Source organism: Microbispora sp. NPDC046973 (assembly GCF_040644495.1).
In the GTDB taxonomy this organism is placed as follows: Bacteria; Actinomycetota; Actinomycetes; order Streptosporangiales; family Streptosporangiaceae; genus Microbispora.
In genome coordinates this window covers 171,586-227,108 of sequence record NZ_JBEYWQ010000014.1, presented here as the reverse complement: position 1 = coordinate 227,108, position 55,523 = coordinate 171,586, and the positions used below count along the sequence as shown (strand labels likewise).

The window sequence follows — 55,523 nt, the reverse complement described above, 5'->3', positions numbered from 1 at the left end:
AGGTACCACCGCGCCCGCGATGGCCGCTCCCGAGGCTCACCGGACCGCCACTGTCACGGCCGGCCGGAGCACCCGCCCGCCCGTGAGCGCGAAACCAGTGCGGCGCCGACGAACCACAGCAGGCTCTTGACGAGTCCAGCCCCAGGAGCCGGCTCTTAGAGCGCGCCGGCCCATATAAGCCAAAGCCCGCCCTCGGTGCGCGGTTCACGAGACGCTGCCCTCACCGTGGCATGCCAGTGACAGACCGGTCACTGTCACTTTTTTGCAGAGTTAATGACGAACTATTGCTCAGTCCTGCATGCCTCTGTATGTTTCTCGCAACCGAGCGGATCGGGGCGCTCCAGTCGGCCCCGAGCCGTGTGCTTCGACGGGTCGTGGTGCGCGGTTCCAGAAGGGAACGAGGATGAAATCCCACAAGCTCTCGATACTGCTGGTCTCGGGACTTGCCATTGCAGCGGCCGCGGCGTGCGGCACCGACGACAGCGGTAACGGCGGAGACAAGGCCGGCGCGGCGCCCGGCAGCGCCGGGCCGGTGTCGATCTCGGTCAACTGCGAGCCGCCGAAGACGAACAAGGCGGAGCGGGCGACCTTCGAGGAGGACCTGGCGGCCTTCCAGAAGCTGAACCCCACCATCAAGATCTCGAAGGTCACCGACGCCTTCCCCTGCTACGACCCGCGCACCTTCGAGCCCAAGCTGGCCAGCGGCGAGCTGGAGACGGTCTTCTACGTCAACTTCCCCAACGTGGGCCGCCTCATCGAGAGCGGGCAGGCCGCCGACATCACGCCGTACGTCAACGAGCTCAAGACGTTCCAGGACTACAACAGCTCGATCGACCTGTTCAAGAAGGACGGCAAGGTCTACGGCCTGCCGACCGACGGCTACGGCATGGGCCTCGTCTACAACAAGGAGGTCTTCACCAAGGCCGGTCTCGACCCGAACAACCCGCCCAAGACGTGGGCCGACGTGCAGGCCGCCGCGAAGAAGATCGCCGGGCTCGGTCCCGGCTACGTCGGCTACGGCGAGTACAGCGGCAACAACGTCGGCGGCTGGCACTTCACCGCCTCCGTCTACGGCCGGGGCGGATCGGTCATCACCGACGACGGCAAGAAGGCCGCCTTCAACACCCCCGAGGGCAAGGCCGTGCTGGAGAACCTCCACCAGATGCGGTGGGTCGACAACAGCATGGGCTCCCAGCTCTACATCGACTGGCCGGCCCTCATGAAGGCCATGGCCGGCGGCAAGATGGGCATGATGCTGGGCGCTCCCGACGTGCTCATCTCGCTCCGCAACGACTTCGGCGGCAAGTTCGAGAACTACGCCATCACCGCCCAGCCCGAGGCCAAGGCCCTGTTCAACGGCGGCGCGGGCTACATGATCAACCCGAAGGCCACGCCGGAGCAGATCAAGGCCGGCCTCAAGTGGATCGAGTACAAGTTCCTCACCCCCGGCAAGGGACAGTTCGACTACGTGCGGGCCAAGGGCGCGAACCTGACCGTCGGCCAGCCCTACCCCGACCTGTACCGCGCGGACACACCGTCCGGCCAGGCCGTGAACGACCTGCGCAAGCAGAACGCGAACATCGACGCCGCCCAGTTCGCCGGCTGGGTGGAGGGCTCCAAGGGCATCCCGCCGAAGGCCGAGCCCGGGCCGTACGCCCAGGAGATCTACAAGATCCTCGACACCCCGATGTCGGCCGTGCTGACCCGCAAGGACGCGAACATCGACCAGCTCCTGTCCGACGCCGAGTCGAAGGTCAACTCCCTGCTGGCCTCGAAGGGCTGACCGCCCTGATAATCCGGGCCTAACCCGGGGCGCCGCCGCCGTCGTACGCGCGGCCGGCGCCCCGGCAATCACGTCGAGATCGGACTCACAACGATGACCACAGCGAGCATCCCGGCAGCGGGCGGCAGGCGGCGGCAGCCGACGAAACTGCGGCGCGCCGTGCGGCGCAACGTGACCGCCTACGGCTTCCTGTGCGGCGCTCTGATCTGTTTCGCGTTCTTCTCCTGGTATCCGATGGTCCGGGAGGTCATCCTCAGCTTCCAGAAGACCAACTTCGTGGACCCGCCCAGATGGGTGGGGCTGGAGAACTTCCGCACCGTCGTCAGCGACCCGGCCTTCGGGCCGGCCTGGGTCAACACCGCGCTGTTCACGCTGCTCGCCCTGCTGTGCGGCTACGGGATCCCGTTCGTCACCGCGATCGTCCTCAACGAGCTCCGGCACGCCCGCGCCTACCTGCGCTTCGTGGTCTACCTGCCGGTCATGCTGCCGCCCGCGGTGAGCGTGCTGCTGTTCCAGTGGTTCTACAACCCCGACTACGGGCTGTTCAACCAGATCCTGGACCTGTTCCACCTGCCCGGCCTGCAGTGGCTCAACTCGACGAGCACCGCGCTGATCTCGCTGGTCATCGTCTCCACGTGGATGAACATGGGCAGCGGCACGCTGATCTATCTGGCCGCCCTGCAGACGATCCCGAGCGAGCTGTACGAGGCCGCGGAGCTCGACGGCGCCGGCCTGTTCAAGCGGATCCGGCACGTCACGATCCCGCAGACCAAGCTGATCCTGCTGGTGATGCTGCTGCTCCAGATCGTGGCGACCATGCAGGTCTTCATCGAGCCCTACCTGCTCACCGGCGGCGGCCCCGAGAACGCCACGGTCAGCGTCGTCTACCTCATGTACCAGTACGCCTTCAACTTCGGCAATCTCAACGCGGGCAACGCGCTCGGCCTGATGCTCATGATCGTGCTCATGGTGTTCTCCGCGATCTACCTGCGCGTCTCGCGCGACAACACGGTGTGAGGGGAGCGACCATGTCGAACATCACCGTCATACCCGACCGCTCGGCCGAGACGCCGGCCACCTCCGCCGGGCACGAGCGCCGTGGGCGGCGACGGCCCCGCAAGCCGATGAACACGCAGTTCCGCACCGCCGTCTCGCCGCACCAGCTCAACACGACCCGCGGCCGGATCATCTACTGGATCGTGCTGGTGATCGTGGTGGTGAGCTTCACCGCCGCGTTCGTCTTCCCGCTCTACTGGATGGTCACCGGTGCGATGAAGTCCACCGAGGAACTCAACGCGATCCCGCCGACCTTCCTGCCGTCGCACTTCTCCCTGGACGGCTACCTGCAGGCGTGGGATCTGCTGGGCCTGGGCACGCTGCTCGGCAACACGGCCCTGTACGCCGGCGGCGCCTGGCTGCTGACGCTCGCGGTGGACGTCTCGGCGGCCTACGCCCTGTCGAAGCTCCGCCCGGCGCTCGGCAGGGTCGTACTGGCCCTGATGCTGTCGACGCTGATGATCCCGCCCATGGTCATCATGCTCCCGGCGTACCTGACGGTGAAGGACGTGCCGTTCTTCGGCTGGAACCTGCTCAACACGCCGTGGGCGATCTGGCTGCCGGCCGCGGCCAACGGCTTCAACGTCTTCCTGCTCAAGCGGTTCTTCGACTCGATCCCCAGGGAGCTGCTCGAAGCCGCCGAGATCGACGGCGCGTCGCCGGGCCGCATCCTGTGGTCGGTGGTGATACCGATCTCCCGGCCCATCCTCGGCGTGGTCTCCATCCTCACCGTCGTCAACGTCTGGCGCGACTTCGTCTGGCCCCTGCTGGTCCTGCCGGACAGCGACAAGATGTCGGTGAGCATCGGCATCGCCTCGCTCTCCTCCCAGATGCCGCAGAACGTGCTGGTCGCCTCCCTGGTGATCGCGAGCATCCCGACCATCGTCGTCTTCTTCCTGTTCCAGCGGCACATCATGGCCGGTCTCACCGCCGGCAGCCTCAAGGGCTGACAGACCCTCCCCGGCGCTCTTCACCCGTCACCCCGTAAGGAGTTGTATTCAGCATGCCCGGCAACACCTCGACCCCCGATTGGTGGCGCGGGGCCGCGATCTACCAGGTCTACCTGCGCAGCTTCGCCGACGGGAACGGCGACGGGACGGGTGACCTGGCGGGGCTGCGGTCACGCCTGCCCTACCTGGCGGATCTCGGCGTCGACGCCATCTGGCTGAACCCGTGGTACCCCTCTCCCATGGCCGACGGCGGCTACGACGTCGCCGACTACCGCAGCATCGAGCCGGTCTTCGGCACCCTGGCCGAGGCGGAGAAGCTGATCGAGGAAGCCCACGGCCTGGGCATCCGTACGATCGTCGACGTCGTCCCCAACCACGCGTCCGACCAGCACGCCTGGTTCCAGGAGGCGCTGGCGGCCGGTCCCGGTTCGGAGGCCCGGGAGCGGTTCTGGTTCCGCCCCGGCGTCGGCGACGGCCCGCCCAACGGCTGGCAGTCGATCTTCGGCGGTCCCGCCTGGACGCAGGTGCCGGACGGCGAGTGGTACCTCCACCTGTTCGCCCCCGAGCAGCCCGACTTCAACTGGAACAACCCCGCCGTACGCGAGGAGTTCCTCGACGTGCTGCGGTTCTGGTTCGACCGGGGCGTGGACGGCGTACGCATCGACTCGGCGGCCGTGCTCGTCAAGGACCTCGACAGCGTGGAGGAGTCCTACACCGACCACGACGGGGTCCACGAGATCTACCGCGAGTGGCGGCGGGTGTCCGACTCCTACGGCGGGCGGATCCTCATCGGCGAGGTGTGGCTGCCCGACCAGGAGCGGTTCGCCAACTACCTGCGCCCCGACGAGCTCCACACCGCGTTCAACTTCGACTTCCTGTCGAGCGCGTGGGAGCCGGCCGCGCTGCGCGCCAGCATCGACCTGACCCTCGCCACCCACGTGCCGATCGGCGCGCCCGCGACCTGGGTGCTGTCCAACCACGACGTCGCCCGTCCGGTCACCCGGTATGGCCGGGCCGTCACGTCCTGGGACAACGCGGAACGCCGGGACGGCATGCCGTCCGACCTGGAGCTCGGCCGCCGCCGGGCGCGGGCGGCGGCGCTGCTCGCGATGGCGCTGCCCGGGAGCGTCTACGTCTACCAGGGGGAGGAGCTCGGCCTGAACGAGGTCGAGGACATCCCCGAGGAGCTCATCGACGACCCGATGTGGGAGCGTTCCGGCCACACGGTCCGCGGCCGCGACGGCTGCCGGGTGCCGCTGCCGTGGTCGGGCACCGAGCCGCCCTTCGGTTACAGCACGGGCGAGCCCTGGCTGCCGCAGCCGGCCGGCTGGCGCGACCTCACCGTGGAGGCCCAGGAGGCCGACCCGGGCTCGATGCTCTGCCTCTACCGCTCGGCCCTGCGCCTGCGCCGCGAACTGCTCGGCGACGGCACGCTGACCTGGCTGCCGTACGGGGACGAGGTGATCGCGTTCCGCCGCGACTCCGGCCTGGTCTGCCTGGTCAACCTCGGCGCCGAGCCGGTCGCGCTCCCGGAGCCGGGTTCGGTGGTGCTGGCCAGCGGTCCCCTCGACGGCGGCCTGCTTCCGTCCGACACCGCCGTCTGGATCACGGAGGCCCGATGAGAATCCTGCTGGCGGCGGCCCTGGCCGCCACCGGGCTCGCGGTCCTGCAGACGCCCGCGTCCGCCTCGGCGAAGCCCCCCGTCGTGACGCGGGCCGCCCTCGACCCGGCGCTCGTCGCCGGGCGCGGGGCCGACGTCGACTTCGCCGAACAGGAGGCGGAGAACGCGACGACGAACGGCACGGTCATCGGCCCCGGCCGCGACGCCTACACGCTGCCCGCGGAGGCGTCCGGCCGTAAGGCGGTCACGCTGACCCCCGGGCAGTACGTCGAGTTCACGCTGCCCAAGGCGGCCAACGCGATCACCGTGCGGTACAGCATCCCGGACGCTCCCGGAGGCGGCGGCATCACCGCGCCGCTCGACGTCGCGGTCAACGGCCACAAGCGGGCCACCATGACCCTCACGTCGCAGTACGCCTGGCTCTACAACCAGTATCCGTTCTCCAACGATCCGAACGCCGGGCTGCTGCACCCCGACTGGTGGATCACCGAGTGCTCCTGCGTGCCGGACGCCACCACGCCGGCCCCGGAGATCGCCAAGCCGTTCCGCCCCAACCACTTCTACGACGAGCAGCGGCTCCTGCTCGGCCGTACGTACCGGGCGGGCGACACGGTGCGGCTGACGGTCCCGGCGGGGAGCAACGCCGCGTGGACGGCCGTCGACCTGCTCGACTCGCACCTCGTCGGCCCGCCGCGCGTCGAGGTCGTCGCGGCGAACGTGCTGGCTTTCGGCGCCGACCCCACCGGCAGGCGCGACTCCGCCGGGGCGATCGACAAGGCCATCGCCTTCGCCAGACGGGCGCACCTGAAGGTCTACATCCCGCCGGGCACCTACCAGGTGAACCGTCACATCGTCGTGGACGACGTGACGATCACGGGTGCCGGAAGCTGGTACACGATCATCAAGGGCCGCCAGACCGACCTGGACACCCCGGCCCCGGACGGCTCGGTGCACACCGGTGTCGGCTTCTACGGCAAGGACGCCTCGGCGGGCGGCAGCCGCGACGTCCACCTGTCCGGCTTCGCCATCGAGGGCGACGTGCGCGAGCGGATCGACACCGACCAGGTGAACGGCGTCGGCGGCGCGATGAGCGACTCGACCATCGACGGGCTCTACATCCGCCACACGAAGGTCGGCATGTGGTTCGACGGCCCGATGCGCAACATCAAGATCATCAACAATGTGATCGTCGACCAGATCGCGGACGGGCTCAACTTCCACACCGGCGTGACGGGCTCCGTCGTGTCGAACAACTTCTTCCGCAACACCGGTGACGACGCCCTCGCCCTGTGGTCGGACAAGACCGCCGACGCGGGCAACACGTTCGACCACAACACGATCCAGACGCCCGTGCTGGCCAACGGCATCGCGATCTACGGCGGCACGGACAATACGGTCGCGGGCAACCTGATCGCCGACCCGATCAGGGAGGGCAGCGCCATCCAGGTCGGCTCCCGGTTCGGCGCCGAGCCGTTCGCCGGCAAGCTCCGCATCAGCGGCAACACGACCGTGCGGGCCAGCACGTTCGAGCTGAACTGGAAGATCGGCCTGGGGGCCATCTGGTTCTACGCCCTGGAGAAGGACATCGACGCCGACATCGAGGTCAGCGGCGACCACTACCTGGACAACACGTTCAACGCGATCATGCTGGTCAGCGAGTGGTCGGTGAAGGACCTGTACGCGATCCCGAAGGTCCGCTTCAAGGACATCCGGGTCGACGGCACGGGCACCTCCGTGGTCAGCGCCCGCGTGAAGGGCTCGGCGTCCTTCGAGAACGTGGACGCCCGCAACGTCGGCGCGGTGGGCGTCAACAACTGCGGGTCCTTCAACTTCCCGCCCACGGGATCGGAGTTCTCCCTGACCGACCTCGGCGGCAACGACGGCGGCTGGCTCGCTCCCTGGATGCTGCCCAACACCATCACCTGCGACGACCGCCCCCCGGTCGTCCCCCCACCCGCCCCGTCCCCCTGGTGAATCTCTTCACCTGCTGAGAGGGCTTCCCCGGCCATTCGTCCGGGGAAGCCCTCATGCGTCTGCCAGATCTTCAGAGTATGTCGAGACGCCCATCTCTGACGCCCGTGACGAACGCCCGCCACTCCTCGGCGGTGAAAACAAGCACGGGACTCTCGTCACCGAGCTTGCTGTCGCGCATGCCGACCCATCCGTCCACGTGCGCCACTTCGACGCAGCTTCCACCATTACAGGCCCGCCGCCAGGCGGCATCGTGAAATGAGGGTCGTCCTGCCATGCGCTCTCCCCGGAGGTCGGCTTCCACGGCATATTTTAATATGTGCGCTATTAAGGCGGTATGCCCTGTTTCGGCGATCGGTCAGTGAGGGGACCGAAAGCGGGCGCGGGATACCCTGACTCCTGGCCGGGTTACCTGGCCGGGTGGTCCGTGCCGGCCTTCACCTCCGAGATGAAGTCGCGCCACTCGTCATGCGAGTAGAACAAGATCCCCCGTCCGGGGTCCTTTGAATCCCGGACGGCGACGCGACCCGGAACGAAGGCCACTTCGACGCAGTTTCCTCCCCCGCAACGAGAAGACCGCTGCCACTCCAGTTCCGGAATGGACACGTCAGGCGAAATTTCCATGTGATTCCTGCCTCCTGTACTGTTGTCGTGAGGCAGGCGGTTACCAAGTGGCTAAGTGGTACTGATGTCTGATTTCGCCTGTAATATGCGTTTGAGAGATTCAGCGGGTGGAAGTGCGACCGCTCGGATACGGTCGACGGCTTCGTGGTAGATCTCCAGTTCGCTCGGCTTCTCCAGGTACTCGACACGGTCCAGCGACTCTCGGTACACCACCTCCGACGGGCTCTGATTACGCAGCTTGAAGAAGACGAAAGGGTTGTCGGCACACATATAGGGGCCGACGTTGAACGGGATGACCTGCACCGTGACATGCGGGGCCTGTGCGCGTGTGAGCAGTTTGTCGAATTGCTCGGCCATGGTCGCCCGGTCGCCCACGACTCGATGGAGCGCCGCCTCGTCGATGAACGTCCAATAGCGCGGGGCGTCATCGGTGTCGAGCAGCTCCTGCCGCTTTAATCTCGCCTCGACGCGCCGGTCCAGCACGTCCTGTCTGATGTTCGGCAGGAGTCCACGTATCAGGGCGGCCGCATAGGCCTGCGTCTGGAAGAGGGCGGGCAGGTGCGCGGTCTGTAGCTCGGTTATCGCGGAGGCAGTGGCCTCCAGCTCCATGTATAGATACAGTGCGTCGTCGCCGAGATCGCCCCACTCCTGTTTGAGGCCCGGCTGTCGGGACTCACGAGCCATGGTCATGAGCTGCGAGACCAGTTTCTCGTCCGCGACGCCGTAAATGCGGCACAGGTCGCGAACGTCCCTCGGGCTCGCGCCGCGCTGACCGGTTTCCATCCGGCTGATCTTGGCAGGGCTGCACAGCAGTTCCTCCGCGGCCTTCTCGACCGTCATGTTGGCGTCCTGCCGAAGCTTTCTCAGGCGGTTCGCCAGTTGGCGGCGGCGAAGTGTGGTGTTCGTCCCGGCCATGCGGTCACCTTCTGCGGCTGTGAAGCTCCGAAAGCTGCAGGCTAACACGTCACTGGCATGTACCGCAGGCAAATGCCGATGGCAATTTGCCAAATGCAGGTTGCCACTGGCAACGAAGGGGTAAGAACGTGGCATAAGCCTCAACGTGGCGGCTGGACCGGCCGGTTCCCGGAAGGAGGCGATGCGCAGCGGGGCCGCTTGTCTTTCGGCCCCTTTTCCCTGAAACGCGCTGCTGGGCCGATGGTGGCACATCGACCCAGCGCAGACGACCATCCAACCTGCCTGCTCAGCAAAGGGATGATCCCGTGCACTCTAACAACAAGAACATGCGCGCTCCTTCCCTCCCAGGGTTACGGATGCGCATCATCGCCCTCCTCTGGAGGGTGGGTGAGGAGGCGTTCGCCGAGATCGACGCGTTCGCGTGGGTGCAGCGCTGGGAGATCCGGCGCACATGGCACACCCACACCTACCGTGACACGCGGTTCGGCGCTCTCGCCGCCTGCACGGTCTGCTCCGCGACGGGGGGGTGCCCGACCGGGCTGCCGTGCCGCCGATGCCGGGGCACCGGGCGGGTCAACCTGCTCGAACCGCCGGCCTCCCGCAGGCCCGAGCGTCCCTCGGGCGGCCGGACATGAGGCACGCCGTCAGGCGGAATCGGCATCTGGTTCTGCGTTTCATCGAACGGGAGACCTCTCCCGTCGCGCGGCCGGGACCGCTGGTGGTGCTGTGGAGGTGGCGTTACGAGGCGGTGCTGCTGGTGGGAGGGCCGGCGGTCGTGGTCATCGCCGTGCGGACGGCGGGCCCGGCCGTCACGATCGTGACCGGCTCTCTGGTCTGCCTGCTCGTTCTGCTGTGGCCGCAGGCCCGCCGGGAGGTGGCGGGCCGCTTCTGGTGCGTGGTGACGCCCCACCGCGTACGGAAGGCCTGCGCCGAGGCGTTGATCGTCAACCGGCGGGGCAAGCTGCCCGTGATCCTCCGTACGAGACCGGAGCCGTTCGGCGAGCGCCTGTGGGTGTGGTGCAGGGCGGGGACCAGCCCGGGTGACCTCGAACGGGCCCGGGACATGATCGCCGCCGCGTGCTGGCTGGCCCACGGGGTGCGGATCACCAGGGACCCGCACCGGACGTCGCTCGTCATCGTGGACGTGCTGCGGCGCACCGGCCGCCCCGTTCCCCAGGATCCGGCGGAAACCGGAGAGCGGACGCTGACCCGGTTCCGGCCCTGACGAGGGGGACGTCCCGCGGAGAGGTCAGGCAGGGGGCTTCTCGGCGGTGGGGACGGTGGACAGTTCGACCGTGCAGAAGGCGCAGCGGCGGGCGTCGACGGGGATGTCCGACAGGCACTCGGGGCACTGCTTCTCGGTGGCCTCCTTCTTGGTGTCGAAGAGGCTCAGGAAGCGGGTCATCGGCAGGACGACCAGCCAGTAGACCACCGCGGCGACGATCAGGAACGTCAGCAGGTGGTTGACGAAGTCGCCGTACTTGAACACGGCGCCGTTGACGGTGAACTTGTAGCTGGAGAAGTCGGGTTGCTTCCCGCCGGTGACGGCCGCGATCAGGGGGGTGATCAGGTCCTGTACGAGGGCCTGGATGAGTCCGCTGAACGTCGCGCCCACGACCACGGCGACGGCGAGCTCCACCAGGTTGCCCCGCAGGAGGAACTTCTTGAATCCGCTCATGGGGCAACGACCTATCCGGTTTTGCCTTTCCTATGCAAGGGCTTGACTCGGACGGTGGAGTCGAAATGATCAATGCGAAGAGGGGGAAGAAGGTGCCGGAGAGATCGGAGAGCCTGGCCGAGGATCCGTTCGGCGGGCGGCATCCGACCAGTCATGAACGAATGACCGGACTGCCATGGGACGCGTCCTACCACGACGGTCCCGCGCCGTGGGACATCGGAGGGCCGCAGCCGGCGATAGTGCGTCTGGCATCCGCAGGCGGATTCGCCGGAGCGGTTCTCGACGCGGGCTGCGGGACCGGGGAGAACGCCCTTCACGTCGCCTCGCTGGGGTTGCCGGTCCTGGGCGTCGACGTGGCCGAGACGGCACTGGCGATCGCCCGGGCGAAGGCCCGCGAACGTGGAATCGAGGCCGAGTTCGCCGCGGCCGACGCCCTCCGCCTGGACCGTTTGGGGCGCAGGTTCGAGACGGTGCTGGACTGCGGGCTGTTCCACACCCTCGACGGCGACGAGCGATCCGGATACGTGACGAGTCTCGCGTCGGTGACCGAACCCGGGGGAACCCTGTACGTGTTGTGCTTCGGCGACGACGGTCCCGGCACGGGTCCGCACCCCGTCAGCCGGGAAGAGTTGAGAGCGGCGTTCCGCCCGGGCGACGGATGGAACATCGCCGCCGTCGAACCCGATCGGATTCAGGCGAGATATCACGACGACGGCGCACCGGCATGGCTCGCGACGATCAGACGGAACTGAGCGCCGGAGGCCCGGGGGCTGGGCGACGTCGGCCGGCCCCACGGCGGTGGACGATAATTACGGTCGCGGTGTGACCGCTTAACGGACTCGGGTTGGACTTTTGGTCCTGACCGAACTCAACAGAGTGTTGTTCTGGGAGCGCTCCCACTTCAGGTGTCGCTGGCCTCGGTCAGGGCGGCTTCGACCCGGTCGAGCGCGGCCAGCAGTTCCTCCTTCAACGTGAGCGGCAGCCGTCCCTCCTGGTACCGGACCTCGACCTTGGCGCGTATGGCGGACAGCCCCTGACCGTTGCCGACGGCGTTGCGCAACACCTGCTTGAGGTCGAGCGCGACGTCGTCGTCGATGTCGTGGGTGGCCTCCGCGCCGTCAACGAGCAGGTTGAACTGCCGGACCGCGGTGTCGACCCGCAGCGGCGCGGCCGTGGTGGCCAGCGGCAGCGGCGCCACTTCGGACTTGCGGGTGGCCGAGGTCTTCGGCCGCCTCACGGTGTCCGCAGCCTGCCGGTCCTTCTTGACGGCCTTGACGCTGAGCGAGGGGGAGGGGTGATGCCGGACCGGCGCGGTCGTGCGTACGGGGTCCGCGACGGGTGCGACCGTGTGCCGGGGTTCGGCGGCGGCTTCGACCGGAGGCGGCGGCGGTGAGGCGGTGGCCTGCGCGTACGCGGGCGACGGGCTGGGCAGTACGGCGGCGGCTCCGACCTGCGGGCCGTGCGTCTGGGTGAACCAGAGGATGCCGCCCAGGGCCGCGGCCCCGACGGCGGCGGCGCCCCAGCCGGCCCCGCGCGGTCCCGGCGGCTTCTTCACCGCGGTCAGCGCGGCGGCGACGGCCCGCGCGCTCGGCCGGTCCACCGGGTCGGGGCACAGGCAGCGCCGGCACAGGTCGGCGACCTCCTGCGGCAGGCCCGGCACCCCTTCGGGCGCCGGGGGAGGTCCCTCCCGCCGTGCCGCCTCGATCGCCTCCCAGGTCTTCTCCGGGTAGGGCAGAGCGCCGGTGAGCATCTCGAACAGCAGCACGCCGAGCGCGTAGACGTCCACGGCCGGATCGGCCGTCGTCCCCTTCAGCCGCTCCGGCGCGACGTACGGCGGCGTGCCGAAGTCGGCGACGAGCTGGTCGTCGGCCTCGCCGATGAACGCGGCGATGCCGAAGTCGAGCAGCTTGGGCCCGTCCTCGGCGAGCAGCACGTTCTCCGGGGTGACGTCCCTGTGGACGATGCCCCGGTCATGGGCCGCCGCCAGCACCTTCGCCAGCCCGGCGGCGATCTCCACCGCCTCGGCCCAGGGCAGCGGCCCCTCGATGATCCGGTCGGCCAGCGACCGGCCCTCCAGCAGGCGCATGACCACGAAAGACGCCAGCCTGCCGCCGTTCGTGACCGTCTCGCCGTAGTCGTAGACCTCGATCGCGTCCGGGTGGATCAGCCGGGCCGTGGCCCTGGCCTCCCGGCGCATGAGTTCCCGTCCGGGATTGTCGTCGTCGAGCGACCCGTCTAGCACCTTGATCGCGACCATGCGCTGAAGTGACTGGTCGAAGGCACGCCAGATGACCGACATCCCGCCCGTCGCTATCCGCTCTTGGAGCAGATAACGACGGGTCAGGACGTCGCCTTCTCGAAGCTCAGGCCGATTCACGAACCACCAGTTCCGTGGGCAGCACCGGATTGCCCTTGGGATTGTCCCCGTCCCCGAGTGTCATGAGAAGCAGTCGTGCGGCGAGCGTGGCCATTTCCTCGACGGGCTGCCTTACGGTGGTCAGCGTCGGCGAGGTGTGCCTGGCCACGGGCGCGTCGTCGTATCCGATGACGGCCACGTCGTCCGGCACCTTCCGCCCGGCGCGGCGCAGTGTCTGCATCGCCCCGGCCGCCATCACGTCCGATGCCGCGAACACGGCGTCGAGGTGCGGCGCCCGTTGCAGCAGCCACTGCATGGCGTGCGCGCCCGAGGCGTGGGTGAAGTCGCCGTACGCCACGGGCATGTCGAGCACGCCGGCGTCGCGAAGCGTCTGCCGGAAGCCCTCCAGCCGGTCGCGGGCGGCCGGCAGGGTCGGCGGCCCGGCGATGGTGGCGATGTGCTTGCGGTTGTTGAGCAGCAGGTGCTCGGCCGCCTGCCGTCCGCCGTCACGGTTGTCCATGTCGACGAACGGGAGGTCGATGCCGTCTGGCGGCCGCCCGGCACAGCGCACCGGGACGCCCGAGGCCGCCAGCGTGACCGCGAGGGGGTGCCGCGCGCGTGCGCCGATCAGAAGGACGCCGTCGACGGCGCCCGCGACCAGCGGCGGTGCGGCGATGGAGGCGGTCGCAGGGGTCGCGGTCATCACGACCATCGGGACCCCGTGCGTCGTCAGCACCTCCTCGCAGGCGGACAGGAGCCTGGCGTAGAACGGCTCGGTGAAAAGGCGTGGACTGTGCTCGCAGACGACCGCGGCGATGATCTGCTCGGCCCGCCTGCCCGCGGATCCCCTGGGGGCGCGGCGCCGTACATAGCCCAGACGCGACATCGCGTCGTGGACTTGTCGGCGGGTCGACGTGGTCACGCGTACCGAGCCGGTCAAGACCCGGGAAGCTGTTGCCGGGGAGACGCCGGCTGCGGCGGCTACCTCTGCGAGGGTGGGAAGATCGGCCATCCGGTCTCCTCGGCCCGAAGGTTCACACGGCTTGGGAGCGCTCCCAAGCGAAAGTATCACTGTTTCGCTCGTGTCAACAGAGGTTTCCTCGGTGTGAAACCTTTCGTAGAGTTTCGCTCCGCTTTGGCACAGTTGGAGGCTAGAGCACGGGCGTGATCCAGGGAAGCGAATGGGAATTTTGACACGTGATGCCCAGCTTGTCCGATAATCACCGTAAATATGCCGAAACGCCTGCGAGGGGGGCCGGAGCGCCGCCCGGCGGTAGGGTCCTGCGGCAAGGGATCACGGACGGACCCATCGCGCCCGGCCCCGGCGGCCGTCGCGTCCGTCCCCGAGCCAGAACCGGAAAGGCCTTCCAGTGACGACCAAACTCCGCCGGCTCCCCGCTGCGACGTCTCGTGTGACGGGGGCGTTAACGGGCGTGCTCGCGGCGGCCCTGCTCGCCGGATGCGGCGCGCCGGACCCGTCGGGCGAGGCCGCCTCGCCCTCCCCGGCGGCCGCCTCGCTCAGTTCGGAGGCGGCGCCGAGCTCCGAGGCGACGACGGGCTCCGAGGCGACGACGGGCTCCGAGGCCGCGCAGACCCCCGAGCCCGTGCTCAGCGCCACGCCGAACGAGACCGGCGCCGCGGGGAGCAACGCCGCCGACGTGGCGTTCGCCCGGCAGATGGTGCCGCACCACCTCCAGGCCCTGGAGATGGCCCAGCTCGCGCAGACACACGCGGGCGACCCGTGGGTCAGGGAGTACGCGGCGAAGGTCGCCACGGCCCGCGACACCGACATCCGCACGCTCAAGGACTGGCTCGACATGTGGGGTGCGGAGCCGCTGCCGCGCGACCACGCGATGCCGGGTGCGCAGAAGCGGGCCGAGATCGAGGCGCTCGCCAAGCTGAGCGGCCCGTCCTTCGACCGGAAGTACGTGACGCTGATGATCGAGCACGACAACGGCGCGATCAAGCTCGCCCGGGCCGAGCAGGCCGGCGGCGCCTTCGCGGGAGCCAAGGCGCTGGCCGTCGCCACCGCCACCTCGCTGGGCGCCGAGGTCAAGGAGCTCAAGAAGTACCGCGCCCTCCTGGACTGAGTTCTCCCGCCGGGCGGCCGGGACCCCTCAGTTCTCGTACGTGTCGAGCCTGGGCGGCAGGGCGTTCCACGTGCAGAACGCCGACGACTCGTGGGCGTCCCGGAGGAACGCGACCCGCAGCCACTGGTCGGCCTCCCAGACCTTGACCTCGTAGCCGTCGTTCGGGGTCGCCGTCACCACGCGGCAGTCCGCCGAGGTCACCGCGATCGTCGCCCGGCCGCCCTTCAGCGTGAACGTGTGCAGGCTCTCCCCGGCGGCGGCCTTGCGCTGCCGGGCGGCGGGCGAGGACTCCGTCGATCTCGCCGGCCGCGTGGCGCGGGCCGGGCGCGGCGCCGGGGAGGTCCGCGCCGGAGCGGCGGTGGGCCGGGAGGGGGACCGGCGGCCGGGCGTCGCGCCGCCGGAGGACGGCTCGCCGGACTGACGGCCGGCCGGCTTCCCGGACGGCTCCTCCGAGGGTTCGCCGTCCGGGGTGCCCTGCGGGGTGGGCACGGGGACGCTCGGCGAGGCGGACAGGGGCGCGGCGACGGCCACCACGGGGGCGAGGGGCGCCTCGTCCAGGATCGCGCTGCGCAGCACGTCGCGCACGCCCAGCCAGGACACGCCGACGGCGAGCGCGGTGGCTCCGCACCAGGCGATCAAGTAACCGGCGGCCCTTCTCATGTGGCCGCTCACTCTATCCCTTGATCCGAATTGCCGCTCGGTCCTTTTCGGTCAACCTGTATGGATTTGTGCATGCCTTAAATAGCCGCAAATCCCGATGTTTCGGATTGCTCTTCCTGGGACGCCGTACGGGGCGGGAGTGTACGTTTCTGCCCCATGGCGACCGTTCTGGTGGTTGAGGACGACGAGTTCGTCCGGTCCGCGATCATTCGCGACCTGACCGGGCGCAGCCACGCGGTCCGCAGCGCGGGCCGGGCGCTCGACGCCCTGCGGGAGATCGCCCACGTCGCCCCCGACGTGGTCGTCCTCGATCTGGGGCTGCCCGACCTCGACGGCGCGGAGGCGCTGAAGATGCTCCGGGCGATCTCAGACGTGCCGGTCATCGTGGCCACCGCGCGGGACGACGAGGCCGAGATCGTCCGCCTGCTGCGCGATGGCGCTGACGACTACCTGGTCAAGCCGTTCTCCGGCGACCACCTCAACGCCCGCCTGGAGGCCGTGCTGCGCCGGGCCAGGCCCGGGGTGCCGTCGTCGGTCGCGAGGGTCGGCGGCCTGGTCGTCGACGCCGACCGCAGGGAGGCCCGCCTCGACGGCGTGCCGCTCGACCTCACCCGCCGCGAGTTCGACCTGCTGGCCTACCTCGCGGCCCGTCCCGACCGCGTCATCTCGCGCAGGGAACTGCTGGCCGAGGTGTGGCGGCAGTCGTACGGGGACGACCAGACGATCGACGTCCACCTGTCCTGGTTGCGGCGAAAGCTCGGCGAGAGCGCCTCCCGTCCCCGATATCTGCACACCGTGCGGGGTGTGGGCGTACGGCTCAGCCCTCCTTCCGAGGACTGAACCCCCGAAGCCCGGAGCGGGAGCGGCGGTGAGACGGAGCCTGGCCCTGGTGGCGGTGGCCGTGACGGCGATGGTCGCGCTGGCCTTCCTCATCCCGCTGGCCGTGGCGGTCAAGGAGATCGCCGAGAGCCGCGCGCTCGCCGACGCCGAGCGCCAGGCCGCCACGATCGTGCCCGCCCTCGTGGTGACCGACGACGCGGCCGCGCTGGAGCGCGCGCTGGCCAGCACTCCGGCGGGGACCTCGCGCCTGGCCGTCCACCTCGCCGGCGGGCGCACGGTGGGCCGCTCCCGCGTCACGGCCGCCGACGTCGCGAGCGCGGCGGAAAGCGCCAGGACCGTGCCGGTCAGCAAGGGATACGTGCTGCTCAGGCCGGTCGCGCTGGGCGGGGGGCGGCGGGCCGTCATCGAGGCGTACGCGCCCGAGGCGGACGCGAGGCAGGGCGTGTCCACCTCCTGGGCCGTGCTGACCGGCGTCGCGGTCACCCTGGTGGTGGGGTCGGTGGTGGTGGCCGACCGGCTCGGGGCCCGGGTGGTCCGGGCGGCCCGCAGGCTCGGGCAGGCGGCGGCGGCCCTCGGGGCGGGCGATCTGACGGTGCGCATCGTCCCGGACGGCCCGCCCGAGCTGGTGGCCGCCGGGCGCGCGTTCAACGCGATGGCCGACCAGGTGGCGGGACTGCTCGCGGCCGAGCGCGAGCTCGCCGCCGACCTGTCGCACCGGCTGCGCACCCCGCTGACGGCACTGCGGCTCAACCTCGGCGGCACCGGTCCCGAGGCCGAGCAGCGCAGGCTCGCCATCGACCGGCTCGAACGGGCCGTGGACGAGATCATCGAAGCCGCCCGGCGGCCGTCCCGGGCCGCGCCGGCGGGCTGCGACGCCGCGCTCGTGCTCCGGGAACGGCTCGACTTCTGGTCGGCCCTGGCCGAGGACCAGGCGCGGCCGTGGCAGCTCGTCGGCGCGGACGAGCCCAGCCCGGTGCCGGTCGCCGCGGCCGATCTCGGCGCGGTGGTCGACGCGCTGCTCGGCAACGTCTTCCGTCACACGCCGCAGGGCACGGCCTTCCGCGTCACTCTGCACCGGGGGAGCGGCATGGTGGGCATCCTCGTCGCGGACGCGGGCCCGGGCATCCCCGATCCTGAGAAGGCGCTGCGGCGGGGCAACAGCGGGGCCGGCTCGACCGGGCTCGGCCTCGACATCGCCCGGCGCCTGGCCGAGTCGACGGGCGGCGGGGTGCGCATCGAACCCTCGGCGCTCGGGGGGACCGGCGTCAACCTGTGGTTGCACACCGACGGCCGGGCCGCCGGCCCGCGTCGCCGTCTGCTGCGGCGCACCCGCGGCTCTCGTCTCTGACCTGTTGTCACGAATCGTCCATCGATCGTCCGAAAACTCCTACTGTGGCGGGATACATTCGGGGGACCGCAACCGGAGGGGATCGCGTTGGAGTTCCGCGTGCTCGGCCCGGTCGTCGTGCTCGACGACGGGGGGACGCCGCTCGACATCGGGCCGTCCCAGCAGCGGGCGGTGCTGGCCTTGTGTGTGCTGGCGGCGCCGCGTCCGGTGAGCACGGCCAGGATCGTGGACGCGCTGTGGGAGCGGGAGCCGCCGCCGGGGGCGGTCAACACCGTGCAGGCGTACGTGTCGAAGCTGCGGCGCGTGCTCGAACCCGGCCGGGTGCGCAGGGAGAAGCCGTCGGTGCTGGTCAGCAGGCCGGGCGGGTACGCGATCGAGCTGCCGCCCGAGAGCTTCGACCTCGGCCGCGCCGGGGCCGCCGTCGCGGCGGGCAGGCGGCTGCTGGAGGCGGGCGACCACGCGGAAGCCGCGGGGCGGCTCCGCCTGGCTCTGGAGGAGTGGCGGGGCGAGCCGCTGGCGGGGTTCGAGGACGAGCCCTGGGCGCGCGACGAGATCGCCCATCTGGCGGAGCTCAGGCTCTCGGTCGTCGAGGACGTGGCCCAGGCCGAGCTCGCGCTCGGGCTCGGGCGGGCGCTGGTGCCCGAGCTGACGAGGCTCGTGGCGGCGCATCCCCTGCGTGAGCGGCTGCGCAGGCTCGGCGCGCACGCCCTCTATCAGGCCGGTCGTCAGGCCGACGCGCTCGCCCTGCTCACCGAGGGCCGCCGGGTGCTCGTCGGCGAACTCGGCCTGGATCCCGATCCGCGCTCCCGCGAGCTGGAGCGGCGGATCCTGGAGCAGGACCCCGCGCTGACGCCCTCGCCGCCGGCTCTCCGCGATCCCGCCCCCACCGTGACCACCACCGCGACCCCCGCCCTGACCCCCGTGCCCGACGCCGACCCTGACGGTCCCGGACGGCGGGAGGACGCGCTCATCGGGCGGGCCGCCGAATCGCGCGTCCTGCGCCGCGCCGTCGCCGCCGACGGCCCGCGGATCGTGCTCGTGGCGGGCGAGCCGGGCATCGGCAAGACCAGCCTTGCGGAGGACGCCGCCGCGCACGCGCCCGTCGCGGTCTTCGGCCGCTGCTGGGACGGCACGGGCGCGCCGCCGTTCTGGCCCTGGGCCCAGGCCGTACGGCAGCTCACCGGGCGGCACGGCGAACTGGCCGAGATACTCGGCGCGACCGGGGAGTTCGCGCTGTACGAGGCGTTCGCCCGGCTCGTCGCCGAGCACGCCGCGGCGCACGACAGGGCACACGGCAGGGTGCTCGTCGTCCTCGACGATCTCCAGTGGGCCGACGCCTCGTCCCTGCGCCTGCTGGAGTTCCTCGCCACCACGCGCTCGTGCCGGGAGCTGGCCGTGGTCGCGACGTACCGCGACACGGAGGTCGGCGGGCCGCTGGCCCGCACGCTCGCCACGCTCGTACGGCTCCCGCACGTCGAGCGGATCATGCTGGGCGGCCTCGGCGAGGACGCCATCGCGGAGTATCTGCGGCGGGCGGGCGCGGACGCGACGCGGGTGGCCGAGGTGGCGCGGCGGACCGGCGGCAACCCCTTCTTCCTGGGTGAGCTCGTCCACCTGGGCGGCGGCGAGGTGCCGGGCGCGGTCGCGGACGTGCTGCGCGGCAGGATGGCGGCGATGCCGCCGGGCGCCCCGGGCGTCCTGTCGGCGGCGGCGCTGCTGGGTCGCGACGCCCCGCTGGACGTGCTGCTCGACGTGGTGCACGACGTGATGGACGTGCCGCGCGAGGAGGTGCTCGACGTGCTCGACGCCGCCGTCCGGGGGCGCCTGCTCACCGAGCACGACCTCGTCTACCGGTTCGCCCACGACATCGTCCGCGACGTGCTGCGCGACGGCCTCGCCTCGCTGCGCAGGCGCCGCCTGCACGCCGGCATCGCGGCCGTGCTCGAACGGCGCGGCACCCACCTGGCCGAGCTGGCGCACCACTACCGCGAGGGCCTGGTCATCTCGGGCATGGCGGCCAAGGCGATCGAGTACGCCCGGCAGGCGGCCGCCCACGCCATGGCCCAGTTCGCCTACGAGGACGCCGTCGAGCACCTGCGGCACGCCGTCGCCCTCACCGGCCAGCTCCCGGTGCCGGCCTCGAGGGGAAGCCGGATGCTGCGGTGCGACCTGCTGCTCGGCCTCGCCGAGGCGCAGTCGGCCGCCGGGATGAGCACGCAGGTCCACGCCTCGCTGGAGGAGGCGGCCGAGATCGCCGACGCTCTCGGGGACGACGACCGGCTGGCCCGCGCCGCGCTCGGGTTCTCCGATCCGCTGTCGTGGGCGATGTACGAGGAGTGGGCCGCGGGCGGCGCGCTGACCGGGCGGATCGAGCGGGCGCTGCGCAGCCAGGGGGAGGGCTCGCCCTGGCGCTCCCAGCTCCTGGCGGCCTTCGCCGTCACGGGCTGTTTCACCCGGCCGGTGGAGGAGAGCTGCGCGCTCGCGGCCGAGGCCGTACGGGAGGCCCGCCTGCGGGGGGACGACAGGTCGCTGCTGCGGGCGCTGAGCGCGTACGAGATCCTCTCGCGTGGGGTCGCCGGGCACGCCGAGCGGCAGGCGGCCGTCGACGAGATGACCGAGGTGGCCCGCCGGACCGGCGACCTGGTGGCCGAATGGCTGGCTCGGGAGGCCGAGCACGTCGAGCTGGTCAAACAGGGCGAGCTGGAGCGGGCGGACCGGCTGCTGACGTGGCTGTCGGACACCGCGCGCAGGATCAGGCAGCCCGCCCTGCTCAGCCTCACCGCCTGGCTGTCGGCGATCCACGCCTATCTCCGCGGCGACCCCGTGCGTGCTCTGGCGGAGGCGGAGGAGTCGGCCCGGGTCCATCCGGAGGGCGCGTTCGGCCGCGACCACGCCGAGAGCCGGGCCCTCGTGTTCGGCTGCCTGGCGGCGCGGACGCGGGGTGACGCGGCGGCGGCGCTGGCGCTGGCCGAGGAGGCGCTGGCGCGTCGGCCCGGCCAGCCCGGATGGCGGGTGCTGCGCTGCGCGGCCCTGCTCGACCTCGGCAGGAGGGACGAGGCGGCGCAGGTCCTCGCGGGGCTGGCCTGCGACGGCTTCGCCGGCATGCGGGGCGACCTCGCCTACCGGTTCATCCCCGACCTGCTGAGCGAGGTGTGCCTGGCCCTGGACGACAGGGCCGCGGCGGCGGCGCTGCACGACCTGCTCCTGCCCCACCAGGGCCGCCTGCTCGGCTGGTCGGTGACCGACCTGTGCCTGGCCCGCCTGGCGCTCGCGACGGACGACCGCGAGGCGGCGGGCCCCCGCCTGCGCGCCGCGCTCGCTCTCGTCCGCCGCTCCGGGGCGGTCCTCTACGAGAAGCCGATCCTGGACCTGCTCGACCGCCTGTGATCACCCGTCCTTGAGGGCTTCGGCGAGGGTGTCGCGCAGCGGCGTGGTCGGCCGGCCGATGAGGCGGGACAGGTCGCCGGGGGTGTCGCCGAGCCAGCCGTCGGCGATGTCGGCGTCGACCTGGGCGAACAGGGCCGCGACCGGCCCGGGCATGCCGCTCGCCTCCAGCGCCTTGGCGTACTCCGCGACGGGCAGGTCCCGATACTCGACCGGCGTGCCGGACAGTTCGGAGACCACGGCGGCCAGCTCGGGCATGCTCCAGGCGACGTCGCCCGTCAGCTCGTACACCGCGTTCCGGTGACCTTCACCCGTCAGGACGGCGGCCGCCGCGGCCGCGAAGTCGGCGCGCGCCGCCGAGGCGACGCGGCCGTCCCTGACGCTGCCCGGGATGACGCCGCTCTGCGCGCCGTGCCGGGCCGCCGCGATGTAGTTCTCGTGATACCAGCCGTTGCGCAGGAAGGCGAAGGGCGGCCCGCTCGCGCGGATGTACTCCTCGGTCGCCTTGTGGTCGGGCGCGAGGCCCAGTGGAGTGGTGTCGGCGCGGGGGATGCTCGTGTAGGCGAGCAGCTCGACGCCGGCCGCCTTGGCGGCGTCCACCACGGCCTTGTGCTGGTCGACCCGCCGGCCGGGCTCGCTGCCGGAGACCAGCAGGACCCTGGTGGCGCCCTCGAACGCCGGTCCCAGCGTGACGGGCCGGTCGTAGTCGGCCTCGCGCACCTGGATGCCCCGCTCGGCCAGGTCGGCCGCCTTCTCCGGGCTGCGCACCGCCGCGACGATCCGCGAGGCGGGCACGCGCCCGGCGAGCTCCTCGACGACCAGCCGGCCGAGGTGTCCGGTAGCTCCGGTCACGACAATCATGGTTTCTCCTCCACAGTGCTTCCCGCTGGTTAGTGCTTTCTATCAGAAAGTACCGCGAGAGCGTAAGCTGACGCCCATGGAGGAGTTCGAGGAGCTCGTCGCCGACGTCTTCTCACGGAAGTGCACATCGCGCACCGTGCTGGAGACCATCACCGGCAGGTGGGCGATCCTGGCGCTGGCGGCCCTGCACGAGGGGCCCTACCGCTTCAACGCCCTGCGCCGCCGCGTGGACGGGGTGAGCGAGAAGATGCTGTCCCAGACCCTCCAGGCGCTGGAACGCGACGGCATGGTGCTGCGGGAGGCCGAGCACACGATCCCGCCCCGGGTCGAATACAGCCTCACCCCGCTCGGCCGCGAGGCCGCCGAGCGCCTGCTTCCCCTCCTCGCCTGGACGGAGGAGCGCATGCCCGAGGTCGTCGCCGCCCGCGAGCGCCACGAGAGACGCTGACCGGGCAAGCCCGCGCCAAGTTCGGAACAAGACCGCCCGCCGAACCTGTGAGCATGGACACACAGCCGACAGGTCCCTGGCGGATCGCGCCCGACGTGGTGCTCGTCCCGGTGATCGAACCCGTCGCGGGGGGATACGCGCACACCGACTCGATGGTCATCACCGGGCGCGAGCCGGTGATCGTGGACACCGGCGCGGCCGAGCACCGCAAGCGCTGGATCGACGACGTCTTCTCCGTCGTGGAGCCGCGCGACGTGCGGTGGATCTTCCTGAGCCACGACGACCCCGACCACGCGGGCAACCTGGAGACCGCCCTGGAGATGTGCCCGTCCGCGACGCTGGTCACCGGCTCGCCCCCGCGTCCGGGGCGCGGCTTCGCGCCGCCGCCGGGCCGTACGCGCCGGATCGCCGACGACGAGTCGTTCGACGCGGGCGACCGGCGGCTGACCGCGGTGCGGCCCCCGCTCTACGACGCGCCGGGGACCCGTGGACTGTACGACGACCGCAGCGGGGTCTACTGGGCGGCCGACTGCTTCGGCGCCGAGGCGCGGGTCGCGACCGCGGACGCGGGGGACCTCCCGCCGGAGGACTACCTGGAGGCCGTGCGCGCCTTCGGCGCCGCGCTCAGCCCCTGGCACCGGTGGCTCGACCCGCGGATCTTCGGCCGCAACGTGGACCGGCTCGCGGCCATGGAGATCATCGCGATCGCGTCGGCCCACGGGCCCACCGTGACCGGGGACCTCGTCGCCCGGGTGATCGGCGCCGTACGCGGCCTCGCCGGGGCGCCCGGCCCGGGTGAGCCGGAGCCGGGCGGCTGCGGTGCGTGACGGGCGGGCGGCCGCCCCGCGTCCGTGTTCGGCGAGTCGGTCCAGGTCACCGGCGCTTTGCCGGTTGATGGGCGGTTCAACCCGTTGCCATACACGCAGTTAACGTGGCGGGACTGTCGAAGCCTTTTCTGGGCAGGCACGATGTCTTGTGAACGACATCCAGCATCACGATCTCGCGCGCGGGGTTCCCGGGAGGGGCCGGGCCGTGAGCGAGCGCGACCATAGAGCCGGTGGGCTCCGGGACCTTCCCGGCGTGACCGCCGAGCCGGAGGGCGAGGAGGTCCAGTGAGGGAGATCTGGCCGGGGGATTCCTATCCGCTCGGGGCGACGTACGACGGCGCGGGCACCAACTTCGCGCTCTTCTCGGAGGTGGCCGAGCGCGTCGAGCTGTGCCTGTTCGACGACGAGGGCAACGAGGAGCGCGTGTCGCTGAGCGAGGTGGACGGCTTCGTCTGGCACTGCTACCTGCCCGGGGTGGGGCCGGGCCAGCGGTACGGCTACCGCGTCCACGGGCCGTACTCGCCCGCGGACGGCCTGCGCTGCAACCCCAACAAGCTGCTGATCGACCCGTACGCCAAGGCGGTCGAGGGCTCGGTCAACTGGGACCAGGCGGTGTACGGCTACCGCTTCGGCGAGCCGGACAGCCGGGACGACAGCGACTCGGCGCCCTACACGCCGAGGTCGATCGTCGTGAACCCGTTCTTCGGGTGGGGGCACGACCGGCCGCCGGCCACGCCCTACCACGACACCGTGATCTACGAGGCCCACGTGCGCGGCCTCACGATCAGCCACCCGAAGATCCCCGAGCGGATCCGGGGCACGTACGCCGCCCTTGGCCACCCCGAGATCATCGACCACCTCACCTCGCTCGGCGTCACCGCGATCGAGCTCATGCCGGTCCACCAGTTCGTGACCGACCACATGCTGGAGAAGCGGGGGCTGTCCAACTACTGGGGCTACAACACGATCGGCTTCTTCGCCCCGCACAACGCGTACTCCAGCTCGGGGCAGCGCGGCGGTCAGGTGCTGGAGTTCAAGGCGATGGTGAAGGCCCTGCACGAGGCGGGCATCGAGGTGATCCTCGACGTCGTCTACAACCACACGGCGGAGGGCAACCACCTCGGCCCGACCCTGTCCATGCGCGGCATCGACAACGCCAACTACTACCGGCTGGTCGAGGACGACCGGCGCTACTACATGGACACCACCGGCACCGGCAACAGCCTGCTGATGCGCAGCCCGCACGCACTCCAGCTGATTATGGACTCGCTGCGCTACTGGGTGCGCGACATGCATGTGGACGGCTTCCGCTTCGACCTCGCGGCCTCCCTCGCCCGCGAGCTGCACGAGGTCGACCGGCTGAGCGCCTTCTTCGACCTCGTCCAGCAGGACCCGGTGCTGTCGCAGGTCAAGCTCATCGCCGAGCCGTGGGACGTCGGGCCCGGCGGCTACCAGGTCGGCAACTTCCCGGCCCGCTGGACCGAGTGGAACGGCCGCTACCGTGACACGATCCGTGACCTGTGGCGGGGCGAGCCCGCCGCCCTGCCGGAGTTCGCCAGCCGCCTGACCGGGTCGAGCGACCTCTACCAGGACGACAGCCGCCGCCCGGCCGCGTCGATCAACTTCGTCACCTGCCACGACGGCTTCACGCTGCAGGACCTCGTGTCGTACAACGACAAGCACAACGCGGCCAACGGCGAGGACAACCGCGACGGCGCGGACGACAACCGCTCCTGGAACTGCGGGGTGGAGGGCCCGGCCACCGGTCCGGTCGCCCAGCTCCGCGAGCGGCAGAAGCGCAACTTCCTGGCCACGCTGTTCCTGTCGCAGGGCGTGCCCATGCTGTCGCACGGCGACGAGATCGGCCGCACCCAGCAGGGCAACAACAACGCCTACTGCCAGGACAACGAGATCAGCTGGGTCGACTGGGGCGCGATCCTGGAGGCCGGTGCGAGGGACGACACGGGAACCAGGGAGAAGCGCCAGCTGCTCGACTTCACCCGGCGCCTGGCCCGGCTGCGCCGCGACCACCCGGTCTTCCGCCGCCGCCGCTTCTTCTACGGCCGGCCCGTGCGGGGGTCGCACGACGAGCTGAGCGACATCGCCTGGCTCACGCCGTCCGGCACGGAGATGGCCGACGCCGACTGGACGAACGGCTACGCCAAGGCGCTGGCGGTGTTCCTGAACGGCGACGCCATCACCGAGCCCGACCGGCGCGGCCGGCGGATCAGCGACGACTCGTTCCTGCTGCTGTTCAACGCCCACCACGAGGTCATCAAGTTCACGATCCCCGACGACTACGGCGAGCTGTGGGCGACCGAGCTGGACACGGCGATGCCGGTGCTGAGCGAGTCACGTGTGTGCCGGGCCGGCGAGGCCGTGCCCGTCAGCGGCCGGTCGGTGCGGGTGCTGCGCCGCGTCCGGCCCGTGCTGGGGTCCTGACCAGCACCGATGCCCGAATAGAGTGCGATGCGGCGTTAGTCCGCGTCGCACCGGGCAAAAGGGCTTCCAGCCCTGCGCTCCTCCCGGCCGTCGCGGTGCTGGCCGGGGCGCGCTCATGACGTGCACTATGGACACGACCTCCGGAAACGCGCTGCGAAAGGCGGTTCGGTGACTTCTACCTATCGGGTGCAGCTGACGCCTGACTTCGGATTCGCCCAGGCCGCGAGCCTCGTCGGATACCTCCGCGATCTGGGGGTGGGCCACCTCTACCTGTCGCCGATCCTCCAGGCCTGCCGGGAGTCGCAGCACGGGTACGACGTGACCGACCACGGCCGCGTACGCGAGGAGTTCGGCGGCGAGGAGGGCCTGCGGGCGCTGGCGGCCGAGGGCATGCCGCTGGTCTCCGACATCGTGCCCAACCACATGACCGTGCCGGTGCCCGAGTCGGACAACGCCCAGCTGTGGGCGGCGCTGCGGGACGGCCCTGCGTCGCCGGCCTCCCGGTGGTTCGACTTCCAGTGGCCGGTCACCCTGCCGCTGCTCGGGGACGACGCCGACGATGCGCTCCGCGTGGACGGTCAGGTGCTGCGCTACCACGACCACGCGTTCCCGATCAGGCCGGGCACCGAGCACCTGCCGCTGCCGGAGCTGCTGGAGGCCCAGCACTACCGGCTGGCCCACTGGCGGGAGAGCCCCGGCTATCGGCGGTTCTTCGACGTGTCGTCGCTGATGGGCCTGCGCGTGGAGGACCCCGAGGTCTTCGAGGCCACCCACGCCGTCACCTTCCGCCTCATCGACGAGGGGGTCGTCCACGGGCTGCGCGTCGACCACCCCGACGGCCTGGCCGACCCCCGCGGCTACCTGCGGCGGCTGCGCCCGCACGTGCCCGGCCCGCTGTGGGTGGAGAAGATCCTCATCGACGGCGAACGGCTGCCCGCCGACTGGCCGTGCGACGGGACCACCGGATACGACGCGCTCAACATGATTACCCGGCTGTTCGTCGACCCGGCCGGCCGCGACGCGCTGATCGAGACGTTCGGCCGCCACACCGGCGTGCGCGACGACTACGAGACCGTGCGCCACGACTCCAAGAAGTACGTCATCGACCTGTTCTTCCGCGGGGAGGTCGACCGGCTGACCGACGATCTCGGCGACCCGGAGCTGCGCGAGGCCGTCGTGGAGCTGCTGGCCGCGATGCCCGTCTACCGGGCGTATGTGAACCCGGGCGAGCAGCCTTCCGCGGAATCCGAGGCGATCGTCCAGGAGGCGGCCGCGCTGGCGGCCACCAGGACCGATCCCGACGCCGTGGCCAAGGCCGCCAACCTCGTCCTGTACGGCCCGCCCGAGGCGGTCACCCGCTTCCAGCAGACCTGCGGGCCGGTCATGGCCAAGGGCGTGGAGGACACCGCGCTCTACCGGTGGTATCCGCTGGCCTGCCTCAACGAGGTGGGCGGGGAGCCCGACAGGTTCGGGGTGTCGCCCGCCGAGTTCCACGCGTTCTGCGCCGGGCTGCCGCCGCGGACGATGACCACGCTGTCCACCCACGACACCAAGCGGTCGGAGGACGTGCGCGCCCGGCTCGCCGTGCTGTCGGAGCTGCACGAGGAGTGGACGATGGCCGTCGACTCCTGGGCCGCGGCCGTGTCGTTCGACCCCAAGCTCGACTACCTCGCCTGGCAGTCGCTGATGGCGGCCTGGCCGATCCCCCTCGACCGCTTCACCGACTACCTGCTCAAGGCGGCGCGCGAGGCCAAGACGTCCGTCTCCTGGCTGAACCCCGACCCGGCCTACGAGGAGGGCATCAGGGACTTCGCCCGGCGGGCCATCGACGCCTGCGGATACTCGGTCGCCGCCTTCACCGAGGTCGTGGACCGGTACGCCCAGGTCAACTCGCTGGGGCAGAAGGCCGTCCAGCTCCTCATGCCGGGCATCCCGGACGTCTACCAGGGCAACGAGATCACCGACTTCTCCCTGGTCGACCCGGACAACCGCCGGCCGGTGGACTTCGAGCGGCGCCGCCGGCTGCTGGCCGATCCCGACGACAGCTGGGACGGCCAGAAGATCCGCGTCACCGCCGCCGCGCTCGGCCTGCGGCAGCGGCTCGACCTCGAGGCGCCGTACGCGCCGATCGAGGCGGGGGAGCACGCGGTCGCGTTCACGCGGGGCGTTCCCGGGCAGGGGACGGCCGCGGTCGTGGTCGCGACCCGGCTGCCGGTCGGGCTGGAGCGCAGGGGCGGCTGGGGGAGCGACACGATCACGCTGCCGCAGGGGCGCTGGCGCGACCTGCTCACCGGCGCCGAGCACGCGGGCGAGGTGCGGATGGCCGACCTGCTGTCCGCGTATCCGGTCGCGATTCTCGAGGGCTGACGGCTTCGTCCGATAGGGGGAGATGCGCATGTTCGAGGTGTGGGCGCCCGGGGCGGGGCGGGTCGAGGTCGAATACGGGGGCGCCCGGCATGAGATGTCGCGGGGCGAGGACGGCCGGTGGACCGCCCCCGGCGACGAGCACGACCTCGACTACGCCTTCTTCGTCGACGGCGACGGGCCGTTCCCCGATCCCCGGACGCGGCGGCAGCCGTACGGGGTGAACGGCCCGAGCCGGGTCTACCACCACGACAGGTTCGCCTGGACCGACCAGGACTGGCACGGCCGCGACCTGCGCGGCGGGGTGATCTACGAGCTGCACGTCGGCACGTTCTCGCCCGAAGGCACCTTCCAGGGAGTGGCCGACCGGCTGGAGCACCTGGTCGGCCTCGGCGTCGACTTCGTCGAGATCATGCCGGTGCCGCCCGTGCCGGGAAAGCGCAACTGGGGCTACGACGGCGTGGACCTCTACGCGGTCTTCGAGGAGTACGGCGGCCCCGACGGGCTCAAGAGCCTGGTGGACGCCTGCCACCGGGCCGGTCTCGGCGTCATCCTCGACGTCGTCTACAACCACCTCGGTCCTTCGGGCAACTACCTGGCCAAGTTCGGGCCCTACTTCCACGACGCGAAGGGGTCCTACTGGGGCGACGCGGTCAACCTGGACGGGCCCGGCTCGGACGGGGTGCGGCGCTACTTCATCGAGAACGCCCTGCAGTGGCTGCGTGACTACCACATCGACGGGCTGCGCCTCGACGCCGTGCACGCCCTGCACGACAAGCGCGCCGTCCACTTCCTGGAGGAGCTGTCGGCCGAGGTCGACGCGCTGTCCGCAGCGGTCGGCCGCCCGCTGACGCTCATCGCCGAGTCGGACCTCAACGACCCCCGTATGGTCACCCCGCGCGAGGCGGGCGGCCTCGGCATGCACGCGAGCTGGAACGACGACGTGCACCACGCCATCCACGCGAACGTCACGGGGGAGACCAACGCCTACTACGGCGACTTCGCCACCCTGTCGTCCCTGGCCAAGGTGCTCACCTCCGGCTACTTCCACGACGGCACCTACTCGTCGTTCCGCGGCCGCTCCCACGGCAGGCCGGCGACCGGGATTCCCGGCCACCGCTTCGTCTGCTGCGCGCAGAACCACGACCAGATCGGCAACCGCCCCGAGGGCGACCGCATGCGTCCCGAGCAGCTCCGCCTCGCCTCCGGGCTGCTGCTGACCTCGCCGTTCACCCCGATGCTGTTCATGGGCGAGGAGTGGGGAGCGACCACCCCGTTCTACTTCTTCACCGACCACTTCGAGCCGCACCTCGCCGAGGGCGAGGGCGAACGGCGCAGGAAGGAGTTCGAGGGCTTCGGCTACGACTGGAAGGCCCCAGAACCGGGCGAGGAGACGACCTTCCTGCGCTCCAAGCTCGACTGGGAAGAACTGGCGAAGGACGAGCACGCCGCGCTGCTGGGCTGGTATCGCGACCTGCTCGCGCTCCGCAGGTCTCATCCCGATCTCACCGATCCCCGTCTTGACCGGGTGCGGGTCGAGGTGGACGAGGACCGGCGCGTCGTGGTGATCGAACGCGGCGCGCTGCGGATCGCGGCCAACTTCGCCGAAGGCCCGGTGCCCGTACGGCTGGCCGCGTCGCGGCTCCTGCTGGCCTCGGACGAGTCCGCTCGCCTGACCGGCGACGTGCTCGACCTGCCGGGCCGCTCCCTGGCCGTCGCGGAGGTCTGAGCGGTCAGGCCGCGCCGCGGATGAGGTCCGCGGCGTGCCATGCCATCGCCATGACGGGGCCGTTCAGGTTGCCCGAGATCATGGTGGGCAGCACCGAGCAGTCGACGATCCGCAGGTTGTCGAGGCCTCGCACGCGCAGCCGGGAGTCCACCACGTCGTCGTCTCCCGGACCCATGGCGCAGGTGCCCATGGCGTGGTAGCCGCAGTAGCCGCCGCTCAGCGCCGCGTCGATGATCTCCTCGTCGGAGCCGACCTGGGGCCCGGGGAACGTCTCGGACGCCAGCCGTCCGGCGATCGGCTCCTGGGCGAAGTACTCGCGCATCCGGCGGAACAGGTCGACGCCGACGCGCCGGTCGTGCTCGGAGCCGAAGTAGTTGGGCTCGATGCGCAGCGGCGCGCCGGGGTCGGCGGAGGTGATGGCCACGCTGCCCTCCGCGGTCGGGCGGAGGATCTCGGCGACGACCGAGACCCCGGGCTGCCGCTCGACCGTGACCGTCTCGCCCGCCCGGTAGGTCGCCACCGACCACGGCCCCATCAGGAGCTGGGCGTCCGGCCGGTCCAGCTCGGGCCGGGTCTTGAGGAAGGCGATCACGTCGTAGGCCGGTGCGGCGAGCGGGCCCCCGCGGTTCATCAGGTAGCGCAGCGCGGTGACGCCCTGCCGCAGCGGCGTGGACAGCATGCGGTTGTAGCCGAGGTCGTCCTTCAGCCGGAACTTCAGCGCCAGGCACCGGTGCTCGCGCATGCGGGCGCCGACCATCGGCCGGTCGACCCGGACCTCCACTCCGGCCGCCCGCAGCACCTCCGCGGGGCCGATGCCGGAGGACTGCAGCAGTTTCGGCGTGCCCAGGCTGCCCAGGGACAGGACGACCTCCCGGGCCGCGCGGTATTCGACCACGGCGCCGCCGGCGTCCCGGGCGGTGACCCCGGCGACCTTGTCGCCGTCGAACAGCAGCCCGGTCACCGTCGTGCCGGTCACGACGGTGAGGTTGGGCCGGTCGCGTACGGGGTGCAGGAAGGCCCGGGCCGCGCTGAACCGCCGCCCGTCCTTGATGGTCGCCATCGCATGGCCGACGCGTTCGTCGTCGGACTCGTTGACGTCCGGCATCGCGGTCAGGCCGAGCGCGGCGCCGGATGCGATCATCTCGTCGCAGAGGGGATCGGGGTCGCGTGGAGGGGACACGTGCAGCGGCCCGCCCGCCCCGCGGGTCGCCGTGGCGCCCAGAGCGTTGTCCTCCATCGCCCGGAAGATCGGCAGAATCGTGTCCCAGCCCCAGCCCGGGTTGCCGAGCCGTACGAGTTCGTCGTAGTCGGCGCGGTGGCCGCGGTTGTACACCATGCCGTTGATGGAGCTCGACCCGCCGAGGACCCTGCCGCGCGGCCAGATCTCGGCCTGCCCGTCCGGACCGAACGGCTGGGTCCGGTAGTGCCAGACCTTCCGCGGATCGTCGAAGAGCTTCCCGAATCCCTTGGGCACGTGGTAGAGGGGGTGGCGGTCGGCGGCGCCCGCCTCGACCAGCAGCACGCGGACGGCCGGGTCCTCCGACAGCCGGTTGGCCAGGACGCACCCGGCCGACCCGGCCCCGATCACCAGATAGTCGATCACGCCCTCATCTTGCCCACGCAGTTCCAGCGAGGGTAGGCCTCACGCGGCCTGGGCGACGGGCAGTTCGAAGGTGACGGTGTCGGGGACCGCGGTGTAGAGCCGCCAGCTCAGGCAGAGGCGCTGGGAGACGACGGTGACGTGCAGGCCGCGGCCCGCCAGCCACAGGGCCAGGTCGGCGAAGTAGCCGTCGCCCGACCCGATCACCGCCCGCTCGAACCGCAGATCCACCCGGGCCGTACGGGCCGCCTCGTCGAGGGCGTGGTCGGCGCCGTCCGGTCCCGAACGGGCCAGCAACTGCACCCCGCGCAGCGCGATCCCCACGGAGACGAGCGCGTTGTGGTTGACCGCCACGATGAACTGGTCCAGCGGCCCGACCGGCACCGTGCGCTGGTAGGCGCTCATCACCCGCCGTACGTCATGGGTCGTCGGGAGGGGGGAGCCGGTCAGGTTCTCGATGTCCAGGAGATGGATCGCGCGCCCGCGACGCAGTGACCTGAGGCGAGTGATGGGGGTGCTCACGATCTTGCTCCCTTCCATGCCGACTCCTGGCGTCCATTAGAGCATGTGTTGACACAATCAACCAGTGCTTGGCGCGACGTTGCCCATGTCCAGGGCATCGGATATGGTCCGGTCTGATCGGAGAACTGGCGGAAGGCGGAGCGGCGTGCGGCGAGACGTACACGTCACCGCGGCGGACATCGCCCGCCTGGCCGGCGTGGGACGTGCGGCGGTCAGCAACTGGCGGCGCAGGCACGACGACTTTCCCGAGCCGGTGGGAGGCACGTCCACCAGCCCGGCGTTCTCCCTCGAGGAGATCCGGGAGTGGCTGCGCGGCCACACCGAGGGCAGGGACCTGCCCCCGGACGAGTGGCTCTGGCAGGACCTGCGCACCACCGTCGACGACGACGACCTCGCCGACCTGATCGCCGACCTCGGGGCCTTCCTCGTGTACGTGCAGCACGAGGCGGACGACTGGCACAGGCTCTCGGCCGGGACCGACGATGAGGTGGCGCGGGAACTTCCGGCCCGGGTGCGCGCGACGTGCGCGCAGACCGTCAGCGCGGAGGCGTTCCCCGAGAGCGTTCCGGCGACCCGCGTGCCGCTGGTCCGCTCGATCGCCCGGCTGGCCGCCGAACGCGGCGCCCGCGACACCTTCGAGTTCCTGCGCGAGCGCTACCTCGAGGTGCACACCCGGCGCGTCTACTCCACCCCCGCCGAGATCGTCACGCTCACGCTCGACCTCGTGGGCGACGGGTTCGGCTCCATGCTCGACCCGGCCTGCGGTTCGGGACGCATCCTCGGCCGCGCGCTCGAGCGTGCGCCAGGGGCCCGGCTGCTCGGCCAGGACGTCGACCCGGTGGCCGCCCGGCTCACCGCCGTACGGCTCGCGCTGCGCTGCGACAACGCGCGGATCAGGCCCGGAGACTCCCTGCGCGCGGACGCCTTCCCTGGCGAGCTGGTCGACGCGGTGGTGTGCAACCCGCCGTTCAACGACCGCAACTGGGGATACGAGGAGCTGACGGCCGACCCCCGGTGGGAGTACGGCCTGCCGCCGCGCGTGGAGCCCGAGCTGGCCTGGGTGCAGCACGCGCTCGCCCACCTGGCGCCGGGAGGCGTGGCCGTGCTCCTCATGCCCCCGGCCGTCGCCAGCCGCAGGTCGGGCCGCCGGATCAGGTCCCAGCTGCTGCGGCGCGGCGCGTTGCGCGCGGTCGTCGCGCTCCCGCAGGGCGCCATGCCCAACGTGGCGGTCGGCCTGACGCTGTGGATCCTGTGCCAGCCTGCCGAAGGCGGCACGCCCAGCCATGTGCTGATGGTCGACACCTCCGGCAGGCCGGACGACTACGCCGGGGTGGCGGTCGAGGCGTGGCGGGAGTTCGGCGAGGGGCGCGAGCTGGACGAGCCGGGCGTCAGCAGGTCGGTCCCGCTCGTCGATCTGCTCGACGAGGACGTGGACCTCACCCCCGCCCGTTATCTGTCCACGGCCGCCGACGACCTGTCACCGGAGTGCATCGCCGGAGCCCGCTCCCGCCTCGCCGAGCTGTTCGGGACCGTCGCCGGGCTGCTGCCGTCCGTCGCGGCGGCGCCGCCCGACGAACTCGCCCTGGTCCCGCTGCCCGAGCTGGTGCGGCGCGGCATGCTCGTCGTGGAGCAGCAGACACCGGCGCGGCCCGGGGAGGAACCCTTTCGGGGGGCGCCGGTGCTCACCGTCGAGGACGTGCTCGAAGACCGGCCCGCGACGGGATCCCCCGAGCAGGCCGGGGCGAGGCCGATCGTCACACGGCCCGGTGATGTCGTGGTGCCGCAGATCGTGACCGCTCCGGTCGCCCGGGTGCTGACGAAGGGCGACGCCCTGCTCGGCCCCTCCCTGTCCCTGCTGCGGCCGGATCCCGAGGTGCTCGACCCCGACTTCCTCGCCGGTTTCCTCTGCGCGTCCGTCAACGTGCGCCACTACACCTCCATGTCCTCGCGCTATCGCGTGGACGTGCGGCGTGCGGAGCTGCCGCTGCTGCCGATGGAGGAGCAACGCAGATACGGCGCGGCGTTCCGGCGCCTGGCCGGTTTCCGGTCGGCCCTGCGCGAGGCGGCGGTGCTCGGGGAGGACCTCGCCAGGCTGGTGGCCGACGGCCTCACCCACGGCGCGGTACGGCCGCACGAGTAGGGTCGGGTGCCGTGAGCGGTGAACTGGAGCACCTGGCCGCCCGGCTGCGTGAGTTCGTACGCGTGCGGGACTGGGAGAGGTTCCACACGCCCAAGAACCTGGCGATGGCCCTGGCCGGAGAGGCGGGGGAGCTGGTCGCCGAGTTCCAGTGGCTGACGGCCGAGGAGTCGCGCGACCTCGACGAGGACGCCCTGCGCAGGGTCCGCGCCGAGCTCGGGGACGTGATGCTGTATCTGGTCAGGCTGGCCGACGCGCTGGGCGTCGACCTCGCCGAGGCCGCGAACGCCAAGCTGGACGACAGCGAGCGCCGGTACGACCCCGAGACCTATCGCGGTTCCGCCAGGAAGGCTCCTCCGCTGACCTCGTGACGGCCCTGGCGTCGCCCGCACGCCGGCGGAGACCCCCGGCCCCGCGAAGGTGGCACTGCCCGATCAGGAGGCACGGCTCTCCCGGATCTCCGCCACCGAGGCCTTCGACGCGATGGCGGCCCGTCTCGCGCGGACTCGCGGCGAACCCCGGCCGATCCGGATCACCGGAAGCCGGTACGAGGAACGGGAGTGGGCCACCGACCGCGGCCCGCTGAGCCTGCCCACCTGGACGTTCCTGGCGGAGGGCGGCGGCACGGCGGCGTGGCCCGCGCTCACCCCCGACGCCTTCTGGCGGCCGGGCGAGCTGCGTTCGTCCGCGTCCCTCGGCGTGATCTCCGTCGATCCGGAGGGGACCCGCCTCGTCGCGCTGACGGACTGGCCGCGCGCCGACTGCGACGGCAAGGCGCCGCAGGTCGAGGTGCTGCGGCGCGAGTCCGAGGCCGTGGTGCTCATCGGCCTGCGGGAGACCGGGAGCCGCGACGACGATTGCATCCAGAGCGCCTTCGGCCTGCTCAGGGAGCAGGTGTTCGAGCTGGGCAGTCCACTCGGCGGACGCGTCGTCATCGATCCTCTCGGCAACCCCGCCCACGTACGGCGATCGCAGGGGTAGGCGACGGCCAGGCGAGGAGCTGGAACCAGACGGACTTGCCGTACGGGGTGAGGGCCCAGCCCCAGTGGTGGGACAAGGCCTGGACGATCGCGAGTGCGAGCGGTTCCCCTCGCCGGCCCTCGCGCCGGCTGCCGCGCGAGGGCCGGGGGCGCGGTCAGCTCTCGACGAACTGGTGGTCGGTCCTGATCCGGCCGTCGTCGCCGAGCGTGAGGAAGTCGAATCCGACCGAGTCCACCTCGCCGGAGGCGGTCCGCACCATCTCCCAGTTGAAGCGGACCGCGCCGTGGTGGCCGTTCGCGTTCTCCACGGCCCGGAAGACGTACGCGCCCGGTGCGACCCACTTGCCGTACGACGTGGCGATGCGCACCTCCAGTTCCGCGTGGCCGTGGGCCTCCGTCGACGGGGTGTAGTGGGCGGCGTCGGGGGCGAACAGCTCGGCGATCATGTCGCGGCGTACGGCGTCGTCGGGCTCGTTCCACACGGCCACATACCGGCGGGCCAGGTCGTTGAGGTCGTTCATGGTTCTCCTTGCGAATGACGGTCAGGCCGTGGCCCTGGTACGCGGGAGCCACTGGACGAGAGCGGCGATGGCCAGGGTGATGACGATGAGGTAGACGAGCCCGTGCTGGAACGCCACGGTGACGCCGCCGGACAGGGCGCTGTAGAAGACGATGCCGATGATGCCGACGCCCAGCGCGCCGCCGACCTGCTGGGCGGTGGTGAGGGCGCCCGCGGCGCCACCGGCGTGGTGCGGGGCGACCCTCGACAGGACGGTGCCCATGATGGGCGACAGCACCAGCCCCATGCCGGCCCCGTCGACGGCCAGCACGGGCACCAGCCAGCCGATCGGCGCGTTCGCGGCGACCGCGACCAGAAGGACGGCCAGGCTGACCGCCCTGGTCAGGCCGCCGAACGCGATGATCTGGCGGCCGAAGCGCGCGGCCAGGCGCGGTGCGAGCAGCGACGCCGCGAGGTAGCCCGCGCCGATCGGCGTGAAGACCAGGCCGGCGTGCAGGGCGTCCAGGCCCCGGCCCTCCTGCGAGTACATGGCGAAGATCAGGAAGTACGCCGCCATGCCCATCGAGAACGCGAGGTTGGTGAGCAGCCCCGCCGTCACGGCGCGCTCGCGGAACAGGGCGAGGTCGATCAGCGGTGAGTCGTGCCGCCGCCGGGCGTAGGCCAGCAGCAGCGCGACGGCCAGGGCGAACGACACCCAGGTCCACACCGGCCACCCCTGCTCGCGGCCCTCGATCAGCGGCAGCAGCGTGGCCGCCAGCGCGAGGGTGACCAGGGCGGCCCCGCCGAGGTCGAGCCGTACGGCACCGGCCGCGCGGCTTTCCGGGATCACCCGCCAGGTCGCGGCGAGGGCGGCGGCGCCGATGGGGAGGTTGATCAGGAAGCAGGCTCGCCAGCCGAGCCCGAACAGGTCGGCCTGGATGAGCAGGCCCCCCACCAGCTGGCCGAACACCGCCGCCAGCCCCATGGTCAGCGCGTACGCGTTGACGGCTCTGGCCTGGGCGGGGCCGCTGTAGGCGGTGCGGATGATGGCGAGCACCTGCGGGGCGAGGACGGCGGCCGCGGCCCCCTGGACGACGCGGGCGGCCACCAGCGAACCCGCGCCGGGGGCCAGCCCGCAGGCGACCGACGCGAGTGTGAACAGGGCGAGGCCGAGGGCGAACATCCGGCGGCGGCCGAACACGTCGCCGAGACGTCCGCCGAGGACCAGCCCGGAGCCGTACGCCAGGGCGTATCCGGCGACCACCCATTCGATGGCGGCCGGCCCGGCGTGCAGGTCCCGCTGCGTGGTGGGGATGGCCACGTTGACGATGAAGAAATCGAGGATCGCGACGAACACGCCGGTCAGCACCGTGGGGAGAGTCCCCGCGCGGGCCATTGGCACTCCCGAGATAGATAGAATGATCGGTATATGACGCCCAATTAGATAGACCGATTGATCTACTGTCAAGCGCGTGCCAGAATCGTCACGTGACGACGAGACCCGGCCCCCGCGAGCGGCTGCTCGACGCCGCCAGGGAGCTCACCTACAGCCAGGGCGTGCACGTTGGCGTCGACGCGATCCTCAAGCAGGCAGATGTCGCGAGACGCTCGCTCTACCAGCACTTCGGCGGCAAGGACGGCCTCGTGGCCGAGGTGCTGCGCAGCGACGGCGGGCTGGACCGCTATCGCCGTGTCATGGACGAGGCCGGGGACGACCCGCGCGAGCGGGTGCTGGCCGTGTTCGACGAGCTCGACAGAATCACCTCGCAGCCCTCGTTCCGGGGGTGCCGCTACACCGCGGCCGAGCTCACGCTCACCGACCCCGGGCATCCGGCGCACGCGGAGGTGCGGGCCTTCAAGGAGGGGCTGCACCGGCTGATGGCGGCGGAGCTGACCCGCCACGGGCACCCCGCTCCCGGCGCGGGCGCCGACCAGCTCCTCGTGCTCATCGACGGCGTGCTGGCCCATGCCGTCACCCGGCCCGACGCCCGTCCCGCCCTGGCCGCGCGGGCGCTCGCGGAGGCCGTCCTCGCGTCAGGGGCCTGACGGCGCGCCGAGGGGCGGCTGCGCGCGATTCGCCTTGCCCAAATTTGACTGTTTCGGTCATCTCCTGGTTGATGATCCGCAAGGATGATCGCCAGGACGCCGCCCGGACGGTGGGCGGCGGTTGGGAAAGGACAACGTATGCGCAGGTCCGCGAGTACGGTCGTCGTCGCAGCGGCGCTGGCCGTCGGAGGGCTCGTCGCCAACCCGGCATACGCGATCTCCGCCGGCTACACCCCCGAGGGGGTGTGCGGCTCCGGCTTCGGCAAGGTCAAGCACGACGGCAGCCGGGCGGTGAAGACCGCTTCGGGGCAGGTCTTCGGGCGCGTCTACCTGCTCTACAACCGCTCGACGGGGCAGAACTGCGTCGTCACCATCAAGTCGGCGTACGTCGGCACGCCTACCAGGACGTCTGCCCAGCTCATCGTGCAACTGCCCAACGGGAGGGCGGCCGAGAAGATCGACCACCTGAAGAAGTACAAGTACTACGCCGGCCCGGTGAAGCTGAACGCCAAGGGCAAGTGCGTGAAGTACTACGGCACGATCGCCGACACCCGGGTCGACGGGGAGATCGCGAGCGGTGGCCGCCTGTCGTGGGGCAACTGCACCTGACCCCGGACGCCGTCGCCACGGCCCGGTAGGGCCGGGCGCAGGGGCCGCCCGGCCGGCGCGGGCGGCGCCTCCGGCGGCAGGCTCCCGGTGCGGGCAGGTCCCACCGGGAGCAGGCCCCGGCCGCCTTTCCCCTGATTCGCCGGACACGGCCTAGCATCGGTGCGGCACGACACGGATGCGAGGAGACGTACGTCCAGATGGGCGCCAACCACAGCCACGGCACGACCGCCCTGCCCGTTTCCCGCCGGACCGTGGTGGCGACGCTGGCCGTCATCGTTCCCGTCGCTCTGATGACGGTGGCCGCCCTGATATGGCTGTGGCCGGGCGACGGCCGGCCATCCGGTCCGTCCTCGTCTTCCCTGCCCCAGGTCGACGGGACGATCGCCGACATCGTCCCCAAGCCGTGCCCCGCCGCACCGGACGAGCAGGCGGCCCGACCGGCCGCGGCGCCGGGCTCCGACGCCTGCGGGGACGCCCGCGTCACGATCACCGGTGGGCCCGAGGAGGGCCGGACCGTCACCACAGAGCTCCCCACCGGTCCCGGTGCGCAGCGGTTCGCGGTGGGCGAGGACGTCGTGCTGGTCCACGTGCCGGACGCCCCGCTCGACGCGCCCGAGTATCTGCTGTCGGACCACGACCGGTCCGCTCCGTTGTGGCTGTTCGTCGCCGCCTTCGCCCTCGCGGTGGTCGCCTTCGGGCGCTGGCGCGGACTGACCGCGCTGGTCGGGCTGGCCGTGACCTTCGTCCTGCTGCTGACCTTCGTCGTCCCCGCGATCCTCGCCGGTGAGCCGCCGACCCTGGTGGCGATCGTGGGCTCGGCCGCGATCATGCTGGCGGTTCTCTACCTCACCCACGGCTTCACGATCGCGACCTCGATGGCGGTGCTGGGCACGCTGGTCAGCCTCACCCTCACCGGCCTGCTGTCCGCGTTCGCCATCGACACCGCGCACCTCGCGGGGGTCACCGACGACAGCTCGTTCCTGCTCGACAGCAACTACCGGATCAACGGGCAGGGCCTGCTGCTCGCGGGGATCATCATCGGCGCGCTCGGCGTCCTCGACGACGTCACCGTGACCCAGGCGGTCACCGTGGGGGAACTGGCCGTGGCCAACCCCGGCTACACCTTCGGGCGCCTCTACCGCGCCGCCGCCCGCGTCGGCCGGGCCCACATCGCCTCCGTGATCAACACGATCGTCCTCGCGTACGCCGGGGCCGCGCTGCCGTTGCTGCTGCTGTTCAGCGTCGGCGACCAGCCGCTCGCGGACGTGCTGCGCAACCCCGTCCTCGCCCAGGAGATCATCCGCAGCATCGTCGGCACGCTGGGACTCATCGCGGCCGTCCCCGTGACCACCGCGCTGGCCGCTCTGGCGGCACCCCGGCGGGGCTCGGGGGAGGAGCCGAAGGGCCGCCGGCCGCCCGGCCCCGCGGAAAAGGATTGGCCAGCCGAGCGGTACGTCCGATAGAACAGGCGGAGACCTACGACGACGAGAGGAGGGACGAGCCGATGTGTGCCGAGAACATTGTGCCGGTTCCTTCCCGGGGTACGGCCGGACGCTGACCCCCTGGGCGTGAGCGGGCACACCTCATCAGAGGAAGTGCAGTGAACCCCGAAAACATGATCATGCGCCCCATCGCGGGGCGTGCGGAACTCGACCTTTTCCGCCGTCTGCCCTACGTGCTGAACGACGAGCTGGACGACGACCTCGCCGCTGGCCGACGGCGGCCCGAGTGGATGTGGATGGCGCTGCGCGGCGACCGCCTCGTCGCCAGGCTGGCCTGGTGGGCCCCGAGCGCGGGCGAGGCGCCGGCGCTGCTGGACATCCTCGACCTCGACGACACCACGCGCGGAGCGGCGAGCATCGACGCCGGGGTCCGGTTGTTCGAAACCGCGAGTGCCGCGGTGCTGCCGGCCGGGGTACGCCCGCCGGAATACAACGTGTTCGTCCCTCCGCGGTGGCGTGACGACGCGAAGGCGAAGCCTGCCGTCGAGGACCGCATGGCCGTGCTGGAGCGGGCCGGCGCCCGGCTGCTCGTCGAACGGCTGCGGCTGGAGTGGCGTCCAGGCGCCCCCATCGCGCCGCCGAGCGGGCGGCTGACCTTCCGGCCCGTGGCCGGCAGGGAGGAACTGGTCGCCCTGATGACCCTCGTCCTCGACGGCACGCTCGACGCCCACAGTCGCGCCGACCTCGCCCGCATGCCCGCCGAGCGAGCCGCGGCCCAGCACTACGACGACGAGCTCGCCCACTACCGCAGCCCGCGGGAGTGGTGGCGGATCGGCACATCGCCCGAGGGCGAACCGGTGGGATTCGTCATCCCGGCGCGCAACGAATACAGCCCGATGATCGCCTACATCGGGGTCGTGCCCGCCCACCGCGGCAAGGGCTACATCGACGACCTGCTGGCCGAGGGGACGCGGATCCTCGCCGGGCAGGGCGTCCCGCGCATCCGCGCCGCCACGGACGTCGAGAACGTCCCGATGGCTCAGGCGTTCCTCCGCGCCGGCTACGAGGTCATCGGGCAGCGGATCGACATGACCTGGAGTGAAGGCGGGTCGCAGTAGGACGGGCGCTGCCACGCGGGTGGAAGCGGGCGGCGGAGGACACGCGCGGAAAACGGCTTGCGGGTCCTCCCGCCGTGCTCGCTAGGGTGACGCCCATGTGCTGCTTCGCATGCTTCACGAGGATCCGCCGCTCATAGCGGCGGATCCCTCCTCTCGTACGGCTCCGCCGCCATCGGTGTCCTCGCCGGTGCGGCGCTTCGCGCTGCCCGGCTCCGATCGCGGACTCGCGGAGCACTTCCATGGTTCATCAGAGCGGACGGCACGAGCTCGGCCAGAACTTCCTCGTCGACCGTACGGTCATCGCCCGCATCGGGGAACTGGTCGCGGGGACGACCGGCCCGATCGTCGAGGTCGGCGCGGGGGACGGGGCGCTGACGCTTCCCCTGAGCCGGTGCGGCAGGCCGGTGACGGCGGTCGAGGTCGATCCCGGACGGGCACGCCGGCTGGCCCGGCGCGTCCCGGCCAACGTCACCGTCGTCACCGCCGACATCCTGCGGTTCCGGTTTCCCCGGCATCCGCACGTGGTCGTCGGAAACCTGCCGTTCCACCTCACGACCTCGATCATGCGGCGGCTCCTCGCGGCGTCCGACTGGAGGACGGCGGTGCTGCTGGTCCAATGGGAGGTCGCGCGGCGGCGGGCCGGCGTCGGCGGCGCCAGCATGCTGACCGCCGCCTGGTGGCCGTGGTACGCGTTCGAGGTGCACGCGCGGGTGCCCGCCCGCTCGTTCCGGCCCGCTCCCTCGGTCGACGGCGGCCTGCTCACCATGACGCGCAGGGCCGCACCTCTGGTCGCCGAGCGGGGGCCTTACCAGGACCTCGTGCGCCGGGTCTTCACCGGGCGCGGGCGCGGCCTCGCGGAGATCCTCGAACGCACCGGACGCCTGGACCGCCAGGCCGTACGCGCCTGGGCGCGTGAGGCGGGGGTGACGCCGCACGCGCTGCCCAAGGACCTGACCGCCGGACAATGGGCGTCCCTCTGGCGGGAAGTGGCCCGGCGCCGGCGGCCGGGGCTGTGATGATGTCCTTCTCGCTGCCGGGGTCACCGTGGACGAAGGGGATACATCGTGAACGATCTGGTCGCCCGGCTGTGGCGGAGCATCGGCGGCTCGGTGCAGTGGCGACTGCTGTGGCTTTCGCAGGCGAAGTTCATGGTCGGCGTCACCGGGATCGTTCGCGACGGCGACGGGCGGGTTCTGCTGCTCCGGCATCGGTTGTGGCCGGAAGGCCGGCAATGGGGGCTGCCCACCGGCTGCGCCATCAAGGGAGAGACGTTCCAGGACACGGTCGTCCGGGAGGTGCGCGAAGAGACCGGTTTGCGGGTGCGTGTCGGCGAGCTCGTCCAGCTCAGGAGCGGCTACCGGCTGCGGGTCGAGGTCGCGTACGAGGCCGAGTTCGTGAGCGGCACGATGAAGCTCGACCCCAGGGAGATCCTGGAGGCGCGGTGGTGCACGCCGGACGACCTGCCGGAAGGGACGCTGGAGGCCCATCGGCTCCTGATCTTCGGCAGGACCGGTTAGGCGGTCGCTCTCCGGCATGGCCGCTTGGACGGTCGCTCTTCGGCAGGACCGTTCGGGCGGTCACCGGGCAGGCCACTTGACCGGCGACCTGTGGACCGGGGCGATGCGGCACGAAGATTCGCCCGTTCTGTTCGCCGGCCGTCCACAGAATGGCATTCGGTTGGTCCGGGCGGCGGCGGATTGGCGCAGGCTGTGGCACTGCGGCAGTGCGAGGAGCGGAGGTGCGGGGCCGCCTGCTCCTGCGGCACTTCCCGCGGCCGCTCCGGCGGTTGTAGGTGCAGCACGTCGCGGAGGAGGAGCCATGCGAATCACCTATCCCGTGCCCGCGCAGACCTCGTCGGTCTTCGTCGTCGCCACGGACCGTACGCCGACCGATCTGTCGTCGATCGTCCCCTGGCGGATGGGGCCGTCCCACCGGCGCGCCGCCAGGGACGCGCTCGGCACGCCCCGGCTGACGCTGGAGGCGTTCCGGTCGACGCGGTCCCCGTGGCGGCGGATGGACCTGAGCGCCGAGGACCTCAGACGGGTGAGACGGGCCCGTCACCACGTGGTGGTGACGAGCACCGCTCCCGTCGAGGAACAACCCGAGGCCGCCCAGGTCGCCCGGGCGGCCGCGCGCGGAATCGCGGAGGCCTATCACGGGGCGATGTACGACCCGCTCACGGGAGCGGCCGTCTACCACTGCGCCGAGTGCCCGGGGGAGCGGCGGGACTTCCGTCTCGGCGACGACTGGCTGGGCTGGAGGGTGTCATGCGCCGGCGAGGAACACGCCTGCGCCCTCGGCGCCGCCACGGGAGCCGGCGCCGACGTCGACGGGGGCTGTTCGTGCCTCCTGACGACCTCGCGCGGCCTGCGGCGCTTCGGTCTGCCGGAGATCACGCTGACCGGTCTCGCCTGCGCGCACAGCCTGTGCGCGGTCACCGTCCTGCGCACCGTGGCCGAGTCGCTGCTCGCGGGCCACTTCGCCTGGCTGTCCACCCGCCCCCAGCGGCAGACCGGAACGCCGTCGCCCTGCCGCGGCGTCGCCCGCCGCCTTCGGGTGGCGGGGATCGACTACGCCGTCCTGTCCGGCGGAGCGGACCCGGAGAGGGGGCGCGGTGGCATTCCCGACGCCGAGCACGGGTTCACGCCGGGCATGCCGGACGAGGAGGAGGGCGGACTCCTGCGCGTACGCCTCACGCCGGTGGCTGCCGCCCGTTCCTGCCTCAGGCTCCGCCTGCCGGGCGGTCACGGCGAAAACCCCCGCCCGCACCACACCCCCGGCCTGCTGGTCGCCTGAATCGGCTTCCGAACGGCGTGCCGGAGCGGGGCGGCGTACGGCTTTCGTCAGGGCGAGGTGGCCGGCCTGGGGGTGACGGGCTTCGGCTCCTCGTCCGCCCGGCTGTCGAAGCTCGCCCGTGCGGACATGATCTCGCTCACGTGCGCCTCGGACCAGACCCGGATGCCCTCCATCAGCGTCACCAGGCTGTGCCCGAGTTCGGTCAGTTCGTACTCCACCCGGGGAGGGATCGTGGGATACATGGTCCGGATGACCATCCCGTCGCGCTCCATGTTCCGCAGCGTCTGGGTGAGGCTCTTCTGGGTGATCCCGTCGAGCCTGCGCCGCAGGGCCCCGAACCTGACCGGCCCGTCGCGCAGGGCGTCGACCAGGAGGCACGTCCACTTGTTCGCGATGCTGTCCAGGACCTTCCGGGAGGCGCAGTCCCGCAGGTACGCGTCCGCCGCGCCTCGGGGCAGCAGCCGTGACATGGTTTCCACAAGGTGCCTATATATCGCAAAGGTGCCTTCTTTCCTATGGATACCGGTCCCGGCCACGATTGATCGCGACGACGGAAGCGCCGCCGCCGGAGGCGGCGCCGTCCAGGAATGCGGCATGTAGGGAGAACGCGATGAGAATCGTCACGCAGTCGGCTTTCGGCGAGCCGTCCGTCCTGCGGGTGACGGAGGTGGACCGGCCAGAGCCGGGCCCGGGGCAGGTTCTGATCAAGGTGGAGGCGGCGGGATACAACCCGGTGGACTCCGCGGTCCGCGCGGGAGCCTTTCCGCTGCTCGGAGAGCCCCCGTTCACCGTCGGGTGGGACGTGTCCGGGGTGGTGGAGACGGCCGGACCGGGAGTGTCGGCGTTCTCGCCGGGGGACGAGGTGCTCGGGCTGGTCGGCTTTCCCGCCGCGGGCAACGCCTACGCGGACTACGTGCTCGCCTCGCCCGACGAGCTCGTCCGCAGGCCCGCCGGGCTGACCGCCGAGGAGGCGGCGGGGCTGCCGCTGGCCGGTCTCACCGCATGGCAGGCGCTGGTCGGCATCGCCCGGGTCAAGGAGGGCGACCGGGTGCTCGTCCACCGCGCCGCCGGGGGCGTGGGTCACCTGGCGGTCCAGATCGCGAAGGCGCGCGGGGCACATGTCGCCGGCACGGCGCGGGCGGCCAAGCACGAGTTCCTGCGGGGGCTCGGCGCCGACCACCCGATCGACTACACCGCCGAGGACTTCGTGACGTCGGCCGGACCGGTGGACGTCGTGCTCGACCTGCTGGGCGGGGAGCACGCAGAGCGCTCCGCGGCGGCCCTGAGGCCGGACGGCCTGCTGATCGCGGCGATCGGCGGCAATCCCGGCATCACCGCGCAGCGGGCCGCCGAACTCGGCATCCGTCTCCAGGTCGTGTCCGTGCGTCCCTCGGCGCGCGATCTGACCGAGCTGGTCTCTCTCGTCGAGGCGGGCCGGCTCAGGGTGCATGTGGATCAGATCGTGCCCCTGGCCGAGGCGGCGAAGGCCCACGAGCTGGGACAGACCGGCAGAACCACCGGCAAGATCGTGCTGGTCCCCTGACGGGACCCGACGGTGGCTGACGGTGGCCGGGGGCGGTCGGGGGCCGGGGTGGGGCGCGGCGGCCCGCCCGGATCCGCGCGGGAACGTTTGGATGTCCATCGGACGTCTGTGAAGTGTGACCCCTTTCGCTGCTATCGATGATGAGATCCGGGACGCGCGGGACCGCGCCAGACGCCGGGACCAGCTCACCCGGCAGCGTGCCACTCTCCTGACTCAGATCGAGGAGGTCCGCGGCATGCTCGCGGATCTGGAGCGGCAGCTCGCCAAGGAGGATCGCGACGTCGCCAAGCTGGAACAGGGCGGCTTCGCCGCTTTCCTGGCGGGCCTGACCGGGAGCAAGGAGGAGCGCCTGGCGCGGGAACGGGTCGAGGCGGTGGCGGCCCGCCAGCGGGTCACCGGTCAGCGCACCCGCCTGGAGTGGCTCACCGGCGATCTGCGAACCACCGACCAGTCCCTCGCGGAGCTCGGCAACCCGCATCACGAGCTGGAGGCGTTGCTCGCCCGCAAGGAACGGATGCTGGTCGACTCGGGCGATCCGCGCGGGCGGGAGCTGGCCGACATCGCGGCCCGGCTGGTGAACGTCAGCGCCGACCTGCGCGAGCACCAGGAGGCCCAGCAGGCCGGGGTCGCCGCGGGCCAGGCGGTCGGCTATGTCCTGCGGCATCTGGGCAGCGCCCGCGGCGCCTCGACCTGGGACATGTTCAGCAACGGCGGCGGCTTCGCCGACATGGTCGAGCACGGGCACCTGCGTCAGGCCGACGAGGCGGCCTGGCACGCGCAGGGCGCGCTCGACCGGTTCTCCCGCGAGCTGGCCGACATCGGCGTCGGCGCCGCGCCCCAGTTGCCGAAGGTGGACACCCGCTGGTTCGCCGACGTCTTCTTCGACAACATCATCACCGACGCCATCAAGCACCAGCGGATCGCCCGTACGGCGGAGGCGGTGCGCGAGGTCGCCGAGTGGGCCGCGGCGATGGTCGACCAGATTTCCGCCCGCTGCGGCGAGCTGACCCGTCAGCAGGAGTCCCTCACGCGGCGGCGCGAGGAGCTCCTGAGCGCCTAGCCGGCCACCCGGACGAAGACGGTCATGCCGCCGTCCGCGCGGCGGCGGACGCTCTTCCCGCCGACCTGCGGGACCGGCTGGCCCCGGCCTTCCGCCTGGCCGAACTGGCCGTCACCGCGCGGGACCCGGTGACGGCCGAGCGGCTGCTCGCCGGGCAAACGCCGCAATGTAGTCGAGCGCTGCTTCAACCAGCTCAAACAGTTCCGCGCCCTGGCCACCCGCTACGACAAGACCGCCACCTCATACACAGCCGTGGTCGCCATCGCAGCGCTCCTGCAGTGGCTCTAACTGATCACTATGACAAGGGAGAGTAGCGATTCACGCCAGGTCCCACAGCAGTCGGTAGTAGGCGATGCGCTCGGGGTCGGGGGCGACGCCGTACGCGTCGTACACGACGCCGTCGTACCCCGGGCCGTAGTTCCACTCCGTGCTCCAGGCGGCGACCGCGAGGTCGGCCCACCGGTCGGCCACGCCCAGCGAGCCGAGGTCGACGTGCCCGGCGAACGTCCCGTCGTCGTGCAGCAGGGTGTTGGGAGCGCAGGCGTCGCCGTGGCAGACGACGAGGCGGTCGACTGCGGGCGGCTCGCCGAGACGCTGCCGGGCCGCCTCGTCGCGACCGCGGAGCCGCCGCTCGATGCCCCAGTCGTACGGGCACTCCTGCACGGGCAGGGTGTCGTGGAGCAGGCGAAGCCCCCGGCCGATCGCCGCCGCGGCGGTGGCGGGATCGGCGGTCCAGCGCGGGTCCACTGCCGAGCGACCGGGAAGCGCCGCCGTGACGAGCCAGGCGCCGTCCGCGTTCGAGCCCCACGCCGGCGCCCGAGGAACGGCGGCCCACCGCCCGGCCCATTCCAGGCGCTCCGCCTCGCCGGGCAGGTCGATCTCCGGGGTGCCGGCGGCGACCCACTTGACGTACCTTGTGCCGCCGTTCGCGTCCTCCAGCCGGAACGTCAGGCCGCCGAGCTGGTTGCGCCACACCGGAGTGACCGTGTCGCCCGCGGCGAGTTCGACGACGGCGCCGGGCACGGCCACCGGCCCGGCCGGGATCGAGGCGAGGGGGGGCCGGCTCATGACCACCATTCTCCGCGAAAAGCAGTGGCAGGGCTGCGACGGCAGGCAGCTCACTTGACCCGTAATCCTGATTGCGGCCGCCACCGGCGCGTCGGCCGCCTCGTCATCGAGCGTCTGCGCACTCGTACGGAGGTGGTGGCCGCAGTGCGCGACCCCGCCCGCGCGCCCAAGGGAGTGCCGGTACGGCGCGGTGAAGCGATGCCGCTTGTACACCGTCAGCCACGGTCCGAAGCGTTCCGGCAGGTCCCGCCATGGCACTCCGGTCCGGGCCCGGTACAGCACGCCGTTGATGACCGTGCGGTGATCGCTCCACCGGCCGCCGCGTGCTCCCGCGGGTGGGAGCAACGGCGTCAGCCGCTCCCACTCCGCGTTGGTTAAGTCTCCTCGGTCTCCCACACCGACCACGGTGAGGGTGAAACCGTGATCACGTCAGGAGATCCAAGAAGCAGGACCTAGCCGGCCGGTCGGGCGAGGCCGGCGAGCACCGCGAGGGTGCGTTCCTGCTCGCGCGCGTCACCGTACGGCGACGCGGCGAACTCGCTGACACCCGCCTCGGCGAGCCGCCGGATCCGGCGGACGACCGCCTGTTCGTCGCCGACGATCACGACGTCTTCCGGGCCGTCCACGCCCTCCCGGTCGAGCACGGCCCGATATTCGGGCACCTGGCCCGCCAGCCCGAACTCCCCGGCGATGCGCCGACGGACGCCCTCCTCGTCATCCGTCACGCAGACGATCAGCCCGGCGACGACGCGGGGGGAGGGGCGCCCGGCGGCGTGGGCCGCCCGCGTGACCGTCGGGACGATGTGACCGGCCAGGGTGCGCGGTCCGGTCATCCAGGTCACGACGCCGTCCGCGTGCTCGCCCGCCAGGCGCAGCATGGCGGGGCCGAGCGCGGCCAGCAGCACGGGCGGCGGCGCGGCGCCGGGAACGTGCACCGCGCCCTCGGCGGTGAACGTCTCGCCCCGATGGCTCACCTGCTCGCCCCTGAGCAGGGGACGGAGCACCGACAGGTATTCGCGCATCCGGGCGACGGGCCGCTCGGCGGAAAGGCCGAACATCGTCCGCGTCATCATCGCGATCCCCACACCGATGCCGAGCGTGAGCCGGTTGCCGGTCGCCGCCTGGACGCTCAGAGCCTGGCTCGCCAGCACCAGCGGATGACGCGCGGGCACCGGCACCACGGAGGAGCCCAGCGCGATGCCCGGCACCTGGGCGCCCGCCACGGCCAGCGCGGTCAGCGCGTCCCATCCGAGCGCCTGGGCCGACCAGGCGGTGGCGAGACCGGCGTCCGCCGCCGCACGCACCTGACCGGCGAACTCCTCCGCCGTCACGGCTCCCCGGACCTCGCCGACGAGAACACCGATCCTCATCGAGCACCTCACCTTCACGATCCCAACCGGAGAGCTTCTCCGGTTGAGGTTGGGCTAGAATACGGAGAACCTCTCCGGATGGCAAGGTAGGGATGACGTGACGACCGAGAGTGCGAGGGCCCGCCGGCGGCGGGCGAACCAGACGCCGGGCGGCGCGGGGTCGCCCATCGCTGCGCCGGCGGGTGACCTGGGCTCGCCGGGCGCTCGGCCGACGAGCGCCGCGGGCGCGCCGGCCGACGCTCCCGGGAGCCGGCGGATGCGGGCCGACGCGCGAGACAACCGCGAACGCGTGCTTCGCGCCGCCAGAGCCGCCTTCGCCGAGCACGGAGCCCAGGCGTCGCTCAACAAGATCGCGCAGGCCGCGGGGGTGGGTCCGGGCACGTTGTATCGCCACTTCCCCACCCTCGGAGCGCTGCTCGTGGCGATCATCGGGGACGACGTGGCGGCGCTGTGCGAGAAGGGACGCGACCTGCTCGGCCACACGTCGTCGGCGGAGGCGCTGCGCACCTGGCTGCGGGCCGTGGCCGAGCACGCTACCGCGATGCGGGGTCTGGTGGCCGCCCGGATGGCCGTACCGCCCGCGCCGGACGCCGACGCGGCGCTCGCGGCGTGTCACGAGCGGATCCGGGCCACCGGCGCCGCCCTGCTCGAACGCGCGCAACGGGAGGGCGCGGTGCCCGGCGACATCGAGATCGCCGACCTGCTCACGCTGGTCAACGCGATCGCGTGGGTCAGCGAGCAGGCCCCGTGTGACGAATATCTGCTTGACCGCCTCCTCGCCCTCGTGCGCGGAATGGAGTCATCGCCCCGAGAGGAGAAGACATGACGAGCACAGTGACGGCGGTGAGCCGCAGCGCCACCCACACCTTCAGCAAGACTCCGCTGGAGTCGATCCGGCTGCTGGCCGGCCTGGGTGTCGAGGGGGACGCCCACGCCGGGGTGACCGTGAAGCACCGGTCGCGGGTCGCCCGCGATCCCAGCCAGCCGAACCTGCGCCAGGTGCACCTGGTCCACGCGGAGCTGCACGACGAACTACGCGAGGCGGGCTTCGCCGTACGGGAGGGGGACATGGGGGAGAACGTCACCACCAGGGGCGTCGATCTGCTCGCGCTGCCCACCGGGACCCGGCTGCACCTGGGCGAGACGGCCGTCGTCGAGGTGACCGGCCTGCGCAACCCGTGCGTGCAGCTCGACGGTTTCCAGGACGGGCTGATGAAGGCCGTGCTTGACCGAGACGAGGAGGGCAACCTGGTGCGCAAGGCCGGGGTCATGGGCATCGTCGTCGCGGGCGGCGAGATCCGGCCCGGCGACCCGATACGGGTCGAGCCGCCGGCCGGACCGCACCAGCCTCTCCGGCCAGTGTGAGCGCCGCGGGCGCCTACCCGCGGGACTGCGCCGCCGCGTTGATCACGTCGTCGAGGACGTCGCGGGAATTGACCAGCTCCGTGATCATGCGGTCGATGCGGTCCCGCTCGGCGACGAGATCGGCGACAAGCCGGGGGGTGGCGACCGCGGAGGGGCCGCCGTCGGCGTCGCGCATGCAGGGCAGCAACTGCGCGATCTTCTTGCTGTGCAGGCCCGCCGCGAACAGTTCCTGGATCCGGATGACGCGATCGACCGCCTGCTCGGGATACTCCCGCTGGCCGCCGGGCGTACGCTCGGCCACCAGCAGCCCCTGCTGCTCGTAATAGCGCAGCGACCGCTCGCTCACCCCGGTGCGTCGTGCCAGCTCGCCGATTCGCATCACATCACCCCCGCGGGCTTGAACCTGACATTGATGTTAGCTTCTACCGTCGGGGCATGGAGAACACGCTCTTCGACTACAGTCCGATCACCGAACGCCCGACGATCAGCTGGCCCGGCGGCGCCAGGGTCGCCGTCTACATCGGCCTCAACGTCGAGCACTTCCTGGTCGACCGCCCGTCCACCAGCATCTGGCCCGGTACGGCCGACCTCGTCCCCGACGCCCTCAACTACGGCTGGCGCGACTACGGGGCCAGGGTCGGCATCTGGCGCGTCGCCGACATCCTGGACCGGCACGGCATCAGGGCCAGCGTCCTGCTCAACTCGGCCGTCGCCGAGCACTACCCGCAGATCATCAAGGCCGGCCTCGACCGCGACTGGGCCTGGCTCCTGCACGGCCGGACCAACTCGGTCCTGCACGCGGGCTTGTCCCTGGAGGAGGAACGTCGTCTCCTCACGGAGATGACCGCCGCCGTCGCCGAGGCCACCGGCCGGCACCCGCGCGGGTGGATGGGCCCCGGTCTGACCGAGACCTTCGACACGCCGGCGCTGCTCGCCGAGCTGGGGTTCGGCTACCTGCTGGACTGGACCAACGACGACCAGCCGTATCCGCTGAACGTCCCCGGGATGATCAGCGTCCCCTACTCGGTCGAGCTCAACGATCTGCTCCTGTTCGACAGGGGCGTCACGGGGCCGGAGTTCGTCCAGATCGTCAGGGACCAGTACGAGCAGCTGCACGCCGACGCCGAACACAGCGGCAGGGTCATGGCCCTGGCCCTGCACCCCTTCGTCATCGGGCAGGCGTTCCGGGCCAAGTATCTCGATCAGGCGCTGGCCTTCCTCGCCGCGCAGCCCGACGTCTGGCTCACCACCAGCGACGACATCGCGGCGCACTACCAGCACACGATCGGCCGGCCCGCGTAGAGGGCCCGGCACGGACGCGCCGGCCGGGCCGACGCCCTCCCGTGGACCGGCCTCAGCGGACGCGGGCCGGCCTCAGTGGGTGCGATCCGGTCTCAGTGGGTGTGGCCCGGCTCGTCGTGATCGTGATCGTGATCGTGGTCATGGTCGTCCTCGTCCTCCAGGACGCCTTCCGACGGCTCCACGCCGAGCATCGCCTCTCGCGGCTCGACCTCGGCGACGTGCTCGACCAGGCCCAGCACGTGGTCGGGCTCGATCAGCCACTGCAGGGCCGCCGCACCCGTCTCGTCGGAGTTGACCAGCTCGATCTGCTCCTGACGCTCGGCGTCGTCCAGCTCGGCCTGGGGGTCGCGGATCTCGGCGAGCGCCGCGGCCTGCAGCGCGTCGACATCGAGGACCTCGACCACCAGGTCGACGGTGAGCCGCAGGTAGCGACCGGTGTCCGTTCCATCGCTCATGGTGGTGATCCTATCGGCAAGCCGTCACGGCAGTTTCCACTCGACCGGCGCCCCGCCCTGCTGCTCCAGCAGGGCGTTGGCCCGGCTGAACGGGCGGGAGCCGAAGAACCCGCTGCGCGCCGACAGCGGGCTGGGGTGGGCCGACTCGATGCACGGTACGTCGCCCAGCATGGGCCGCAGGTTGCGGGCGTCGCGGCCCCACAGGATCGCCACGAGCGGCCCGCCCCGCTCGACCAGCGCCTTGATGGCCTGCTCGGTCACCTCTTCCCAGCCCTTGCCCCGGTGGGAGGCGGGCTTGCCCGGCATCACCGTCAGCACCCTGTTGAGCAGGAGCACGCCCTGCTCGGTCCACGGGGTGAGGTCGCCGTTCGAGGGCGGCGTGGGGTGGCCGAGGTCGGCCATGTACTCCTTGAAGATGTTGACCAGGCTGCCCGGAAGCGGCCGTACGTCGGGGGCCACGGAGAAGCTCAGCCCGACCGGGTGTCCGGGGGTGGGGTAGGGATCCTGGCCGACGATCAGCACCCGGACCTCGCTCAGCGGCTGCTGGAACGCGCGGAGAACGTTGTCCCCCGCCGGGAGGTACTGGCGGCCTTCCGCGATCTCCTGCCTGAGGAAGTCGCCCATGGCGGCGATCCGCCCGGCCACGGGTGCGAGGGCCTCGGCCCACCCGGCTTCCACGAGTTCGTGCAACGGACGTCCTGACATGTCCGCGCACTCTATCGGCTTTTCGGCCTCCGTACGGCCCGGCGGCGGAAAGATCGGATGCCCGCTTACCCCCGTGAAGCGGGCATCCGACGTCCTTCCGGCACGGCTCGTCACACACGGGACATTTCCCGTGTCGGCCGTGCTGATACCGGAGGCCCCGGACGATCCGGGGCCTCCGGCCGGGTCACTTGACCGAGCCGGCGAGCATGCCCTGCACGAAATACCGCTGGAAGGCGAAGAACAGCACCAGCGGGATGATGAGGGACAGGAACGCGCCCGGCGCGAGGATGTCCACGTTCGTGCCGAACTGCCGCATCTGGGATTGCAGCGCCTTCGTCATCGGCTGGTTCTCGGTGTCGGCGAACACCAGCGCGACGAGCAGGTCGTTCCACACCCACAGGAACTGGAAGATTCCGAGCGACGCGATCGCGGGCTTGGCCAGCGGGAACACCACGGTGGCGAAGATCCGCCACTCCGGCGCGCCGTCCATCCGCGCCGCCTCGAGCAGCTCGCGCGGAATGCCCACGAAGAAGTTGCGCAGCAGGAAGATGGCGAACGGCAGGCCGAACGCCACGTGGAACAGCACGACCCCGAGGATCGAGCCGAAGATTCCGAGGAATCCGTACAGCTTGGCGATGGGGATCAGCGCGATCTGCACCGGGACGACCAGCAGGGCGATGACCACGAGGAACACCAGGTCCCTGCCGGGGAACTCGATCCAGGCGAAGGCGTACGCCGCCATGGCCGCGATGCCGATCACCAGCAGCGTCGCCGGCACCGTGATGAGGACGGTGTTCCAGAACGACGAGCCGAAGCCCGACGCGAGCAGGTTCGAGTAGTTGTCGAACGTGAGCTGCGCGGGTTTGGTGAACAGCGTCCACCAGCCGGAGGAGTTGTTGTCGGTCTCGCCGCGCAGCGAGACGACGAGCAGCCCGAGAGTCGGGAGCAGCCAGAAGAGCGCGACCAGGATCATGAAGACCTGGGCCAGGCCGCCGCCGAGGCGGTCGACGGCCCGGCCGAGGACGCCGCGCTCGATCGCCTGCGCGTGCCGGGGTTCGGCCAGGGTCGTCATCCCTCGTCCCTCCTGAACCGGCGGATGTTGAAGATCATGAAGGGCACCACCAGCACGAGCAGGAAGATCGACAATGCGCTGCCCATGCCCTGGTTGCCGCCGCCGCCGAACGACACGCGCCACATCTCCAGCGCGATCACGTTGGCCTGCGGCTGCACCGAGCCCGGGGCGATGATGAACACCAGGTCGAAGACCTTCAGCACATTGATGATCATGGTGACGAAGACGACGAGCAGCACCGGCGACAGCAGCGGCACGGTGATCCGGCGGAACACCTGCCACTCGGTCGCGCCGTCGATCCTGGCCGCCTCGAGGGCGTCACGGGGGATCGCCGACAACCCGGCCGCGATCAGCACCATCGCGAACCCGGCCCACACCCAGATGTACGCGCCGATGATCGCCGGAGTGATCAGCGACGGGCCCAGCCAGGTGAGCCCGTTGAAGGGCGCGGTGAAGTTCGACTGCGGCAGCCGTACGACGTAGGAGCCGGAGGGGAGGCCGGAGAAGCGGAACGTGCCGTCGGCGGCCGTCTCGGTCGTCGCCTTGACCGCGCCGCCGGAGACCGCCTCGACGGTGATGCCGCCCAGGCCCTTCTCCTGCGGGTCGATCTGGTTCAGCGTGCCTCCGCCGCCGCGGACGACGTCGAGCCAGACCGTGCCACTCAGGCCGTCGCCGGCGGCGGGGGCGGCCTTGGCGGGCGCGGCGTCCTTCACGGTGTCCTGGCTCAGGCCGACGAGCGGGATCAGCACCGGAGTGCCCGCCTGCACCTGCTGCCTCGTCACCACGGCGCCGCCCTGCGCGACCGCGGGCGCCTGGTCGTTCTCCCGTGGCCGGGCCCCGGGGTAGCCCGCGCTTGAGGAGAACGCGTCGTGGACGGTCGTGATGATGGCGTTGGCCACGCCCTTGTCCGGGTCCTGCTCGTACACCAGGCGGAAGATGACCCCGGCGGCGAGCAGGGAGACGGCCATCGGCATGAACAGCACCAGCTTGAACGCCGTGGCCCAGCGGATGCGCTCGGTGAGCACCGCGAAGATCAGGCCGAGCGCGGTGACGATGATCGGGGCCACCACGACCCAGATGATGTTGTTCCTGATCGTGGTGAGCGTCGAGGAGTCGGTGAAGATCGACAGGTAGTTGCCCAGTCCGACGAAGCGGTCGCCGGTCGCGTCGTACAGGCTGCGCCAGATCGAGTAGACGATCGGGTAGATCACCCACGCGGCGAGCAGCAGCAGCGCGGGCAGCAGGAACATCACCGCCAGTCTCGGCGACGGGCCGAGACGTACGGGCGCCTTCGCCGCGCCCGCCGTGGCGACCGCGCCGGGCGGGGCCGCCGTCGCGTACCCCGCCGCCGCCGGACCCGCCGGCGGCTCCTCGGAAGCGGTCAGGGAGTCCGAGGCGGCCGGGGTGTCGACGTCGGTGTCGACGTCGGTGTCGGAGTCGGAGCCGGAGAGGGCAGTTCCCGGCTGGGGGGAGTCGGAGGACGGATCTGCGGGGGTTTCGAGCGGGCCGGAGGAGGCCCCGGCGGCGGATTCTCCGCCGCCGGCGGCCTGCGGGCCGTCCAACCGTTCGGTCACGGCCGTCCTTCCTTTACTTCTTGAAGGCCTTGGCGGCGTCCGCCTCGAGCTTCTCCTGCGCGCCCTTCACGTCGGAGGGGTTGCGGAGGAAGTCCTGCAGGTCCTTCCACTCGCCCTTGCCGTCGGTGCCGCCGAAGGCGCTGGGCGCGAGGTCGGACATGTCGTAGCGCACCGACTCACCGGCCGAGATGATCGTCTGGGCGAGCTGCTTGGTCAGCTCGTCGGGGTAGTTGTCGGGGGAGACGTTGCGGTTGGGGGACAGGTAGCCGGGCTGCTTGGCCCAGACCTCGCCGCCCTCCTTGGACGCCAGGTA

54 protein-coding genes and 2 pseudogenes (1 of these 56 running past the window's edge) are annotated in these 55,523 nt (G+C 71.4%); 33 read left to right on the top strand and 23 right to left on the bottom strand.

From position 1 onward, the window contains the following. Positions 1-403 precede the first annotated feature (403 nt). From ABZ860_RS25395 to ABZ860_RS25375, 5 genes are all read left to right on the top strand, one after another. Positions 404-1,783 carry an extracellular solute-binding protein gene (locus ABZ860_RS25395; protein WP_357224508.1) on the top strand — a complete coding sequence of 460 codons (1,380 nt, stop codon included), beginning with the start codon at positions 404-406 and terminating at the stop codon, positions 1,781-1,783. A gap of 93 nt (positions 1,784-1,876) precedes the next feature. After that, positions 1,877-2,800 carry a sugar ABC transporter permease gene (locus ABZ860_RS25390; RefSeq protein ID WP_357224506.1) on the top strand — a complete coding sequence of 308 codons (924 nt, stop codon included), beginning with the start codon at positions 1,877-1,879 and terminating at the stop codon, positions 2,798-2,800. Between the two features lie 11 nt (positions 2,801-2,811). Then, positions 2,812-3,789: a carbohydrate ABC transporter permease gene (locus tag ABZ860_RS25385; protein ID WP_357224505.1), complete on the top strand. Its 978-nt coding sequence runs from the start codon at positions 2,812-2,814 to the stop codon at positions 3,787-3,789. Between the two features lie 53 nt (positions 3,790-3,842). Then, a complete protein-coding gene (locus ABZ860_RS25380) occupies positions 3,843-5,411 on the top strand; it encodes a glycoside hydrolase family 13 protein (RefSeq protein WP_357224502.1) in 1,569 nt (522 codons plus the stop codon). Then, positions 5,408-7,384 carry a glycosyl hydrolase family 28-related protein gene (locus ABZ860_RS25375; protein WP_357224501.1) on the top strand — a complete coding sequence of 659 codons (1,977 nt, stop codon included), beginning with the start codon at positions 5,408-5,410 and terminating at the stop codon, positions 7,382-7,384. The genes ABZ860_RS25380 and ABZ860_RS25375 overlap by 4 nt, the downstream gene beginning before the upstream one ends. Before the next feature lie 70 nt (positions 7,385-7,454). Here ABZ860_RS25375 and ABZ860_RS25370 read toward each other — a convergent pair whose 3' ends face one another. The 3 genes from ABZ860_RS25370 to ABZ860_RS25360 form a co-directional block, all read right to left on the bottom strand. Continuing rightward, entirely contained in the window at positions 7,455-7,658 is a 204-nt protein-coding gene (locus ABZ860_RS25370; protein ID WP_357224500.1) for a DUF397 domain-containing protein, read from the bottom strand. 131 nt (positions 7,659-7,789) lie between these two features. After that, on the bottom strand, positions 7,790-8,005 hold the full coding sequence (locus ABZ860_RS25365) for a DUF397 domain-containing protein (protein WP_357224498.1): 216 nt from the start codon (positions 8,003-8,005) through the stop codon (positions 7,790-7,792). Between the two features lie 51 nt (positions 8,006-8,056). Further along, positions 8,057-8,920, bottom strand: coding sequence for a helix-turn-helix transcriptional regulator (locus ABZ860_RS25360; protein ID WP_357224495.1), 864 nt, complete (start codon positions 8,918-8,920; stop codon positions 8,057-8,059). Positions 8,921-9,276: 356 nt separating this feature from the next. Between ABZ860_RS25360 and ABZ860_RS25355 the strand changes: the two genes are divergently transcribed. Both ABZ860_RS25355 and ABZ860_RS25350 read left to right on the top strand, forming a co-directional pair. Then, the gene (locus ABZ860_RS25355) at positions 9,277-9,555 is read left to right on the top strand and encodes a hypothetical protein (RefSeq protein WP_357224493.1); all 279 of its coding nucleotides are present in this window, start codon (positions 9,277-9,279) and stop codon (positions 9,553-9,555) included. Continuing rightward, entirely contained in the window at positions 9,552-10,145 is a 594-nt protein-coding gene (locus ABZ860_RS25350; RefSeq protein WP_357224492.1) for a hypothetical protein, read from the top strand. Before ABZ860_RS25355 ends, ABZ860_RS25350 begins: the two co-directional genes overlap by 4 nt. 24 nt (positions 10,146-10,169) lie before the next feature. On the opposite strand, the gene mscL is transcribed toward ABZ860_RS25350, so the two are convergent. Continuing rightward, entirely contained in the window at positions 10,170-10,598 is a 429-nt protein-coding gene (mscL, locus tag ABZ860_RS25345; RefSeq protein WP_357224491.1) for a large conductance mechanosensitive channel protein MscL, read from the bottom strand. A 161-nt stretch (positions 10,599-10,759) separates the two neighbouring features. On the opposite strand from mscL, the gene ABZ860_RS25340 reads away from it, so the two are divergent. Further along, entirely contained in the window at positions 10,760-11,350 is a 591-nt protein-coding gene (locus ABZ860_RS25340) for a class I SAM-dependent methyltransferase (protein WP_357224488.1), read from the top strand. A gap of 149 nt (positions 11,351-11,499) precedes the next feature. On the opposite strand, the gene ABZ860_RS25335 is transcribed toward ABZ860_RS25340, so the two are convergent. Then, positions 11,500-12,975, bottom strand: a complete 1,476-nt coding sequence (locus tag ABZ860_RS25335; protein ID WP_357224486.1) for a serine/threonine-protein kinase — start codon at positions 12,973-12,975, stop codon at positions 11,500-11,502. After that, on the bottom strand, positions 12,962-13,966 hold the full coding sequence (locus tag ABZ860_RS25330; protein WP_030510556.1) for a LacI family DNA-binding transcriptional regulator: 1,005 nt from the start codon (positions 13,964-13,966) through the stop codon (positions 12,962-12,964). The genes ABZ860_RS25335 and ABZ860_RS25330 overlap by 14 nt, the downstream gene beginning before the upstream one ends. Before the next feature lie 400 nt (positions 13,967-14,366). On the opposite strand from ABZ860_RS25330, the gene ABZ860_RS25325 reads away from it, so the two are divergent. Beyond that, entirely contained in the window at positions 14,367-15,044 is a 678-nt protein-coding gene (locus tag ABZ860_RS25325) for a DUF305 domain-containing protein (protein WP_357224485.1), read from the top strand. A 27-nt stretch (positions 15,045-15,071) separates the two neighbouring features. Here ABZ860_RS25325 and ABZ860_RS25320 read toward each other — a convergent pair whose 3' ends face one another. Next, positions 15,072-15,704, bottom strand: a complete 633-nt coding sequence (locus ABZ860_RS25320) for a hypothetical protein (protein WP_357224482.1) — start codon at positions 15,702-15,704, stop codon at positions 15,072-15,074. Positions 15,705-15,860: 156 nt separating this feature from the next. On the opposite strand from ABZ860_RS25320, the gene ABZ860_RS25315 reads away from it, so the two are divergent. The 3 genes from ABZ860_RS25315 to ABZ860_RS25305 all read left to right on the top strand — a co-directional run bounded on the left by ABZ860_RS25315 (position 15,861) and on the right by ABZ860_RS25305 (position 21,279). Beyond that, positions 15,861-16,544, top strand: a complete 684-nt coding sequence (locus tag ABZ860_RS25315) for a response regulator transcription factor (protein WP_357224479.1) — start codon at positions 15,861-15,863, stop codon at positions 16,542-16,544. Positions 16,545-16,572: 28 nt separating this feature from the next. After that, complete coding sequence (locus tag ABZ860_RS25310; RefSeq protein WP_357224477.1) at positions 16,573-17,892, top strand: HAMP domain-containing sensor histidine kinase; 1,320 nt, start codon at positions 16,573-16,575, stop codon at positions 17,890-17,892. Between the two features lie 87 nt (positions 17,893-17,979). Then, positions 17,980-21,279, top strand: a complete 3,300-nt coding sequence (locus ABZ860_RS25305; RefSeq protein WP_357224475.1) for a BTAD domain-containing putative transcriptional regulator — start codon at positions 17,980-17,982, stop codon at positions 21,277-21,279. On the opposite strand, the gene ABZ860_RS25300 is transcribed toward ABZ860_RS25305, so the two are convergent. Then, positions 21,280-22,137, bottom strand: a complete 858-nt coding sequence (locus ABZ860_RS25300; protein WP_357224473.1) for an SDR family oxidoreductase — start codon at positions 22,135-22,137, stop codon at positions 21,280-21,282. A gap of 76 nt (positions 22,138-22,213) precedes the next feature. Between ABZ860_RS25300 and ABZ860_RS25295 the strand changes: the two genes are divergently transcribed. From ABZ860_RS25295 to treZ, 5 genes are all read left to right on the top strand, one after another. Further along, complete coding sequence (locus tag ABZ860_RS25295; protein ID WP_357224470.1) at positions 22,214-22,585, top strand: helix-turn-helix domain-containing protein; 372 nt, start codon at positions 22,214-22,216, stop codon at positions 22,583-22,585. 53 nt (positions 22,586-22,638) lie between these two features. Beyond that, a complete protein-coding gene (locus tag ABZ860_RS25290) occupies positions 22,639-23,412 on the top strand; it encodes an MBL fold metallo-hydrolase (RefSeq protein ID WP_357224468.1) in 774 nt (257 codons plus the stop codon). Positions 23,413-23,697: 285 nt separating this feature from the next. After that, entirely contained in the window at positions 23,698-25,854 is a 2,157-nt protein-coding gene (gene glgX, locus ABZ860_RS25285) for a glycogen debranching protein GlgX (protein ID WP_357224465.1), read from the top strand. A gap of 168 nt (positions 25,855-26,022) precedes the next feature. Further along, positions 26,023-28,221: a malto-oligosyltrehalose synthase gene (gene treY, locus ABZ860_RS25280; RefSeq protein ID WP_357224462.1), complete on the top strand. Its 2,199-nt coding sequence runs from the start codon at positions 26,023-26,025 to the stop codon at positions 28,219-28,221. Between the two features lie 28 nt (positions 28,222-28,249). Next, the gene (gene treZ, locus ABZ860_RS25275) at positions 28,250-29,947 is read left to right on the top strand and encodes a malto-oligosyltrehalose trehalohydrolase (RefSeq protein WP_357224459.1); all 1,698 of its coding nucleotides are present in this window, start codon (positions 28,250-28,252) and stop codon (positions 29,945-29,947) included. A gap of 4 nt (positions 29,948-29,951) precedes the next feature. On the opposite strand, the gene ABZ860_RS25270 is transcribed toward treZ, so the two are convergent. Beyond that, entirely contained in the window at positions 29,952-31,550 is a 1,599-nt protein-coding gene (locus ABZ860_RS25270) for a GMC family oxidoreductase N-terminal domain-containing protein (protein ID WP_357224456.1), read from the bottom strand. Positions 31,551-31,589: 39 nt separating this feature from the next. Beyond that, positions 31,590-32,069, bottom strand: coding sequence for a hypothetical protein (locus ABZ860_RS25265; RefSeq protein ID WP_357224454.1), 480 nt, complete (start codon positions 32,067-32,069; stop codon positions 31,590-31,592). 145 nt (positions 32,070-32,214) lie between these two features. On the opposite strand from ABZ860_RS25265, the gene ABZ860_RS25260 reads away from it, so the two are divergent. From ABZ860_RS25260 to ABZ860_RS25250, 3 genes are read left to right on the top strand one after another with little or no spacing between them, the layout of a single operon-like run. After that, positions 32,215-34,209 (top strand): N-6 DNA methylase, encoded by a 1,995-nt coding sequence (locus ABZ860_RS25260; RefSeq protein ID WP_357224451.1) that lies wholly within the window; start codon positions 32,215-32,217, stop codon positions 34,207-34,209. 11 nt (positions 34,210-34,220) lie between these two features. Continuing rightward, complete coding sequence (locus ABZ860_RS25255; protein WP_357224449.1) at positions 34,221-34,577, top strand: nucleotide pyrophosphohydrolase; 357 nt, start codon at positions 34,221-34,223, stop codon at positions 34,575-34,577. A 49-nt stretch (positions 34,578-34,626) separates the two neighbouring features. After that, complete coding sequence (locus ABZ860_RS25250) at positions 34,627-35,187, top strand: hypothetical protein (RefSeq protein ID WP_357224447.1); 561 nt, start codon at positions 34,627-34,629, stop codon at positions 35,185-35,187. A gap of 154 nt (positions 35,188-35,341) precedes the next feature. On the opposite strand, the gene ABZ860_RS25245 is transcribed toward ABZ860_RS25250, so the two are convergent. Both ABZ860_RS25245 and ABZ860_RS25240 read right to left on the bottom strand, forming a co-directional pair. Beyond that, entirely contained in the window at positions 35,342-35,707 is a 366-nt protein-coding gene (locus ABZ860_RS25245; RefSeq protein ID WP_357224445.1) for a nuclear transport factor 2 family protein, read from the bottom strand. Between the two features lie 21 nt (positions 35,708-35,728). Further along, entirely contained in the window at positions 35,729-37,081 is a 1,353-nt protein-coding gene (locus ABZ860_RS25240) for an MFS transporter (protein WP_357224443.1), read from the bottom strand. Between the two features lie 92 nt (positions 37,082-37,173). On the opposite strand from ABZ860_RS25240, the gene ABZ860_RS25235 reads away from it, so the two are divergent. The 7 genes from ABZ860_RS25235 (at position 37,174) to ABZ860_RS25205 (ending at position 43,696) form a co-directional block, all read left to right on the top strand. Beyond that, entirely contained in the window at positions 37,174-37,731 is a 558-nt protein-coding gene (locus ABZ860_RS25235) for a helix-turn-helix domain-containing protein (RefSeq protein WP_357224440.1), read from the top strand. Positions 37,732-37,869: 138 nt separating this feature from the next. After that, positions 37,870-38,340: a hypothetical protein gene (locus ABZ860_RS25230; protein WP_357224438.1), complete on the top strand. Its 471-nt coding sequence runs from the start codon at positions 37,870-37,872 to the stop codon at positions 38,338-38,340. A gap of 197 nt (positions 38,341-38,537) precedes the next feature. Further along, entirely contained in the window at positions 38,538-39,803 is a 1,266-nt protein-coding gene (locus ABZ860_RS25225; protein WP_357224435.1) for a YibE/F family protein, read from the top strand. A gap of 137 nt (positions 39,804-39,940) precedes the next feature. Beyond that, positions 39,941-40,900 carry a GNAT family N-acetyltransferase gene (locus ABZ860_RS25220; protein WP_357224434.1) on the top strand — a complete coding sequence of 320 codons (960 nt, stop codon included), beginning with the start codon at positions 39,941-39,943 and terminating at the stop codon, positions 40,898-40,900. Between the two features lie 239 nt (positions 40,901-41,139). Further along, the gene (gene erm, locus ABZ860_RS25215) at positions 41,140-41,916 is read left to right on the top strand and encodes a 23S ribosomal RNA methyltransferase Erm (RefSeq protein ID WP_357224432.1); all 777 of its coding nucleotides are present in this window, start codon (positions 41,140-41,142) and stop codon (positions 41,914-41,916) included. Positions 41,917-41,964: 48 nt separating this feature from the next. Beyond that, positions 41,965-42,417: an NUDIX domain-containing protein gene (locus ABZ860_RS25210; RefSeq protein ID WP_357224430.1), complete on the top strand. Its 453-nt coding sequence runs from the start codon at positions 41,965-41,967 to the stop codon at positions 42,415-42,417. Between the two features lie 301 nt (positions 42,418-42,718). Next, on the top strand, positions 42,719-43,696 hold the full coding sequence (locus tag ABZ860_RS25205; RefSeq protein WP_357224427.1) for a hypothetical protein: 978 nt from the start codon (positions 42,719-42,721) through the stop codon (positions 43,694-43,696). Positions 43,697-43,743: 47 nt separating this feature from the next. Here the strand turns inward: ABZ860_RS25205 and ABZ860_RS25200 are convergent, their stop codons facing one another. Then, the gene (locus ABZ860_RS25200) at positions 43,744-44,166 is read right to left on the bottom strand and encodes a helix-turn-helix domain-containing protein (protein ID WP_357224525.1); all 423 of its coding nucleotides are present in this window, start codon (positions 44,164-44,166) and stop codon (positions 43,744-43,746) included. Between the two features lie 140 nt (positions 44,167-44,306). Here ABZ860_RS25200 and ABZ860_RS25195 point away from each other — a divergent pair, with 140 nt between their 5' ends. Both ABZ860_RS25195 and ABZ860_RS25190 read left to right on the top strand, forming a co-directional pair. Next, entirely contained in the window at positions 44,307-45,239 is a 933-nt protein-coding gene (locus ABZ860_RS25195; RefSeq protein WP_357224426.1) for an NADP-dependent oxidoreductase, read from the top strand. Positions 45,240-45,474: 235 nt separating this feature from the next. Further along, positions 45,475-46,299: a hypothetical protein gene (locus ABZ860_RS25190; RefSeq protein ID WP_357224423.1), complete on the top strand. Its 825-nt coding sequence runs from the start codon at positions 45,475-45,477 to the stop codon at positions 46,297-46,299. On the opposite strand, the gene ABZ860_RS25185 is transcribed toward ABZ860_RS25190, so the two are convergent. After that, positions 46,296-46,457 (bottom strand): hypothetical protein, encoded by a 162-nt coding sequence (locus ABZ860_RS25185; RefSeq protein WP_357224422.1) that lies wholly within the window; start codon positions 46,455-46,457, stop codon positions 46,296-46,298. The genes ABZ860_RS25190 and ABZ860_RS25185 overlap by 4 nt on opposite strands. Positions 46,458-46,461: 4 nt before the next feature. On the opposite strand from ABZ860_RS25185, the pseudogene ABZ860_RS25180 reads away from it, so the two are divergent. Then, a pseudogene (locus ABZ860_RS25180) lies at positions 46,462-46,587 on the top strand (transposase); the annotation flags it as partial. Positions 46,588-46,617: 30 nt separating this feature from the next. Here ABZ860_RS25180 and ABZ860_RS25175 read toward each other — a convergent pair. From ABZ860_RS25175 to ABZ860_RS25165, 3 genes and pseudogenes are all read right to left on the bottom strand, one after another. Further along, on the bottom strand, positions 46,618-47,367 hold the full coding sequence (locus tag ABZ860_RS25175; RefSeq protein WP_357224522.1) for an aminoglycoside 3'-phosphotransferase: 750 nt from the start codon (positions 47,365-47,367) through the stop codon (positions 46,618-46,620). A gap of 195 nt (positions 47,368-47,562) precedes the next feature. Then, positions 47,563-47,763: pseudogene (locus ABZ860_RS25170) on the bottom strand (transposase); the annotation flags it as partial. A gap of 56 nt (positions 47,764-47,819) precedes the next feature. Beyond that, positions 47,820-48,737, bottom strand: a complete 918-nt coding sequence (locus ABZ860_RS25165) for a TIGR03564 family F420-dependent LLM class oxidoreductase (protein ID WP_357224419.1) — start codon at positions 48,735-48,737, stop codon at positions 47,820-47,822. Positions 48,738-48,834: 97 nt separating this feature from the next. Here ABZ860_RS25165 and ABZ860_RS25160 point away from each other — a divergent pair, with 97 nt between their 5' ends. Continuing rightward, a complete protein-coding gene (locus tag ABZ860_RS25160) occupies positions 48,835-49,563 on the top strand; it encodes a TetR/AcrR family transcriptional regulator (RefSeq protein WP_357224417.1) in 729 nt (242 codons plus the stop codon). Beyond that, complete coding sequence (locus ABZ860_RS25155; protein ID WP_357224414.1) at positions 49,560-50,102, top strand: MOSC domain-containing protein; 543 nt, start codon at positions 49,560-49,562, stop codon at positions 50,100-50,102. The genes ABZ860_RS25160 and ABZ860_RS25155 overlap by 4 nt, the downstream gene beginning before the upstream one ends. Before the next feature lie 13 nt (positions 50,103-50,115). Here the strand turns inward: ABZ860_RS25155 and ABZ860_RS25150 are convergent, their stop codons facing one another. Further along, entirely contained in the window at positions 50,116-50,481 is a 366-nt protein-coding gene (locus ABZ860_RS25150) for a MerR family transcriptional regulator (RefSeq protein WP_357224412.1), read from the bottom strand. A gap of 56 nt (positions 50,482-50,537) precedes the next feature. Between ABZ860_RS25150 and ABZ860_RS25145 the strand changes: the two genes are divergently transcribed. Further along, positions 50,538-51,404 (top strand): polysaccharide deacetylase family protein, encoded by an 867-nt coding sequence (locus tag ABZ860_RS25145; protein WP_357224410.1) that lies wholly within the window; start codon positions 50,538-50,540, stop codon positions 51,402-51,404. 92 nt (positions 51,405-51,496) lie between these two features. On the opposite strand, the gene ABZ860_RS25140 is transcribed toward ABZ860_RS25145, so the two are convergent. The 5 genes from ABZ860_RS25140 to ABZ860_RS25120 all read right to left on the bottom strand — a co-directional run. Beyond that, on the bottom strand, positions 51,497-51,859 hold the full coding sequence (locus tag ABZ860_RS25140) for a hypothetical protein (protein WP_357224407.1): 363 nt from the start codon (positions 51,857-51,859) through the stop codon (positions 51,497-51,499). A 24-nt stretch (positions 51,860-51,883) separates the two neighbouring features. Further along, positions 51,884-52,564 (bottom strand): uracil-DNA glycosylase, encoded by a 681-nt coding sequence (locus ABZ860_RS25135; protein ID WP_030510529.1) that lies wholly within the window; start codon positions 52,562-52,564, stop codon positions 51,884-51,886. Between the two features lie 184 nt (positions 52,565-52,748). Continuing rightward, on the bottom strand, positions 52,749-53,636 hold the full coding sequence (locus ABZ860_RS25130) for a carbohydrate ABC transporter permease (protein WP_357224405.1): 888 nt from the start codon (positions 53,634-53,636) through the stop codon (positions 52,749-52,751). Further along, the gene (locus tag ABZ860_RS25125; RefSeq protein ID WP_357224519.1) at positions 53,633-54,886 is read right to left on the bottom strand and encodes an ABC transporter permease subunit; all 1,254 of its coding nucleotides are present in this window, start codon (positions 54,884-54,886) and stop codon (positions 53,633-53,635) included. The genes ABZ860_RS25130 and ABZ860_RS25125 overlap by 4 nt, the downstream gene beginning before the upstream one ends. A 337-nt stretch (positions 54,887-55,223) precedes the next feature. Then, positions 55,224-55,523, bottom strand: partial view of an ABC transporter substrate-binding protein gene (locus ABZ860_RS25120; protein ID WP_357224404.1) — the 3' portion only. 1,029 nt of this gene lie beyond the right edge of the window; the window shows 300 of its 1,329 coding nt (coding positions 1,030-1,329); its start codon lies beyond the right edge, outside the window; its stop codon occupies positions 55,224-55,226.

What these genes read in the sequence shown, in the direction of transcription:
- ABZ860_RS25385 (WP_357224505.1), top strand. Translation starts at nt 2,812, where the DNA reads ATGTCGAACATCACCGTCATACCCGACCGCTCGGCCGAGACGCCGGCC.
- ABZ860_RS25150 (WP_357224412.1), bottom strand. Translation starts at nt 50,481, where the DNA reads ATGCGAATCGGCGAGCTGGCACGACGCACCGGGGTGAGCGAGCGGTCG.
- ABZ860_RS25135 (WP_030510529.1), bottom strand. Translation starts at nt 52,564, where the DNA reads ATGTCAGGACGTCCGTTGCACGAACTCGTGGAAGCCGGGTGGGCCGAG.
- ABZ860_RS25240 (WP_357224443.1), bottom strand. Translation starts at nt 37,081, where the DNA reads ATGGCCCGCGCGGGGACTCTCCCCACGGTGCTGACCGGCGTGTTCGTC.
- ABZ860_RS25350 (WP_357224492.1), top strand. Translation starts at nt 9,552, where the DNA reads ATGAGGCACGCCGTCAGGCGGAATCGGCATCTGGTTCTGCGTTTCATC.
- ABZ860_RS25190 (WP_357224423.1), top strand. Translation starts at nt 45,475, where the DNA reads ATGCTCGCGGATCTGGAGCGGCAGCTCGCCAAGGAGGATCGCGACGTC.
- ABZ860_RS25165 (WP_357224419.1), bottom strand. Translation starts at nt 48,737, where the DNA reads ATGAGGATCGGTGTTCTCGTCGGCGAGGTCCGGGGAGCCGTGACGGCG.
- mscL (WP_357224491.1), bottom strand. Translation starts at nt 10,598, where the DNA reads ATGAGCGGATTCAAGAAGTTCCTCCTGCGGGGCAACCTGGTGGAGCTC.
- ABZ860_RS25390 (WP_357224506.1), top strand. Translation starts at nt 1,877, where the DNA reads ATGACCACAGCGAGCATCCCGGCAGCGGGCGGCAGGCGGCGGCAGCCG.
- ABZ860_RS25155 (WP_357224414.1), top strand. Translation starts at nt 49,560, where the DNA reads ATGACGAGCACAGTGACGGCGGTGAGCCGCAGCGCCACCCACACCTTC.
- ABZ860_RS25140 (WP_357224407.1), bottom strand. Translation starts at nt 51,859, where the DNA reads ATGAGCGATGGAACGGACACCGGTCGCTACCTGCGGCTCACCGTCGAC.
- erm (WP_357224432.1), top strand. Translation starts at nt 41,140, where the DNA reads ATGGTTCATCAGAGCGGACGGCACGAGCTCGGCCAGAACTTCCTCGTC.
- ABZ860_RS25395 (WP_357224508.1), top strand. Translation starts at nt 404, where the DNA reads ATGAAATCCCACAAGCTCTCGATACTGCTGGTCTCGGGACTTGCCATT.
- ABZ860_RS25380 (WP_357224502.1), top strand. Translation starts at nt 3,843, where the DNA reads ATGCCCGGCAACACCTCGACCCCCGATTGGTGGCGCGGGGCCGCGATC.
- ABZ860_RS25375 (WP_357224501.1), top strand. Translation starts at nt 5,408, where the DNA reads ATGAGAATCCTGCTGGCGGCGGCCCTGGCCGCCACCGGGCTCGCGGTC.
- ABZ860_RS25340 (WP_357224488.1), top strand. Translation starts at nt 10,760, where the DNA reads ATGACCGGACTGCCATGGGACGCGTCCTACCACGACGGTCCCGCGCCG.
- ABZ860_RS25195 (WP_357224426.1), top strand. Translation starts at nt 44,307, where the DNA reads ATGAGAATCGTCACGCAGTCGGCTTTCGGCGAGCCGTCCGTCCTGCGG.
- ABZ860_RS25355 (WP_357224493.1), top strand. Translation starts at nt 9,277, where the DNA reads ATGCGCATCATCGCCCTCCTCTGGAGGGTGGGTGAGGAGGCGTTCGCC.
- ABZ860_RS25290 (WP_357224468.1), top strand. Translation starts at nt 22,639, where the DNA reads ATGGACACACAGCCGACAGGTCCCTGGCGGATCGCGCCCGACGTGGTG.
- treZ (WP_357224459.1), top strand. Translation starts at nt 28,250, where the DNA reads ATGTTCGAGGTGTGGGCGCCCGGGGCGGGGCGGGTCGAGGTCGAATAC.
- ABZ860_RS25245 (WP_357224445.1), bottom strand. Translation starts at nt 35,707, where the DNA reads ATGAACGACCTCAACGACCTGGCCCGCCGGTATGTGGCCGTGTGGAAC.
- ABZ860_RS25130 (WP_357224405.1), bottom strand. Translation starts at nt 53,636, where the DNA reads ATGACGACCCTGGCCGAACCCCGGCACGCGCAGGCGATCGAGCGCGGC.
- ABZ860_RS25175 (WP_357224522.1), bottom strand. Translation starts at nt 47,367, where the DNA reads ATGAGCCGGCCCCCCCTCGCCTCGATCCCGGCCGGGCCGGTGGCCGTG.
- ABZ860_RS25330 (WP_030510556.1), bottom strand. Translation starts at nt 13,966, where the DNA reads ATGGCCGATCTTCCCACCCTCGCAGAGGTAGCCGCCGCAGCCGGCGTC.
- ABZ860_RS25145 (WP_357224410.1), top strand. Translation starts at nt 50,538, where the DNA reads ATGGAGAACACGCTCTTCGACTACAGTCCGATCACCGAACGCCCGACG.
- ABZ860_RS25300 (WP_357224473.1), bottom strand. Translation starts at nt 22,137, where the DNA reads ATGATTGTCGTGACCGGAGCTACCGGACACCTCGGCCGGCTGGTCGTC.
- ABZ860_RS25200 (WP_357224525.1), bottom strand. Translation starts at nt 44,166, where the DNA reads ATGTCACGGCTGCTGCCCCGAGGCGCGGCGGACGCGTACCTGCGGGAC.
- ABZ860_RS25230 (WP_357224438.1), top strand. Translation starts at nt 37,870, where the DNA reads ATGCGCAGGTCCGCGAGTACGGTCGTCGTCGCAGCGGCGCTGGCCGTC.
- ABZ860_RS25360 (WP_357224495.1), bottom strand. Translation starts at nt 8,920, where the DNA reads ATGGCCGGGACGAACACCACACTTCGCCGCCGCCAACTGGCGAACCGC.
- ABZ860_RS25320 (WP_357224482.1), bottom strand. Translation starts at nt 15,704, where the DNA reads ATGAGAAGGGCCGCCGGTTACTTGATCGCCTGGTGCGGAGCCACCGCG.
- ABZ860_RS25295 (WP_357224470.1), top strand. Translation starts at nt 22,214, where the DNA reads ATGGAGGAGTTCGAGGAGCTCGTCGCCGACGTCTTCTCACGGAAGTGC.
- ABZ860_RS25365 (WP_357224498.1), bottom strand. Translation starts at nt 8,005, where the DNA reads ATGGAAATTTCGCCTGACGTGTCCATTCCGGAACTGGAGTGGCAGCGG.
- ABZ860_RS25370 (WP_357224500.1), bottom strand. Translation starts at nt 7,658, where the DNA reads ATGGCAGGACGACCCTCATTTCACGATGCCGCCTGGCGGCGGGCCTGT.
- ABZ860_RS25315 (WP_357224479.1), top strand. Translation starts at nt 15,861, where the DNA reads ATGGCGACCGTTCTGGTGGTTGAGGACGACGAGTTCGTCCGGTCCGCG.
- ABZ860_RS25225 (WP_357224435.1), top strand. Translation starts at nt 38,538, where the DNA reads ATGGGCGCCAACCACAGCCACGGCACGACCGCCCTGCCCGTTTCCCGC.
- ABZ860_RS25205 (WP_357224427.1), top strand. Translation starts at nt 42,719, where the DNA reads ATGCGAATCACCTATCCCGTGCCCGCGCAGACCTCGTCGGTCTTCGTC.
- ABZ860_RS25125 (WP_357224519.1), bottom strand. Translation starts at nt 54,886, where the DNA reads ATGTTCCTGCTGCCCGCGCTGCTGCTGCTCGCCGCGTGGGTGATCTAC.